General features: G+C 26.9%; 56 protein-coding genes and 1 pseudogene (1 of these 57 running past the window's edge). 1 reads left to right on the top strand and 56 read right to left on the bottom strand.

Features of this window, described 5'->3' with window-relative positions:
• The 55 genes from BUE91_RS03310 to nifJ form a co-directional block, all read right to left on the bottom strand.
• Positions 1 to 641, bottom strand: partial view of an NAD(+)/NADH kinase gene (locus BUE91_RS03310; protein WP_073507942.1) — the 5' portion only. Its footprint begins 133 nt before the window's first position; 641 of the gene's 774 nt are visible here — the first part of the coding sequence; its start codon is at positions 639 to 641; its stop codon lies off the left edge, out of view.
• On the bottom strand, positions 622 to 1902 hold the full coding sequence (locus BUE91_RS03305; protein WP_073507941.1) for a 3'-5' exonuclease: 1281 nt from the start codon (positions 1900 to 1902) through the stop codon (positions 622 to 624). Before BUE91_RS03305 ends, BUE91_RS03310 begins: the two co-directional genes overlap by 20 nt.
• A 70-nt stretch (positions 1903 to 1972) precedes the next feature.
• Entirely contained in the window at positions 1973 to 2857 is an 885-nt protein-coding gene (locus tag BUE91_RS03300; protein ID WP_073507940.1) for a DMT family transporter, read from the bottom strand.
• A 54-nt stretch (positions 2858 to 2911) separates the two neighbouring features.
• Positions 2912 to 5509: a leucine--tRNA ligase gene (leuS, locus tag BUE91_RS03295; RefSeq protein WP_073507939.1), complete on the bottom strand. Its 2598-nt coding sequence runs from the start codon at positions 5507 to 5509 to the stop codon at positions 2912 to 2914.
• A gap of 9 nt (positions 5510 to 5518) precedes the next feature.
• Positions 5519 to 6217 carry a 23S rRNA (guanosine(2251)-2'-O)-methyltransferase RlmB gene (gene rlmB / locus BUE91_RS03290; RefSeq protein WP_066900344.1) on the bottom strand — a complete coding sequence of 233 codons (699 nt, stop codon included), beginning with the start codon at positions 6215 to 6217 and terminating at the stop codon, positions 5519 to 5521.
• A gap of 44 nt (positions 6218 to 6261) precedes the next feature.
• Positions 6262 to 7485, bottom strand: coding sequence for an AraC family transcriptional regulator (locus BUE91_RS03285; RefSeq protein ID WP_073507938.1), 1224 nt, complete (start codon positions 7483 to 7485; stop codon positions 6262 to 6264).
• A gap of 126 nt (positions 7486 to 7611) precedes the next feature.
• Positions 7612 to 8322 carry a hypothetical protein gene (locus BUE91_RS03280; protein ID WP_073507937.1) on the bottom strand — a complete coding sequence of 237 codons (711 nt, stop codon included), beginning with the start codon at positions 8320 to 8322 and terminating at the stop codon, positions 7612 to 7614.
• A 27-nt stretch (positions 8323 to 8349) separates the two neighbouring features.
• The gene (locus BUE91_RS03275; protein ID WP_083573757.1) at positions 8350 to 8907 is read right to left on the bottom strand and encodes a hypothetical protein; all 558 of its coding nucleotides are present in this window, start codon (positions 8905 to 8907) and stop codon (positions 8350 to 8352) included.
• A gap of 55 nt (positions 8908 to 8962) precedes the next feature.
• Entirely contained in the window at positions 8963 to 9529 is a 567-nt protein-coding gene (locus BUE91_RS03270; protein WP_083573755.1) for a hypothetical protein, read from the bottom strand.
• 16 nt (positions 9530 to 9545) lie between these two features.
• Positions 9546 to 10109, bottom strand: a complete 564-nt coding sequence (locus BUE91_RS03265; RefSeq protein WP_073507936.1) for a hypothetical protein — start codon at positions 10107 to 10109, stop codon at positions 9546 to 9548.
• Between the two features lie 27 nt (positions 10110 to 10136).
• Entirely contained in the window at positions 10137 to 10844 is a 708-nt protein-coding gene (locus BUE91_RS03260; RefSeq protein WP_083573753.1) for a hypothetical protein, read from the bottom strand.
• Positions 10845 to 10871: 27 nt separating this feature from the next.
• A complete protein-coding gene (locus BUE91_RS03255; RefSeq protein WP_180371203.1) occupies positions 10872 to 11444 on the bottom strand; it encodes a hypothetical protein in 573 nt (190 codons plus the stop codon).
• A 54-nt stretch (positions 11445 to 11498) separates the two neighbouring features.
• Positions 11499 to 12491 (bottom strand): hypothetical protein, encoded by a 993-nt coding sequence (locus BUE91_RS07440; protein WP_244889883.1) that lies wholly within the window; start codon positions 12489 to 12491, stop codon positions 11499 to 11501.
• A gap of 16 nt (positions 12492 to 12507) precedes the next feature.
• Positions 12508 to 13080, bottom strand: a complete 573-nt coding sequence (locus BUE91_RS03245) for a hypothetical protein (RefSeq protein WP_073507935.1) — start codon at positions 13078 to 13080, stop codon at positions 12508 to 12510.
• A 149-nt stretch (positions 13081 to 13229) separates the two neighbouring features.
• Positions 13230 to 13607 carry a 50S ribosomal protein L17 gene (gene rplQ / locus BUE91_RS03240; protein ID WP_066900365.1) on the bottom strand — a complete coding sequence of 126 codons (378 nt, stop codon included), beginning with the start codon at positions 13605 to 13607 and terminating at the stop codon, positions 13230 to 13232.
• 39 nt (positions 13608 to 13646) lie between these two features.
• A complete protein-coding gene (locus BUE91_RS03235) occupies positions 13647 to 14615 on the bottom strand; it encodes a DNA-directed RNA polymerase subunit alpha (protein WP_066900367.1) in 969 nt (322 codons plus the stop codon).
• Between the two features lie 54 nt (positions 14616 to 14669).
• Positions 14670 to 15257, bottom strand: a complete 588-nt coding sequence (gene rpsD, locus BUE91_RS03230; RefSeq protein ID WP_066900369.1) for a 30S ribosomal protein S4 — start codon at positions 15255 to 15257, stop codon at positions 14670 to 14672.
• A gap of 28 nt (positions 15258 to 15285) precedes the next feature.
• Positions 15286 to 15669, bottom strand: coding sequence for a 30S ribosomal protein S11 (gene rpsK / locus BUE91_RS03225; RefSeq protein ID WP_066900371.1), 384 nt, complete (start codon positions 15667 to 15669; stop codon positions 15286 to 15288).
• A 26-nt stretch (positions 15670 to 15695) separates the two neighbouring features.
• Complete coding sequence (gene rpsM / locus BUE91_RS03220) at positions 15696 to 16061, bottom strand: 30S ribosomal protein S13 (protein WP_012858379.1); 366 nt, start codon at positions 16059 to 16061, stop codon at positions 15696 to 15698.
• A gap of 136 nt (positions 16062 to 16197) precedes the next feature.
• Positions 16198 to 16311 carry a 50S ribosomal protein L36 gene (gene rpmJ / locus BUE91_RS03215; protein WP_012858378.1) on the bottom strand — a complete coding sequence of 38 codons (114 nt, stop codon included), beginning with the start codon at positions 16309 to 16311 and terminating at the stop codon, positions 16198 to 16200.
• Positions 16312 to 16329: 18 nt separating this feature from the next.
• Positions 16330 to 16548, bottom strand: a complete 219-nt coding sequence (infA, locus tag BUE91_RS03210) for a translation initiation factor IF-1 (RefSeq protein ID WP_012858377.1) — start codon at positions 16546 to 16548, stop codon at positions 16330 to 16332.
• 137 nt (positions 16549 to 16685) lie between these two features.
• Positions 16686 to 16919, bottom strand: a complete 234-nt coding sequence (locus tag BUE91_RS03205; protein WP_073507934.1) for a hypothetical protein — start codon at positions 16917 to 16919, stop codon at positions 16686 to 16688.
• A 17-nt stretch (positions 16920 to 16936) separates the two neighbouring features.
• The gene (locus BUE91_RS03200; protein ID WP_073507933.1) at positions 16937 to 17527 is read right to left on the bottom strand and encodes a ribonuclease HII; all 591 of its coding nucleotides are present in this window, start codon (positions 17525 to 17527) and stop codon (positions 16937 to 16939) included.
• Between the two features lie 77 nt (positions 17528 to 17604).
• Positions 17605 to 19323 carry an arginine--tRNA ligase gene (gene argS / locus BUE91_RS03195; protein ID WP_073507932.1) on the bottom strand — a complete coding sequence of 573 codons (1719 nt, stop codon included), beginning with the start codon at positions 19321 to 19323 and terminating at the stop codon, positions 17605 to 17607.
• 64 nt (positions 19324 to 19387) lie between these two features.
• Complete coding sequence (locus BUE91_RS03190) at positions 19388 to 23782, bottom strand: PolC-type DNA polymerase III (RefSeq protein WP_073507931.1); 4395 nt, start codon at positions 23780 to 23782, stop codon at positions 19388 to 19390.
• Positions 23782 to 25212 (bottom strand): adenylosuccinate lyase, encoded by a 1431-nt coding sequence (purB, locus tag BUE91_RS03185; RefSeq protein ID WP_073507930.1) that lies wholly within the window; start codon positions 25210 to 25212, stop codon positions 23782 to 23784. Before purB ends, BUE91_RS03190 begins: the two co-directional genes overlap by 1 nt.
• The gene (locus tag BUE91_RS03180) at positions 25212 to 26498 is read right to left on the bottom strand and encodes an adenylosuccinate synthase (RefSeq protein ID WP_073507929.1); all 1287 of its coding nucleotides are present in this window, start codon (positions 26496 to 26498) and stop codon (positions 25212 to 25214) included. The genes purB and BUE91_RS03180 overlap by 1 nt, the downstream gene beginning before the upstream one ends.
• A gap of 16 nt (positions 26499 to 26514) precedes the next feature.
• Positions 26515 to 27051 carry a hypoxanthine phosphoribosyltransferase gene (gene hpt, locus BUE91_RS03175; RefSeq protein ID WP_073507928.1) on the bottom strand — a complete coding sequence of 179 codons (537 nt, stop codon included), beginning with the start codon at positions 27049 to 27051 and terminating at the stop codon, positions 26515 to 26517.
• Between the two features lie 9 nt (positions 27052 to 27060).
• Positions 27061 to 28098, bottom strand: coding sequence for a peptide chain release factor 2 (prfB, locus tag BUE91_RS03170; protein WP_180370669.1), 1038 nt, complete (start codon positions 28096 to 28098; stop codon positions 27061 to 27063).
• A 60-nt stretch (positions 28099 to 28158) separates the two neighbouring features.
• Positions 28159 to 28479 carry an AzlD domain-containing protein gene (locus BUE91_RS03165; protein ID WP_066900387.1) on the bottom strand — a complete coding sequence of 107 codons (321 nt, stop codon included), beginning with the start codon at positions 28477 to 28479 and terminating at the stop codon, positions 28159 to 28161.
• Complete coding sequence (locus tag BUE91_RS03160) at positions 28476 to 29192, bottom strand: AzlC family ABC transporter permease (RefSeq protein ID WP_073507927.1); 717 nt, start codon at positions 29190 to 29192, stop codon at positions 28476 to 28478. Before BUE91_RS03160 ends, BUE91_RS03165 begins: the two co-directional genes overlap by 4 nt.
• Positions 29193 to 29281: 89 nt before the next feature.
• Positions 29282 to 31003 carry a proline--tRNA ligase gene (locus BUE91_RS03155; protein WP_073507926.1) on the bottom strand — a complete coding sequence of 574 codons (1722 nt, stop codon included), beginning with the start codon at positions 31001 to 31003 and terminating at the stop codon, positions 29282 to 29284.
• Positions 31004 to 31107: 104 nt separating this feature from the next.
• A complete protein-coding gene (locus BUE91_RS03150) occupies positions 31108 to 32475 on the bottom strand; it encodes an L-cystine transporter (protein WP_073507925.1) in 1368 nt (455 codons plus the stop codon).
• 23 nt (positions 32476 to 32498) lie between these two features.
• Positions 32499 to 34052: a UDP-glucose--hexose-1-phosphate uridylyltransferase gene (locus BUE91_RS03145; protein ID WP_073507924.1), complete on the bottom strand. Its 1554-nt coding sequence runs from the start codon at positions 34050 to 34052 to the stop codon at positions 32499 to 32501.
• 8 nt (positions 34053 to 34060) lie between these two features.
• Positions 34061 to 35041, bottom strand: a complete 981-nt coding sequence (gene galE / locus BUE91_RS03140) for a UDP-glucose 4-epimerase GalE (RefSeq protein WP_073507923.1) — start codon at positions 35039 to 35041, stop codon at positions 34061 to 34063.
• Between the two features lie 70 nt (positions 35042 to 35111).
• Positions 35112 to 36164, bottom strand: a complete 1053-nt coding sequence (locus BUE91_RS03135) for an aldose epimerase family protein (protein ID WP_066900399.1) — start codon at positions 36162 to 36164, stop codon at positions 35112 to 35114.
• Complete coding sequence (locus BUE91_RS03130) at positions 36161 to 37321, bottom strand: galactokinase (RefSeq protein WP_073507922.1); 1161 nt, start codon at positions 37319 to 37321, stop codon at positions 36161 to 36163. Before BUE91_RS03130 ends, BUE91_RS03135 begins: the two co-directional genes overlap by 4 nt.
• Positions 37322 to 37339: 18 nt before the next feature.
• Entirely contained in the window at positions 37340 to 38359 is a 1020-nt protein-coding gene (locus BUE91_RS03125; protein WP_083573760.1) for an ABC transporter permease subunit, read from the bottom strand.
• A gap of 82 nt (positions 38360 to 38441) precedes the next feature.
• A complete protein-coding gene (gene mglA, locus BUE91_RS03120) occupies positions 38442 to 39938 on the bottom strand; it encodes a galactose/methyl galactoside ABC transporter ATP-binding protein MglA (protein ID WP_073507920.1) in 1497 nt (498 codons plus the stop codon).
• A 56-nt stretch (positions 39939 to 39994) separates the two neighbouring features.
• On the bottom strand, positions 39995 to 41008 hold the full coding sequence (gene mglB / locus BUE91_RS03115; RefSeq protein WP_073507919.1) for a galactose/glucose ABC transporter substrate-binding protein MglB: 1014 nt from the start codon (positions 41006 to 41008) through the stop codon (positions 39995 to 39997).
• 46 nt (positions 41009 to 41054) lie between these two features.
• Positions 41055 to 42221, bottom strand: a complete 1167-nt coding sequence (locus BUE91_RS03110) for an ROK family transcriptional regulator (protein WP_066900407.1) — start codon at positions 42219 to 42221, stop codon at positions 41055 to 41057.
• Between the two features lie 151 nt (positions 42222 to 42372).
• Positions 42373 to 43017 carry a uridine kinase gene (gene udk, locus BUE91_RS03105; protein ID WP_066900408.1) on the bottom strand — a complete coding sequence of 215 codons (645 nt, stop codon included), beginning with the start codon at positions 43015 to 43017 and terminating at the stop codon, positions 42373 to 42375.
• Between the two features lie 56 nt (positions 43018 to 43073).
• Positions 43074 to 43532, bottom strand: a complete 459-nt coding sequence (locus BUE91_RS03100; protein WP_066900410.1) for a PTS sugar transporter subunit IIA — start codon at positions 43530 to 43532, stop codon at positions 43074 to 43076.
• A complete protein-coding gene (gene miaA, locus BUE91_RS03095) occupies positions 43533 to 44435 on the bottom strand; it encodes a tRNA (adenosine(37)-N6)-dimethylallyltransferase MiaA (RefSeq protein ID WP_244889881.1) in 903 nt (300 codons plus the stop codon). It lies immediately after the preceding gene.
• Complete coding sequence (obgE, locus tag BUE91_RS03090; protein WP_066900412.1) at positions 44413 to 45711, bottom strand: GTPase ObgE; 1299 nt, start codon at positions 45709 to 45711, stop codon at positions 44413 to 44415. Before obgE ends, miaA begins: the two co-directional genes overlap by 23 nt.
• Positions 45712 to 46113 carry a cell division protein SepF gene (locus BUE91_RS03085; RefSeq protein ID WP_066900414.1) on the bottom strand — a complete coding sequence of 134 codons (402 nt, stop codon included), beginning with the start codon at positions 46111 to 46113 and terminating at the stop codon, positions 45712 to 45714.
• A 127-nt stretch (positions 46114 to 46240) separates the two neighbouring features.
• On the bottom strand, positions 46241 to 46921 hold the full coding sequence (locus BUE91_RS03080) for a hypothetical protein (protein WP_073507918.1): 681 nt from the start codon (positions 46919 to 46921) through the stop codon (positions 46241 to 46243).
• Positions 46922 to 47034: 113 nt separating this feature from the next.
• Positions 47035 to 47490 (bottom strand): hypothetical protein, encoded by a 456-nt coding sequence (locus tag BUE91_RS03075; protein ID WP_066900418.1) that lies wholly within the window; start codon positions 47488 to 47490, stop codon positions 47035 to 47037.
• 8 nt (positions 47491 to 47498) lie between these two features.
• A complete protein-coding gene (locus tag BUE91_RS03070; protein ID WP_073507917.1) occupies positions 47499 to 48392 on the bottom strand; it encodes a metal ABC transporter solute-binding protein, Zn/Mn family in 894 nt (297 codons plus the stop codon).
• A complete protein-coding gene (locus BUE91_RS03065; protein ID WP_073507916.1) occupies positions 48392 to 49285 on the bottom strand; it encodes a metal ABC transporter permease in 894 nt (297 codons plus the stop codon). The genes BUE91_RS03070 and BUE91_RS03065 overlap by 1 nt, the downstream gene beginning before the upstream one ends.
• Before the next feature lie 10 nt (positions 49286 to 49295).
• A complete protein-coding gene (locus BUE91_RS03060) occupies positions 49296 to 49988 on the bottom strand; it encodes a metal ABC transporter ATP-binding protein (protein WP_073507915.1) in 693 nt (230 codons plus the stop codon).
• 10 nt (positions 49989 to 49998) lie between these two features.
• Positions 49999 to 50538 (bottom strand): DUF6162 family protein, encoded by a 540-nt coding sequence (locus BUE91_RS03055; protein WP_073507914.1) that lies wholly within the window; start codon positions 50536 to 50538, stop codon positions 49999 to 50001.
• 123 nt (positions 50539 to 50661) lie between these two features.
• Complete coding sequence (locus BUE91_RS03050; protein ID WP_073507913.1) at positions 50662 to 51738, bottom strand: ComEC/Rec2 family competence protein; 1077 nt, start codon at positions 51736 to 51738, stop codon at positions 50662 to 50664.
• A complete protein-coding gene (locus BUE91_RS03045; protein WP_073507912.1) occupies positions 51735 to 52184 on the bottom strand; it encodes a pilus assembly FimT family protein in 450 nt (149 codons plus the stop codon). The genes BUE91_RS03050 and BUE91_RS03045 overlap by 4 nt, the downstream gene beginning before the upstream one ends.
• Positions 52185 to 52259: 75 nt before the next feature.
• Positions 52260 to 55829, bottom strand: a complete 3570-nt coding sequence (gene nifJ, locus BUE91_RS03040; RefSeq protein WP_073507911.1) for a pyruvate:ferredoxin (flavodoxin) oxidoreductase — start codon at positions 55827 to 55829, stop codon at positions 52260 to 52262.
• 137 nt (positions 55830 to 55966) lie between these two features.
• On the opposite strand from nifJ, the gene BUE91_RS03035 reads away from it, so the two are divergent.
• Positions 55967 to 56347, top strand: a complete 381-nt coding sequence (locus tag BUE91_RS03035; RefSeq protein WP_066900435.1) for a hypothetical protein — start codon at positions 55967 to 55969, stop codon at positions 56345 to 56347.
• Between the two features lie 30 nt (positions 56348 to 56377).
• Here the strand turns inward: BUE91_RS03035 and BUE91_RS07110 are convergent.
• A pseudogene (locus tag BUE91_RS07110) lies at positions 56378 to 57671 on the bottom strand (hypothetical protein); the annotation flags it as partial.

Below are 57671 nucleotides of genomic sequence, written 5' to 3'. Positions count from 1 at the left end.
TCTATATTTAAACCAACATATTCACTTCTTCCAAATGCTGAAAATTTAAGTTCACTCTTACCATTAATTATAATAGTCCTTGTTGTAAGACTTTGAGGTGCAAGTGGAGTTATACAAATTGCATCTAAATTTGGTTCAATTATAGGTCCACCAGCTGAAAGTGAATAAGCAGTGGAACCTGTAGGGGTTGCAACTATTATTCCATCTGCCTTATATACATTTATTAACTTTTTATCTTGTTCTACTTTTACATTAATTAGCCTTGAATTTATAGCAAACTTTAATATACTTAATTCATTTAAACCATAATAAACCTTATTTTTAAAACTAACTTCTAAAAATTTTCTATGATCTATCATATATTCTCCATTAATATATTTTTCAAATGAAGTTATGGCATCTTTACTACTTATCTTAGTCATATATCCTATACTCCCATAATTAATAGAAAATACTGGTATATTTTTTACTCTCAAATGCTCTACTGTAGAAAGTAATGTTCCATCACCACCAAAAGTAACTAATACATCTGCTAATAATATATCCTCAACTACTTCTATTTTTTTCTCATTTAAATAATCTAAAAAATATTTAATTTCATCACTACTTAATGTAATTTTTTTAATTATCTTTACCTTCATTCCTATCACTCAATTCTTCTAACATATCCTTATATATCCCTTTATATGAAACAAGTGTTGCAAAACAATCTACTCGGCTATTATGAAAACCTTTATCTTTAAATCCATAATAACTTGAACATTCTATTAGTTTTGGTCTTTTTAATTTTGGATTATTAAATATTTTCCTATATATATATTTAAAATAATCTGATATGTCTATTCTTTTAATATGTTCTACATTAAATCCTTGCCTTTTAAGTAACTTATAATCAAAATCTATACCATACCCTACCATATAGCCTGTAACATCAAGTATAGATTGTATCTCTTCTCTATATTCTTCAATAGTTAATTTATCTTCAAGCATCTTATTACTTATCTTATGTATCTTATATGCACTTTCCCATTCTTTTACATTTAAAGGTTTAAAGTATTCATCAAATAATTTTTCACCTTTAATGTCTATAATACTAAGCTGTATTATTTCATCATCTTCTCTAATACCAGTTGTTTCTAAATCCAGTATTATTTTATTACCTGTACTTTCATACAATTTAACATATTTTCTTGCAAGTTTAGTTAATTTATCTTCTTTTTCTAAAACTTTATTCTCTTCTTCTAAAATTTTCATTACTTGAGGGTCATACTTAAATTCAAACTTTTCTTTTTTCTCAACTAATATACTCTTAAAACAATGTAAAGTAGCTATACAATCACTTAATGCATCATGAGCATTAAAATCAAAATTATAGAATTTTGAAGCCTCTAATAAACTAGGTCTAATCTTTCTATCTATTATATTTTCATTTTCAAATAATAATGAAAAAATATAGGCTATGTCTAATACTATATTAGATTTAAGCTCTATTCCTGCTCTTTTTAAAAATGCTATATCAGAATTTACTTCATACCCTATTATTAATTTATGTTTTTTTAATATTTTTTCTATATCTCTTTTATAGTAAGAAATATGTTTTTTGTTTTTTACCATTTCATGAGAAATATTATGTATTTTAAAAGCCTCTTCCCAATCATTAACATGTTTAGGTTTCATGTACTTATCAAAGACTATATTACTTCTAAGATCTATTATACTTAATTGCAATATTTCATCATTTTTTCTAATTCCAGTAGTTTCTACATCTAATATTATTGGATTTAATATAAGTATATTTTTTCTAATATATTCAAATAATTCCATAAAAATTTCATGTCTTTCTAATTGAACTTTTAATTTTTTAGCTCTTCTTTTAAGACTTTGTAATTCTCTTTCTTCCATTACTCTTCCTTACTATTTTTTATACCTATATTATACAATATATACAAAAAAAAAGGAACATCAAAAGTTCCTACTTTCCCTTATTATTTTTAAACATAAAATCTAATTTAGTTTCTGAAATTATTATACCTAAAAATATTAATAATGAACCAAATAATATTAAAATATTAAATTTATCATATCCTAAAAATATTGATAAAATAGTCGCAAAAACTACTTCTAAAGATAATATTACTGCTGCTGTTGAAGAATTAACTCTTTTTTGTCCAACTATCTGTAAGGTATAAGCTATAAAAGTACAAAATACTCCCATATATAGAGATGCTAATATACCTGACATTGATATTACTCTTAAATGACCATAATATATTGCTAATATTAATGATAATATTGTTGCAACTAAAAATTGTACATATGCAAGTACAACCGTATTTATATTATTAACATAATATCCTGTAAATACTATATGAAGTGCAAATAAGATTGCACATACTACTGTATAGAAATCTCCTTTATTAAACCCTTCTACAGTTTCTAAAAAATTTCCTGATAACATATATATACCTATAAATGCAAGTATAGAGGCAATAAAAGTGTACTTATCTACCCTTGTTTTATATAATAAGTAGGACATATATGGAACAAATATTACACAAAGTCCAGTTAAAATAGAATTTTTTGCAGGAGTAGTATAATATAGTCCAAAAGTCTGCATCATATATGCTAAAACAAGTATACTACCAAGTATAAGTCCTGCCCTATATTCTATCATTTCTACTTTAATTTTCTTTATTTTAAGCATAAAGTAAAGTAAAATAGTTGAAATTAAAAATCTTACAAATAGTATATTATATATCTCCATACCACTATCAACAGCAATTTTTGTAGCTATAAATCCAGTTCCCCAGATTATAGCAACAATAAATAGTATTAATTCAGATTTTAAATTTTTCATTGTATTTCAACTCCTCAAAAATATTAATAAGTAGAGTCTAAGACTCTACTTACATCATTTTACAACTATATTTACTAATTTGTTAGGTACTATTATAGTTTTTAAAACTTCTTTTCCTTCAATATTTCTTTGTACATTCTCATTTGAAAGAGCTTTTTCAATAATTTCTTCTTTACTTACATTAATGTTAGTTTCAAATTCTCCTCTAACTTTTCCATTTACTTGAATTACTATAGTTATTTCTGAAACATGAGTAAGTTCTTCAACATATGTAGGCCAAGCAGCGTTAGATACATATCCTTCCATTTTACATATTTCCCAAACTTCTTCAGATAAATGAGGTGCAAAAGGTGCCAACATTAATATTAATGATATCATTGACTCTTTAAAAATTTTATTTGATTCACTAGATTTATTATCCATATCTAACACATTTTGCTTATATGTAGTTAACTCATTAATAAGTTCCATGCTCCCTGCTATGGCAGTATTAAAGTGGAAATTATCTTCCATACTATCTGTAACTCTTTTTATAGTTTGATGAGTTTTTCTTTGAAGCTTTTCATCTTCCTTATTTCTTTTACTTAAATCTATTTCTAAATAATTAGCTGTTAATATATCTAAACATTCTTGTACCATTAAGTATACTCTATTAATAAATCTATATGCTCCTACAACACCATTTGCATTCCATTCTAATTCTTTTTCAGGTGGTGCAGCAAATAAAGAAAAGACTCTAGCAGCATCTGCTCCAAATTCTTGAATAATTTTTTCTGGATCTACCCCATTATTCTTTGACTTAGACATTTTCTCAAGTTTAGAAATTAATTCCTCTCCTGTTTTTATACTAAATGCCTTCTTATTTTTTATCTCAACCTCTTCTTTATATAAATATCTTCTTTCATTATTAGAATAATATGAATAATCAAGTACCATACCTTGAGTAAGTAATCCCTTAAATGGTTCATCAGTAGATAAATATCCTAAATCCCTAAACACCTTGTGGAAAAATCTTGAATAAAGTAAATGCATTACAGCATGCTCTATTCCACCTATATATTGGTCAACAGGAGTGTAATTATCAGCATCCTCCTTTGAAAATGCTAAATTCTCATTGCTAGGATCTAAGTATCTTAAATAATACCATGAAGAATCAACAAAGGTATCCATAGTATCTGTTTCCCTATATCCTTTTTTACCATTAGGTAATATAACTTCTTTGAAACTTTTAGATGTTTCTAGAGGATTTCCTTTAACACTAAAATCTACATCTGTAGGTAAAACTACTGGTAAATTTTCATCTAAATGTATATTCCCGTCTTCATCATATATAACTGGAATAGGTGTTCCCCAGTATCTTTGTCTACTTATTAACCAATCATGTAACCTATAATTTACTGCTACATGTCCTTTTCCAATCTTTTCTAATTTTTCAATTATTTTATCTTTTACTTCTATATTATATATTCCATTAAATTCCTCAGAATTAATTAACTCACCTTTTCCTAAAAAAGGTTTATTCCCATCAAAATCATCTTCTGGATTTTTAGCTTTAATTACAGCCTTTGCACCTAAATCATATTTTTTAGAAAAGGCAAAATCTCTTTCATCATGAGCTGGAACACCCATAACAGCACCTGTTCCATAATCCATTAATACATAATTTGCTATATAAACTGGTATCATTTCATTAGTTAATGGATGTTTTACATAAAGACCTGTAAATACTCCAGTTTTTTCTTTATCTTGAGCTTCTCTTAAAATCTTATCTTCATTAATCATATCATCTATTAATGGTTTTAATTCAGGTTTTTCTTTTAATACTATCTCAGATACTAAAGGTAATTCAGGAGCTATAGAAATATATGTAACACCATAAATAGTATCTATTCTTGTAGTAAATACAGGTATTTCTATTTCTTTTTCCCCATGCTCTAAAGTAAATATTACCTCACTTCCACTAGATTTACCTATCCAGTTTTTTTGCATAGAAAGTACCTGATCTGGCCAATGACCTTTTAACTGCTCATGACTTTTAAGTAATTCATCTGCATAATCTGTTATTTTAAAATACCATTGAGATAATTCTTTTTGTATTACTAAAGTCTTACCATGTCTCCAACATTTACCATTTTCAACCTGTTCATTAGCAAGTACAGTATTACAATCTGGACACCAATTTACATATGATTTTCTTTTGTAAACTAATCCTTTTTTATACATTTCTATAAAGAATTTTTGATTGAACTTATAGTATTCTTTTTTATAAGTTTCAATTTCTCTATCCCAATCATATGAAAGTCCCATTAACTTTAATTGTCTTTTCATATTCTTTATATTCTCTTCTGTCCATATTGCTGGATTAACACCATTATCTATAGCTGCATTTTCAGCTGGTAATCCAAATGAATCCCACCCAAATGGATGTAATACATTAAATCCTTTCATTTTCTTATACCTTGCTATAGCATCTCCTATAGTATAATTTCTTAAATGCCCAGCATGTAATTTACCTGATGGATAAGCAAACATTTCTAAAGTATAATAATTTTTCTTACCTTCAACCTTGTTTTCAGTTTTAAAAACTTTATTTTTATCCCATATTTCCTGCCATTTTTTTTCTATTTCTTTAGCACTATACTCTTTAGCCATTTTTACCTCCTATTTACTCATCTCAGATAATAGTATTCCTGCTGCAACAGATACATTTAATGAATTTATTTCTCCTTTTAAATGGATTTTTAATATACTATCACAACTTTCTCTAACTCTTTTTCTCATACCCTTACCTTCACTTCCTAAAACTAATGCTTTTTTCTTAGGGTATTTTTCTTCATAATAGAACTTTTCTCCATCAGCTTCTGCACCATAAACAAAGTATCCGTATTTTTGAAGTTTTTCTATAGTGTCAGCTATATTAGTGACCTGAACTATATCTACATGTTCTATAGCCCCTGTTGATGATTTAACAACAGTTTCTGTAACCTTTACATTATTTCTATCCTGCATTATTATTCCACTTACTCCAAAACATTCACAAGATCTGATTATAGCTCCAAAATTTCTTGGATCTTGTATCTGATCTAGTATTACTATAGTTGATTCTTCTTTCATTAATTCTTTTTCTAAAAAGGCTACAAAATCAACATAATAATCATATTCTGATATATATGCTACAACACCTTGAGAATTATCATCTCTTTTATCAGTATAAAATATTTTTAAATTTTTCTTACTTGCAAGTTCAAGTAATTTCTTAATATGTAATTTATTTATTCCCTTATATATCTCTAATTTTTCAATAGTAGTTTGACTTTTTAAAATCTCTATTACTGGGTTAATTCCTTTAATCTTTTCCATTATTTTCTCCTAAAATTACAAAACTTCTTTTTATTATACTTTAGTTACATATCGTTGTCAATTTTTTTATACTCCCTAAAACATGTAGGTGTCATATTTTTATTTTTCTTAAAATTATTATTAAATGACTTAATATTGTTATACCCCACTTCAAAGCATATATCTATTATAGGTATATCTGTATCAATCAATAGTTCACATGCCTTATTTATTCTAATATGATTTAAATATGTACTAAAGTTTCTATCAACATATGATAAAAGTAATTTATTTATCTTTATTTCTGAAATATCATACATTTTAGATATTTGTTCTATTTTAATATCCTGCATATATTCTGTGTTGATATAGTTAATTATTTCAAAAATTATTTTCTTATCATTTTCATTAAATCCAGTAAATGAATCTCTATACATATTCCTATATGATGTAGGAGTCATATTCTTTTTCATATTCCAAATTTTTGTAATATGTGAACCATCTACAAATCCTGATACATTGGCTATTTCATCTAAACTCATATTTGTATAAAGTAATAATTCTTCTGTTTTAGCTAGTCTTATCTTGTATAATAGTTCATTAAAAGTTAAACCAGTATGTTCTTCTATATGTCTTCTAACAGTTGATTCGCTTATAAAAAAGATTACAGCAAGCTTATTAATAGTAAGCTTTTCATTAGAATGTGCATGTATATATTTAATTAACATCTGTGCCTCAGAATAATTATTTTTCTCATTTTTAAGTTTTTTACTATTACGGGATAATACTACAAATAGTTCTAAAAATTTAGAAATAATAAATATTTCAGAATAAGCTCCTGCAATAAATTTATCTATGGATTCTAAAATATTATCATCACCTATTTCATTTCTTATCTCAAGTAATATCTTTTTAATTTTAGTTCCAGCTCTACCATTTAAATCTATTTTACTTAATTTTTCAATACTATTAAATATATCAATATATTCAGGTCTAATTTGATTTAATATCCTAGTTATGTATGAATTATTATACGAAAAAACCAATATATTCATAGATACATTTACTTCTGTTATTTCTGTAGTACTCCATGGATTAATGCAAATTAAACTATTTTCCTTTACTTTATACTCAATTTCATTTAGTTTAATTTTTCCTAATCCAGAAACTATAAAAGCAAACTTATGAGTTGTATGTATAGATTTTTCACCTATTTCATCTACTAGTTTAGTAACTATACTAACATGTCTATTTGATTGAATGAATGTATTATCATTAAAATATTTCATTTTATACCTACAACTTTCCATTTTAACTAAACATTTTTCTATATTATACCTTTACTTTTTTACATTTTCAATCATAAATTTAAAAAAGGTAGTTGCTAACTACCTTTTATACTATTAATATTAAACTTATTTAAAAGTATACCCAAACTCTACCCCAAAACGACCTTTTCCTTCTAAACTACTATAAATTCCAACATTATACTTATCATTAATTTTGAAACCAAAGGTTCCTTTAATTAATCTAAGTTTTTCAGAAAATTTATTGCTTCCATCATGATATTTTATCCACCATTCTAACCCTACCCCATATTCTAAAGCTAAATAAGCTTTAAGAGCATCATTTACTTTAAAATTAATATCTGCTTCAGCACCTACAAATCCAGCTATAAACTGATATTCTTTAATTTCAGTTAACACAAATGAAACTTTAGGTCCAAATGTAATATCAACTCTTCTATTAATCTGATATTTCCATTCAGGTAAAAATGAAATAACTTGATAAAATGTAGCCCACTTATTTGTAGGAACTGCACTAATAGCCCCCTCTAATCTATATCTTGGTCCCGTTAAATTACTTTTACTCGGAAGCATTACTTGTTTTACATTATTATTCTTTTCTCTTTCAACAACAACATTAGATTTAGTTGTTCTTTGTTGTACATTATTCGAACTATTTTTATTAGTAGAATTATTAGCATCTACCACTCTTCTATTTTGATTTCTATTTCTTAAAGTATTAGTATTTCTTCTTCTAGTTCTTTGAGTACTTTCTGGAGCTGAAAAAGAAATTTCACCAACAGTTAATAATAAAATCATTGATAATAATATTTTCTTCATTCATTACTTCTTTTCTTTAAAAATCAATTATTTAAATGTATATCCAAATTCTATTCCCACAAGTCCTTTATCAAGAATAGCAGAATAAATAGCAATATTATATTTATCATTTATCTTACTACCTAAGGCTGCTTTGATAATTAAACTAGCATCTTTTTCTACAGCATCATTAACATTTTTCTTAATTCCACCACCTACACCCGCTTCTAATCCTATATATACTTTAATATTCTCTTTTACTCTAAAGTTAAAATTAGATTCTATTCCCAAAACTGCATTACCTCTTACAATTAATTTTTCTGTTGATTTAGTTTCTGATAAAAATAATGTTAATTTAGGTCCAAATGTAATATCAAATTTTTGAGAAATTTGTGATTTCCATTCAGGCAAGATTGCTATAGCCTGAAAAAAATTTGGACTCTTAATAGTATTTATACCTAAAGCACCCTCTAATCTATATCTTGGTCCTGTTATTTTAGGTGAATTTAAAGTACCCGTTTCTTCTTTCTTATTTTTAGAATCAGAACGTGAAATAGTCATTTTATTTTTATGATATTTCTTATTAGATGAAAAAGAATTTTCCACCCCCAGGTAAATAATATCAATAATAATATTTTTTTCATTTATAATTTCCTTTCTCCTAAAAAGTATAACCTACATCTAATCCAATTATACCTTTAATATTTCCTGTATATATCGCCAAATTATATCTATCTTTAATTTTAACTCCCACTGAAATTTTAGCTGTAGATCTTAATATTATTTGAACATTATTAGAATTATTATTTTTTATATCAAATACTACTCCTTTTCCAAGTTCAATACCTGTGTATACTTTAAGATTCTCTTTTACTTTATAATTAAAATTAACTTCTCCACCTAAAAATACACTAGGTCTATATTTTATTGGGTTAATAATAGTTCCAAAATTTGTTATAATCTTTGGACCAAAAGTAACATCTATTTTTTTATTAGCTTCAAATTTCCATTCTGGTAAAAATGAAATAGTTCCTGATACAAATTTATATCCATCAGTATCTCTAACATCAACAACTCCTACAGAAACTTCTACTCTATATCTAGGTCCTTTTAATTTATTTGAAGTTGTAATAGAAATCTTTTTACTATTTTGTTTTAAATTCTTTACTTTTGCTGGAAATGAAACTAATCCAACAAACAAAAATATTGATAATATTAATTTTTTCATGTATTATTTCCTTCCATTAAAAAGTATAACCTACTTCTATTCCTAACAACGCTTTTGCATCTCCAGTATAAATAGCTATATTATATCTATCATTTAATTTAATACCTAATGCAATTTTACTTATAGCTGTAAACTCACGACTATAATGTATATCGTTTGAATTTTCACTTGATTTCATATTTTCACTATTATTAATGGAAGAATATCTTTGAAATCCTACTCCTGTTCCAGCTTCTAGCCCTAAATATATTCTAATATTATTCTTTACTTTATAATTAAAATTTGCCTCACCACTTAAAATTAAACTAGATATTATTAATAATCCATTAGTATATTTTATAGTAGTTGTATTTACTGTGATTTTTGGACCTATAGTAATATCAAATCTATCATTAACCTGTAATTTCCACTCTGGTAAAAATGAAATAGCACCTGAATAATAGTTATAGTTTTCAGTAATTTTATCATTAATAAAACCAAAAGCTCCCTCAAGTCTATATCTCGGTCCACTAATATCAGTCGAAAAGGAGATTATCCCACCCCAGATCAATAATATAATTAACAATAATGTTTTTTTCATTTATTGTCCCTTTCTTTTAAAAATAATTTATTTAAATGTATATCCGAATTCTACTCCAATACGTCCTTTACCTTCTAAACTACTATAAACTGCTATATTATACTTATCATTAAGCTTAATACCAAATGCCCCCTTAAATAATCTAGGTCTACTAAAAGTTACTTTCTTATTTGAATAAGCTATAGACCACTCTAAACCTAATCCCGCTTCTAAAGATGTATACACTTTAAGATTTTCTTTTACTCTAAAATTAAAATCTGTTTCAATACTTAAAAACAAAGCAGGATAAGCATAATTTTTAGTTTCTGATAAAATAAATGAAAATTTAGGTCCAAATGTTATATCAAATTCTTTACTAATTTGAGATTTCCATTCTGGTAAAAATGAAATTGCTTCATGAAATGTAGCCCATTTTGTAGGTACTGCACTAAAAGCTCCTTCAATTCTATATCTTGGACCCGTTATATTATATTTTCTATTTACTTGTTTTACATTATTATTATTTTCTTTTTCAATAATAATATCAGATTTAGATGTTTTTTGTTGTATATTGTTTGAATTATTTTGATTAGTCGAACTAGATTTATTATCTATTATTCTTCTATTTTGATTTCTATTTTTTAAGATATTAGAAATTGAATTAGAACTTCTTCTATTCCTAATTCTTTGATTATTAGATGGAGCCGAAAGAGAAAGTTCAAACATTAATAACATCAATAATAATATTTTTTTCATCTATTATTCCCTCTCTTTTAAAATTAATTATTTAAAGGTATATCCAAATTCTATTCCAGAAAGCCCTTTACTAGTAATACCTGAATAAATTCCAACATTATATCTATTATTTATTTTAATACCTAAAGCTCCTTTAATAAGAAATCCTGGTAAAAATTCTATATTATATGTTTTAATCCCGCCACCCAAACCTGCTTCTATTCCTATATATGCTTTAACATTTTCTTTTATCTTAAAATTAAAATCAGATTCCATTCCTAAAATTGCAATAATTTCTACATTATTTGTATTACTTGATTTATTTTCAGATAAATCTATAGTAAATTTAGGTCCGAAAGTAATGTCAAATTTTTTACTTATTTCAGCTTTCCATTCAGGTAAAAATGCAATTGATTGAAAAAAATATGAATTATTTTTTTCATAATATAAACCTAAAGCTCCTTCTAATCTATATCTTGGTCCTGTTATTTTTGATGATTTAGAAATGTTTTTTTCTTTTTTATCATCTTTATTTTTGTCACTTGAATATAAAACATTCATTTTATTTATGCTATGTTTTTTATTTATTTTAGATGAAAAAGAAACTACCCCCCCCCCCATGTAAATAATATCATTATGTATAAAAAAATTTTTTTCACTTAATATTCCTTTCTGCTAAAAAGTATAACCAGCTTCTATTCCAAGTATTCCTTTAACATTTCCTGTATATATTCCTATATTGTATTTATCTTTTATTTTAATCCCCACTGACATCTTACCTATAAATACAAATGAATATCCTACTTCAGTTGAACCATTACTTGGTTTTATTTCAGGACCTATACCTAATCCAACTTCTAATCCAGTATAAACTTTTATATCTTCTTCTATTCTATAATTAAAATTACCCTCACCACCTAAAATTAAATTAGGTATTATTGTATAATCCTTATTGCTACTACTTTTAACTGAACTACTAGAAGCGCTTACTTGGCTAGAACCATTTGTTTTTAATATTTTGGTTGCAACATTCAATGTAAGCTTTGGACCAAAACTAATATCCATTTTGTCATTAATCTTAGCATTCCATTCAGGTAAAAAAGCAATTGATGTAGAGAAATATTCATCTTTTTTTACATTTTCATCAATACTAACAGCACCTAAGGCTAATTCTAATCTATATCTAGGTCCTGTTAATTTAACTTTATTTAAAATTTCATCTGTTTTTTTAATATCTTCTTCCACTTTTTCATTATTAGTTGATACATATATTGTATCTTGTTCTTTAATTTCTATTTTTTCTATATCTACACTACTTGTAATTTCTTTTATTTTTTCATTATTACTTAATACAGAAGTTCTATCTTGTTCTTTAATTTCTATTTTTTCTATATCTACACTACTTGTAATTTCTTTTATTTTTTCATTATTACTTAATACAGAAGTTCTATCTTGTTCTTTAATTTCTATTTTTTCTATATCTACCTTATTTGTATTATCTTCATTATTATTTTCTCCAGAAAAAATATTATTAGATTTATTTTTAACATTTTTTGTATTAGTACTTGTAGTTGTATATTTTCTAGTTCCATATTTAGACCTGTTTAATTTAGCTGGAAATGAAATTAATCCAGCCAATAATATTATTGACAATAGTAATTTTTTCATATATCATTTCCTCCCATTAAAAAGTATACCCAGCTTCTAAACCTAATAATCCTTTAATATCTGCTGTATATATTGCTATATTATATTTTTCATTTATTTTAAAACCTAAAGAAATTTTACTTGAAGTTCTAAATTCAGGATTTTGAACACTAGGACCAGTAGTAGATATTTGGAATCCTATTCCAGTTCCAACTTCTAAGCCTGTATATATTTTAAGATTTTCTTTTACCATATAATTAAAATCTAATTCTCCTCCTAAAATTAAACTAGGAGTAATTGTTGCTGGACTACTGCCAACACTACTAGAAGCTTTAGCAGCACCATTAGAAAGTGTTATAAAATTTGAAAAATTTAGAAATACTTTAGGTCCAAATGTAACATCAAATTTTTTATTTATTTGAACTTTCCATTCAGGTATATATGAAATAGAATTAGAAATAAATATATTACTTCCCATTGCAGCATTTTGTCTATCATTAATGAACCCAGCAGAAACCTCAACTCTGTGTCTTGGTCCAGTAATATTATTTGAAAAAGAAATTAATCCCCCCCAGATTAATAATATTATCAATGATAATAATCTTTTCATAATGTTATTTACTTTAATTAAAAAGTATGAACCTCCTTTATTTATAATTATACCCAGTAAAATAAAGAAAAAACTTTTTAATTTCACAACTCCCATAATAATTTTATTATAATTTAAAAAAAATCGCAAAAGCGATTTTTTTAAATTTATTAAACTAATTCTATAATCGCAAGTTCAGCTGAATCTCCTCTTCTTACATCTGTTTTAATGATTCTTGTGTATCCACCATTTCTTTCTATGTATCTTGGAGCTATCTCTTTGCAAACCTTAGATGTTGCTTCTTCATTTCTTAAAAAAGCAAATACTTGTCTATATATATGTACTGCCTTCGCTTTATCGTCATTAGCTAAATTGTATTTTTTACCTAAAGTAATCATTTTTTCAACAAACTTTCTTAACTCTTTAGCACGAGTTACTGTTGTTTCTATTTGTTCAGCGTTAATTAAAGATATTGTCATATTCTTCATCATTGCTAATCTATGATCACTTCTTCTTCCTAATTTTCTATATGATTTTCTGTGATTCATAAAAAATTTGTCCTCCTATCTTACTTAAAATTCGGTATTCTATTCTTCTGATGAAGACATTTCATAACCATATTCTTTCATTTTTTCAATTATTTCTTTTGCAGATTTATTACCTAAATTCTTTATCTTTTTAAGATCTTCTTTAGTAAGTTTTATCAATTCACCTACAGTATTAATATCTACTTTTTTAAGGCAATTATATGAACGTATTGTTAACCCTAATTCTTCTATTCTAGTTTCTTCAACAAGAGAAAGTTGATTGTCATCTAAATCTTCAACTTCTAACTCTTCTTCTGTTCTAAATTTAGCCATAGCAGTTCCTATATTAGCAAATGGCTTAGTATGTATATTTATTAATTCAACTGCATATGATAATGCATCATGAATATCTATACTTCCATCTGTAGTAACTGTTAAAGTTAATTTATCATAATTTGTAACACGTCCTACCATAGTATCTTCTACTTGGTAACTTACCTTTCTAATAGGTGTATATATAGCATCAACAGCAAGAAAATCTGTTTCCCAACCTGAAGTGTTTATTTCATCAGATATTACAAATCCTTCTCCAGAATCTACTATAAATTCCATATCTATAGTTTTCTTAGTTGTAAGTGTTGCAATTACTTGATCAGGATTTATTATAGTTATCCCTGCTTCTGGAATTATATCAGCAGCTGTTATTACCTTTGGTCCTTCAACTGATAATTTCATTCTTTTTTCAACAGGTTCATCTAGTTCTACTACTATTTCTTTTATATTTAATACTATATCAGTTACAGCTTCTTTAACTCCTTCTATCATAGAAAATTCATTTAAAACACCATCTATTCTAACACCTTTTATTGCAGAACCTGGTATTGATGATAAAAGTACTCTTCTTAAAGCATTACCTATAGTATTTCCATAACCTCTATATAGTGGCTCTAATGTGTATTTAGCACTGTATTGGTCAATTTTCTCTTCTGTAAGCTTAATATTTTTTGCTATCTTCTCAATGTTTAACAAGATAAACCAACTCCCTTATATAGAATTTTATCAATAACCTAATAATATCAATTATTATCTTGAATAGAACTCGATTATCATTGCTTCGTTAATTTCAAAATCAACTGCATCTCTTGTAGGATTTTCTAAAACTTTTGCAGTTAAAGTTCCTTCTTCTAATGATAACCATCCAGGAATTGATTTTTGTCCTACTGATTCTTTAATTATTGAAAGTTCTGTTGATCCTTCTTTAAGAGTAATAACATCTCCTTGTTTTACTCTGTAAGAAGCTATATCTACTCTCTTACCATTAATTAAGATATGTCCATGACTTACTATTTGTCTAGCTTGTCTTCTAGTTGCTCCAAATCCTAATCTGTATATTACGTTATCTAATCTTCTTTCTAAGTATTGAAGTAATAACTCACCTGTTACTCCTTCTTTTCTTGTTGCTTCTTCATATAATTTATAGAATTGTTTTTCCATTACACCGTATACAAATCTCGCTTTTTGTTTTTCTCTTAATTGAGTTCCATACTCAGTTAATTTTTTATTTGCATTTGGTCTTATATTTCTCTTTGATCTTTTATTTACACCTAAAATGCTTGGATCTAATCCAAGAGTTCTACATTTCTTTAAAATAGGCTGTCTATCTCTTGCCATTTTTCAATTTCCTCCTTTGCCTTGTTAATTATAATTTTTTCTTAGGCGGTCTAGCCCCGTTATGAGGTACTGGAGTAATATCTACTATTCTAGTTACCTCTAACTCTGTTGCTTGGATTGATCTTATTGAAGCTTCTCTTCCTGATCCAGGCCCTTTTATTTTAATTTCTATTTTTTTCATTCCATTTTCAATAGCTACTTGCGCTGCTTGTTCTGCAGCTATTTGTGCAGCAAATGGAGTTCCTTTTTTAGTACCTTTGAAACCAGATGTTCCACCTGATTTCCATATAACTACTTTACCTTCACTATCAGTGATAGTAACAACTGTGTTGTTAAAAGTAGAATGTATATAAGCTATACCATTAGGTATGTTTTTTAATTTTTTCTTTTTAACTACTTGTTTTTTAGCCACTTATATGGTCCTCCTATCTAAAATTTTTACTTCTTCTTAGCCACAGCCATTTTTGCTGGACCTTTTCTAGTTCTTGCATTAGTCTTAGTTTTTTGACCTCTTACTGGTAATCCCATTCTATGTCTTAAACCTCTGTAACATTTAATATCAGTTAATCTCTTGATATTAAGTCTGATTTCTTTTCTTAATTCCCCTTCTATCTTATATTCTTCTACGATAGTTCTGATTTTTCCTACTTCTTCTTCAGTTAAATCTTTAACCTTAGTATCTCTGTTTATTCCAGCTTTTACTAAGATTTCATTTGAAATGCTTCTTCCTATTCCGTAGATATAAGTTAATGAAACTTCAACTCTTTTGTTTCTTGGAATGTCAACTCCTGCGATTCTAGCCAAATCCTTTCCTCCTTAAATAATTTTTTTACCTTCATCAATATGCCTTTACCCAAACATAAAGTACAAGCTCTACAGCTAAACATATTTTTACAATTTTTACATAATTTAAGTAAATATATATAAAAATTTTAGATGTCTATCCTTGTACTTGTTTGTGTTTAGGGTTTTCGCATATTACTCTAACTTTTCCGTGTCTTTTGATAATTTTACATTTATCACAGATACGTTTAACAGATGCTTTTACTTTCATTATAAAAACCCTCCTATATTATTTTTTTCTATAAACGATTCTACCTCTAGAAAGGTCATATGGTGATACTTCAACTGTAACCTTGTCTCCAGGTAAAATTTTAATGTAATTCATTCTCATTTTTCCAGAGATGTGACCTAATAACACATGTCCATTTTCTAAACGAACTTGAAACATTGCATTTGGTAATGCTTCTAATATTTCTCCTTCTAGTTCAAGAACATCTTGTTTTGCCATACTTTCACCTCAAATCTTTCTAAAAATTAAACAATAAAACGTGATGAGTAGTTTAATCCTCATCAAACCAAAATCGTTTATACTGGACCAGTATATCATAAGTTAATGTTTTTTTCAATACTTTTTTATTAATATTTTTATTTACAACATTTATAATTATTTTTCTTAAAATTTTCTTCAACTATAGCAGCACTATACATTTCAACCTTACCACAATTTCTACATATTTTTAAATAAAAAAGTTCATTTTTTGAAATTAAATCAAAAATTTTATACGTTAAATCACCATTATCTTTCATGTCTTTTACAGTCAGATAAATATTTTTTATACAAAATTCTTCACTCCCACAAACTATACACTTCTTTTGCATGATTTTCTCCTAGTTATTTATATATTCTTCAAAAAACTTAATCTATGTATATCACATATTCCCTTTTCTCTTATACGCTCATAATGAAGTTTAGTGCCATATCCCTTATGTCTATCAAAACCATAACCTGGATATTCAAGATCATATTCTTTCATAATATCATCTCTTGTAACCTTAGCTATAATAGAAGCAGCTGCTATAGAAAGAGACTTACCATCTCCTTTTACTACAGTTTGCTGATTTCCTAAATATCCTTTAATTTCCCTATTTCCATCAACTAACACTAACTCATCCTCACCTTTACTTATATTATTTAAAGCATAATTCATAGCCAAAAAAGTTGCATTCAATATATTGATTTCATCTATAACTTCTTCATCTACTATACCCACACCTATTTCTACATTCTTATTTGTAGTTAAGTATTCAAACAACTCTCTTCTTTTCTTATCTGTTAATTTTTTAGAATCATTTAATTCCTTTAATTTTTCACTATATCTATTAATACGTACACAAGCTGCAACAACAGGCCCTGCAAGAGGACCTCTACCAGCCTCATCTACCCCTATAATTTTCTTTTTAAAACTCTTATCAAATTCCCAAAGCATTTAATCATCTCCTATACATATTATATCCCAACATAGTATAAAAGTAAATAAAAAAAGGCACCTAAGTGCCAATTTTACTACATTTTATCTACTGTTCTAATTCCTAATAAACTTAATGCTTTTTTAATAACTAAAGCGCTTTTCTCACATAATGCAAGTCTTGCTTTAGTTAATTCTAAATTATCTTTATCTATAACTTGATGTGAATTATAGAAAGAATTAAACTCTTTAGTTACTGAGTAAATATATTCAGCAATTAAATTTGGTCTATTTGATTCATAAGCTTTAATTACTGCTGTAGGTAGTTTATGAAGCGATACTATTAAATTTCTATCTGAAATTTCACTTCCTTCTACTAAGAACTTAGAACCTTCAAATTCTATACCTAATTCTTTTGCTTTTCTTAGTATAGACATAATTCTTACATATGAATATTGTAAATATGGTCCTGTATTACCTTCAAAGCTTAGTACCTTATCCCATGTAAATGTAATTCCTGAAGCTCTATTTTGACTTAAATCAAAGTATTTTATAGCTCCTACTCCTACTGTTTCAGCAATTAACTCTCTTTCTTCCTGAGATAATTCTGGATTTTTTTCATCTACTATTTCTTGTACTTTCTCTTTAGCTTTATTTAATATATCTTCAAGTCTAATTACATCTCCACCACGAGTTGAAAATATTGTTCCATCTCCAAATCTCATAATACCAAATTTAGTATGATGTTTATCATAGTCATATGGAGAACCTAGCATTTCTGCTATTTTAAATACCTGTTTAAAGTGATCAGATTGTCTTTCATCAACTACATATATAGCTATATCAACGTTTAATTCATCTTTTCTATAAACTATAGTTGCTAAATCTGATGTTGAATAAAGGAAGGAATTATCTTTCTTTTGAACTATACAAGGAGGTAATTCATCATTAGGGAAAAATACTACAAGGGCTCCCTGATCTTGTTTAGCTATATTTCTTTCTTTAAGTTTTTCTAAAACTTCTGGCATCATATCATTATAGAAAGATTCACCATTAAATAGCTCAAATTCAATATCAAGTCTTTTATATACTTTATCATATTCTCTTAATGATGAAGTAATAAACTCTTTCCATAGTGCATAATTTACTGGATCTCCTGCTTGAACTTTTCTTAACTCTTCTCTTGCTTGTTCTTCTAAAGTTGGATCTTCTTTAGCTTTTTGAGAGAATAGAACATATATTCTTTCTAACTCTTCAATAGCATTATTTTCATAAGCTTTTTTATCTAACCAGTTATTATATGCAACTATTAATTTACCAAATTGAGTTCCCCAATCCCCTATATGATTATCCCCATATACAGTAAATCCTAATTCTCTATATATTCTTTTTAAAGCATCTCCTATTATTGTACTTCTTAAATGTCCAGCATGCATTCTTTTTGCAATATTTGGTGAAGAATAATCTATAGCAACTATTTTTTCATTTGGTACTCCATATTCGTAGTTTTCTTTACCTATTTTTGCTGTTTCTTTATTTAATAAATCAGTATTAATAAAGAAATTAATAAACCCTGGTCCTGCTACTTCTACTTTTGAAATTACACCTTTACCATCAAAATTTTCTACTATAGAATTTGCAATTTCCCTTGGATTTTTACCTAACATTTTAGCTTTCTGCATAGCAAAATTAGTTTGATAATCTCCAAATTCTTTTTTAGTCGAATTTTGGATATCTAATTCTGTCAATTCAAAATCATAATATTTTCTTATATTCTCATTTAAAATATCTAAAACTTGATTAATAAGTATTTTCATTTGCTCCTCCTTTATTTCCTTGTTTTTTGTATTATTATACTCTCATTTACTTATGTTGTCAATGTTAAAAAAGAGTTAGTTGATTTGACTCTGGTATAGAACTGTCTATACATCCAAAAGTTTTTAAAGTATCAAGTACAGTTTTTGAAATCTTACATCTTTTAGTTAAATCTTCTATAGAAGTAAATTCTTTTATTTTTCTTTCTTCTTCTATAGTTTTAGCTACAACTTCTCCTAGTTGATCCATAGCTATTAATGGTATTCTAATTTTTCCATCTTCTATGGTAAATTTCATTGCATCTGATTTATATATATCTATAGGTAAAGTTTCTATTCCTCTATAATACATCTCTATTAATATTTCAAAAAGTATAATTTGCTTCTTATCTAAGACTTTTAAATCCCTTGCTTCTAATTCTTTTCTTTTTTGTAAATTTATTTTAATTTCATCTATATTTCCATACATTTCCTTAAATGAGAAATCAGCATATTTTCTATTTAAAAATGCAGTATAAAACTCAAGTGGATAAAACACTTTAAAGTAAGCTATTCTAACAGCCATCATAACATAGGCAACAGCATGTCCCTTAGGGAACATATATTTTATCTTCTCACATGATTCTATATACCATTCATCTATATTACTTGCCTTCATCATTTCCTTATACTGTTCCCATTTTTCTTTATTCTTAGATGGTTGCCCTTTACGAACAAACTCCATAATATTAAATGCTTCAGATTTATCCATACCCTTATCTATAAGTCTGTTCATAATATCATCCCTAACAGTAATAACTTCACTTAAAGTCGCAACACCATCTCTTACATATTCTTGGGCATTATTTAACCAAACATCTGTACCATGTGAAAGACCAGATATTCTTACAAGCTCTGCAAAAGTTGTTGGAAGTGTATCTTCTAACATTTTTTTAACAAAGTCTGTTCCAAATTCTGGTATACCACTAGTTCCCATCTTAGAACCTATCTGTTCTTCACTAACTCCTAATGCATCTGTAGAATTAAATATACTAATTACCTTAGGATCTGTTAATGGTATGTTATATATATCCACATTAGTTAAATCCTGCAACATTCTTAATGTAGTTGGATCATCATGACCTAGTATATCAAGTTTAACTAATTGTTGGTCCATAACATGGTAATCAAAGTGTGTAGTTATAGAACCAGAACTTTCATCATTAGCTGGATATTGAACAGGAGTGAAATCATATATAGACTTATAATCTGGGACTACTATCATACCTCCAGGATGCTGCCCTGTAGTTTTTCTAGCCCCTGTACATTTAGTTGCAACTCTATATATCTCAGCCTTATTCTTGTTACAGTAATCATTAATTCTTTCTTCTAATCTTTTTTCTTCACTAGATCTAGTAATGGCATCTAATTTTTTAAGACTTGTACCATATTTATTATATATCTCTTTTTCAAATTCCTTTTTTATATTCTCCTCAAAATACTTTTTAGCAGTAGTATATGCATTTTTCTCAGCAAGACCAGATATTGTTCCTGCTCTAAAGACATAATCATCTCCAAATAGTTCTCTAGTATACTTATGTATTTCACCTTGATATTCTCCAGAAAAATTAAGATCTATATCTGGAGTTTTATCTCCCTTAAATCCCATGAAAACTTCAAATGGTATAGAATGTCCATCTCTTATTAATTTAGAGTTACATTTAGGACAGTTTTTTTCTTCTAAATCGACTCCCGAACCCTCAAAATCTTTCATTTCAAAATATTTACATTTCTCACATCTATAATGAGGATAAAGGGCATTAACCTCTGTTATTCCCATAAAATATGCTACAAGCGATGAACCTACTGAACCCCTTGATCCAACTAAATACCCATTATCAACTGATTTTTTAACTAATTTTTGTGCTATTAAATACAGCACAGCAAATCCATTCCCTATTATTGAATCAAGTTCTCTTTTTACCCTTAATTCTACTTCCTCAGGAAGAGGATTACCGTAAAGTTCATATGCCTTATTATACGTCATATTTCTAACTTCATCTTCAGCTCCTTCCATTACAGGCTTATAGTCACCATCAGGTATAGGCTTAATTTTTTCAATTTGATCATTAATTTTATGTGTATTATATATTACAACATTTCTTATATCCGATTCATTTAAATAACTAAATTCTTCAAGCATTTCTTCTGTTGTTCTATAATAATTACCTGTGTCTATCTGATAAGTTCTAAAAGCCCTATCAGAACCTAAAAGTAAGGCTGCTTTAGATTTTTTATCCTTATCATCTAAATAATATACATTTCCTGTTGCTACAACTAATTTACCCTTATCTTTAGCCATATCAACAAAATCTTTATTCATTTGTTCTATAAATTCATAACCAGAAATTTCTTCAGTTTCTATCGCATCGTTATATATACATCTTGGATATACTTGTACATAATCATAAAAATCTAATTCCTGCATAATTTCTTCTCTTGAAATACCTCTGATATAAAGGCTTACAAGTTTACCTTTATTAAATCTTCCAGAATATATTGGACTTGAAGAAATTAAGAAGTTTTCTCTATCTTTTTCAAGATCTGTTTTAAGTATTCTTGGTTTTTTATCCCCATAATATTTTAAATGTGATATAGATACTAGTTCATATAATCTTTTTAATCCTGCAAGATTTTTCACTAGTATAGTAATATTTTCTGTATCAGCAATTTTAGGTTTTTTCTCTAATTTTTCACTAACATCAATTAATCTTTCTACACCCTTTGCAGATACAAGGGATAATAATTTTTTAAATAATTCTGCTGTTGCATTAGCATCATCTACTGCCCTATGGTGATTATCTAATTTAATATTAAATTTTTTAGTAAGTGCATCTAAACTAAATCTTTTTACATCATCTACTAATATTTTAGACCATTCCAATGTATCTATATATGAAAAGTTAGTTTCTAGACCCAATTCTTCACATTTTTTAGAAATAAATCCAACGTCAAATTTTGCATTATGAGCTACCAATGTACTACCTTTAGTAAATTCTAAAAATCTTGGCATTACTTTATCAATAATATCGCTATCTTTAACCATATTATCATTAATACCAGTAAGCTCTATAATTTTTTTAGGTATTATCATTTCAGGATTTACAAATTCAGAAAATCTATCTAATACCTTACCATTTTTTAACTTAACTGCACCTATTTCTATTATTTTATCATTTACAGGAGAAAATCCTGTAGTTTCTATATCAAATACTACGAATTCTTCCTCTTCTATAAATACATCTTTAGCCTTAACTATTAATGGAGCACTATCATCTACCATATATGCTTCTATACCATATATCACTTTAAATTCTTCATCTTCTTTAACTCCCATAGCAACAAATGGGAAAGAATGTACTACTCCATAATCTGTAACAGCTACAGCCTTATGTCCAAATTCTCTTGCCCTATTAACTAAAGAACCTTCTTTACCTGATTTAGGTTCTATAGTAGATAACATATCACTCATATTAGTATGGGCTGCAAGTTCTATCCTTTTTTCCTCAGATCTATCTTCCCTTTTCTTATTATCATTTTCTATTACTTTTATATCCCTTATTATTATAGAATAATCATCAAAATATTTTTCATATTTACCTGATAATTCAACTATGTCTCCATTTTTAAATTTAATCTCTTCTTTATCATTAACAAATTTTGTACAAGCTACTGAATTTTCATGATCTGTAATATATATTACTATTTTTAATTTACCACTTTTAGTTGATGCTAAATCAAAATAGAATATCTCTCCTCTTAGAGCTATTTCTTGACCTACCATTAAATCTTCAAGATCACTAAAATTACTCAATTTAATTTTAGTACTTGCATACTTCTTATTATTAACTATACCTGGTTTTTTTACTTCTTTAGGCTTATATGAAATAGGAATTTCATATTCTAATACTTCTTCTTTTGGTTTAGTGTCAATTAAATTTATTTCTGTGTTTACATTAAAAAATATCTCAAAGTTTAAATTTTGAGAGAAAGTTTCATTTATTATTTTTTCTATTCTTTTTGACAAAGTTTTTTCAGTATTTTTACCTATATTCATTATAGTTTCTAAATTTAATTTAATATTATTTTGTGTTTGAACGTATGTATAATTTGATAAAATTGATGATAAATATGGGTTAGTATCTTTAATAAGTTTCATTGTAAAATTAATGACTTCATCTATATTAAATTCATCTTTATTACATTTATTTATATTAAATTTAATATTAAGAGTATCGGAAACTTTTTCCAATACTCTCTTTATTTTTAATAAGTCATCAAATACATTTTCTATATTTAAAATATCATAATTTATTATTACTTCATTTGACTTTGATCTAAGCAATGCTATTTCTGTTATTTTAATATTACTAATACCCAAGTTATCTTCATTAACTGTAAGTATAGTATATCCTTTTTTCATTATTTATCTATCTCCGTAAATGTTTTTATAATTTCTTCTCTATATTTTTCTAATATAGGACTAATATCATTACTTAAAAATTCTTCAACCTGTTCCTTTGAATATCCAATGAATTTTTCTGCTTCTAATATATTATCTATTTCATCTTTAATAATATCTAATCTTCCATCTTTTTTAATTAATTCTATTAAGTTATTATCAAGACCTTCTAATTTAACATTTTTAGCAGCTTCCATAGATAATTCCCTTATAATCTCATGGACATCTTGTCTATCCATTCCATTTTCAACAGCCCTCATTATTATATTCTCTGTTGCCATAAATGGTAATTCTTTATCTACATTTCTTTTTATTATTTTTTCATAAACAACTGTATTTTCAAAAATATTTAAAAGTAATATTAATATACCATCTATAGCTAAAAAGCTTTGTGGAACAGATAATCTTTTATCTGCTGAATCATCTAATGTTCTTTCAAACCATTGTGTAGAAGCAACAAGTTCTCCATTATGAGCATTAGCCATAACAAATTTTGCAAGAGATGATACTCTTTCACTTCTCATAGGATTTCTCTTATACGCCATAGCAGATGATCCTATTTGTTTTTTACCAAATGGTTCTTCTATTTCTTTTAAATGTTGTAACATTCTAAAATCATTAGTGATCTTATGAGCACTTTGTGCAATATTTGATAGCAATTGCAAGATTTGTGAATCTTGTTTTCTATCATAAGTTTGAGAAGATAAAGTTTGTTTACCCTTAAATCCTGCCTTTTTTGTAACTAATTCATCTAATTTTTTTACTTTATCATAGTCATTAAATAGTTCTTTAAAACTTGCCTGTGTACCAGTAGTACCCTTAGCTCCCCTAAATTTTAAATTATCTAATCTAAATTCTAAATCCTCTAAATCATAAAGTAGAGATTGTATCCAAAGAGATGCTCTTTTACCTACTGTTGTAAGCTGAGCAGCTTGAAAATGTGTAAATCCTAAAGTTGGCAGAGCCTTATACATATCAGCAAATTTAGACATTCTTTCTATAACAGAGACAAGTTTTTTTCTAACAAGAAGTAATCCTTCTTTTATTTGTATAATATCTGTATTATCTCCAACATAAGCACTAGTTGCACCTAAATGTATGATTTTTCTTGCATTAGGAACTAAATCTCCAAAAGTATGAACATGAGCCATTACATCATGTCTTAAATCTTTTTCATACTTTGCAGCTAGATTATAGTCTATGTTATATATATTATCTTCCATTTCCTTTATCATGTCATCTGTTATGAAATCTAGCCCTAATTCTTGTTCAGATTTTGCAAGATTTACCCATAATTTTCTCCAAGTTGAAAACTTAAAATCAGGAGAAAATATATATTGCATTTCTTCACTAGCATATCTTTCACACAAAGGATTAACATATTTATTCATTAAAATTCTCCTCTATAAATATTTTGCTCTCTGCTTGGTCCAACAGATATTAAAGTTATAGGAGTTTCTAAATAACTTTCAATAAACTCAACATATCTCTTACAGTTTTCTGGTAATTCTTCATAGTTTTTAATTTTTGTAATATCTTCTGTCCAACCTGGGAATTCTTTATACACTATTTCTATTTCTTGAGATTTTCTTAAATTTCCAGGATATGTTTGATGTATTTTACCATTAATATCATAAGCTATAGCAACTTTAATAACCTCAAGTCCAGATAATACATCTAATTTAGTTAAAACTATATCTGTTAATCCATTTATTAATGTAGCATATTTCCCTACTACAAGATCTAACCAACCACATCTTCTTGGTCTACCTGTAGTTGCTCCAAATTCATGTCCTACTACCCTTAAATTTTCTCCTATTTCATTATTTAATTCAGTAGGGAAAGGCCCTTCTCCAACACGAGTTGTATACGCTTTCATAACACCTAATACTCTATTTATTTTATTTGGAGAAACTCCACTACCCGTGCATGCTCCACCTGCTGTTGGAGATGATGTAGTTACATATGGATATGTTCCATAATCTATATCTAACATCAATGCTTGAGCTCCTTCAAACAATATTTTTTTACCTTCTATTACTGCCTGGTTAATTTCAAAAACTGAATCTATTATTCTATTTTTCATCTTTTCTGCAAGCACTTTGTATTTTTCTAATAATTCTTCAAAAGAAAAAGTTTGATAACCATATTTTTCTAAAATATCATTTTTTTCTTTAATATTCCATTCAAGCTTATCCTTAAATCTATCAAAATCAACTAAATCTCCCATTCTAATACCATTTCTTGAGATTTTATCATTATAGCATGGTCCTATACCTCTTTGAGTAGTTCCTATTTTATTTTCTCCTAAAGCTTCTTCTTTTGCTTTATCTATAGAAACATGATAAGGCATTATAATATGTGTTCTTTCATCAACATATAGATTGCTTAAATCTTTACCTCTAGATTCAAGTTTTGATATTTCATCAAGTAATACATCTATATCAACAACTACTCCTGAACCTATAATACATTTACCCTTATTATTAATTACACCCGATGGAAGTAAATGTAATACAAATTTTTCTTCTCCAACTATAACTGTATGTCCTGCATTATTTCCACCTTGATATCTAACTACATAATCCGCATCTGGTGATAACACATCTATAATTTTACCTTTACCCTCATCTCCCCACTGTGTTCCTACTACAACATATGTATTATATTTTTTCATATTCATTTCCTCTTTTCTATTTAATCTCTACAACTTGTCCAATAAATGGAAGTGTTCTATGTTTTTGTGCATAATCTATACCATAACCTACAACAAAGAAATCAGGTATTTTAAATCCTATATAATCTACATCTATTTCTAATTCTCTTCTTTCAGGTTTATCAAGTAAAGTACATATTTTCAATGATTTAGGATTTCTCATTAATAGCATTTTTTTCACTTCACTTAACGTTCTTCCAGTATCAACTATATCTTCAATTATTAAAATATGTCTATTATTAACATCTTCCTCAAGGTCTTTTAATATCTTAACTTCTCTTGAACTTTCCATAGAATTTCCATAACTCGATACATTCATAAAATCTAAAGTTAAATCCACTTTATTATAATCTATTTTTCTTGCTATATCAGCTAGAAATACTGCTGAGCCTCTTAAAAGTCCAACTAAAAGTAAACTTTGTCCTTCAAAATCACTACTAATTTTATTTGCAATCTCATCAACCTTATTTGCAATTTCTTTCTCAGTTATTGCAACTTCAATTTTGTACTTCATCGTATCAACCTACCTTATTTTTAAATATTCATCTATAAATATATTTATATCTCCATCCATAACCTTATCCACATTACCTTCTTCATAATTAGTTCTATGATCTTTTACCAACTTATATGGTTGAAATACATAAGATCTAATTTGTGAACCCCATTCTATTTTTGATTCAACTCCTTTAAGGTCATTTATTTCATTTTCTCTATTTTTTAATTCTATTTCAAATAATTTAGCTCTTAATACCTTCATAGCAGAATTTAAATTCTTACTCTGTGATCTTTCATTTTGACAAACTACTACTATCCCAGTAGGCATATGAGTAATTCTTACAGCTGAATCTGTTGTATTAACATGCTGACCACCAGCACCACTTGCCCTATATGTATCTATCTTTAAATCTTCCTTTTTTAAATTAACTTCAACATCATCTTCTATTTCTGGAATTACATTTACTGCTGCAAATGATGTATGTCTCCTTGCATTAGAATCAAATGGAGATATTCTAACCAATCTATGAACACCTTTTTCACAGCTTAGATATCCATAAGCATAATCTCCCTTAATAGATAAAGTTATGCTCTTTATTCCAGCTTCATCTCCTGCTAAAATATCAAGCACTTCTACCTTAAACCTATTTTGCATAGCCCATCTATCATACATTCTATATAGCATAGATACCCAATCACAGCTTTCTGTTCCACCTGCTCCTGCATTTATAGTTAATATTGCAGAACTTTTATCATATTTACCATTTAACAATAGTTTTATTTTAAATTTATCTAAAGCATCTATAAACTCTAATGTTTCAGTTTCTAATTCATCTAAAGTTATTTCTTCTTGTTTATAGAACTCTAATAATATTTGAATATTTTCATTTAATGTTAAAAGTTTTGATATATCTTTTATTCTCTCTTTTAAAAAAGAGATTTCTTTTAATATATTCTGCGATTTATTCTGATCTTTATAAAATCCAGCTTCTAAGGTTAACTTTTCTTTTTCTTCTAATTCTTTTTTCAGTTTATCTAAGTCAAAGATGCTCCTTAATATCATTAAAATCACTATTTTTATCCTCTATAACTTTTCTTAATTCATACTCTTCCATATATTCTCCTAAATTAACATTTTAGATAATATCAAATTAAGTATAACTACAGTTAAAACTGTAACTATCATTATTTTACCTAAATTAATATTTTTTATAGTCATTATTACTATTAATATAGATGCAAAAACTGATATTATAATTTCATGTGTTCTATCTCCTATAGAAACAAAAATATCTGGAAAAAATAATATAACTAATACCGAAATAGGGATAGCTTCTAGAAATCTATCCATAAACTTAGTTCTTGGTATAGGTATAAATTCCCCAGAAATTCTGAAAAGTTGAGTAATTATAGCAACTAGTATTACAATTAACCATATTTTCATTTAATATCCCTCCTTACCGATATTATTGCATATATTAAACTAGTTAATGATAGTATTAATACTATCTGTAAGCTTTGTGGAATCATGTTAAATGGATATATATACATGAATAATAATTTTAAAAATAAAGCTATTAATACTATTTTCAAATTTTTATTATCCATAATTAAGCTTGATATTAAAAGTGATAAGAATGTTCCATAAAGAACAAATTTCATGGAATTAATAATTATTATTGGTATATAATTTCCAAGTATCACCCCAAACAGAGAGCTTAAAGTAAAACTAAAATATCCTAATAAGTTAACACCTAAAGCAAATGATAAACTTTTATTCTTTTTAAGTGCTAAAAATGCTACTGTCTCATCTGTAAACCAAACACCTACCAATGATTTTGATTTTCTATCATAACCGCTTAAAGCCTTATACATAGGAATATTTATTAAAATATATCTAAAATTTAACATCGCAGCAGCAAAAATTGCTGAAAATACGTCAAAATTCCCAGTTGCAAATATTTTATATAAAAGTACTTGTGAGGCACCTGAATAAATAATGAAAGTCATTACAGATGACACTATAGAATTAACATTATATGTATTAGCAATAAGTCCAAGGGCAAAACCAAATGGTATAAAAGCTATAGCTATTCCATTTGCAGCCTTAATCCCATTAATAAATTCTTGTTTATTAAATTTAGTAATTAAATCCATTTTTATTCTCCAAAAATATCCATTTTCACATTTATTATATCAAAAATTATATAAAATTAAAAGGTGTCATTTAAAAATGACACCCTATATTATTTTTTCTCAAATTCTTTAATATATGATATTAAATCTTCTACTTTAATTTCTCCTGCAAAAGATCCATCTCTATGTTTAACTTCTACTAAACCATTTACAGCATTCTTACCTACTATAACTTTTAAAGGTATACCTATTAAATCAGCATCTTTAAATTTAAATCCTGCTTTTTCATCCCTATCATCATAAATTACATCAATATTATTTTTTAACATCTCAGAATATATTTTTTCTGAAATTTCTTTTGCAGCATCATCTTTAATATTAACTAAAATTAAATCTACTAAATATGGTGCTATAGATTTAGGCCATATTATACCAAATTCATCAAAGTTTTGTTCAATAGCTGCTGCTGCAACCCTTGAAATACCAATACCATAACAACCCATAATTACAGTTTGAGCCACACCTTTATCATTTAATACCTTTGCATTCATGGCACTGCTATATTTTTTACCTAACTTAAATATATGCCCTACTTCTATTCCTCTAGCTATATCTAATAGTCCACCATCTAAAGCCTTATCACCTTTTCTAGCCTTTCTAATATCCCCAACTAAATCATAATGTAAATCTGATAAATTCATGTTAATATAATGATGACCTTCAATATTTGCTCCACCTACAAAGTTTTTCATATATTTTACTGACTCATCTATAACTACCTTAACTTTTGATAATGTTGCTATTTCCTTTAATGGAGAAAAATATCCTCCTACAAACCCTAAATCTTTTAAGTCTTTTTCATCCATCATCTCAAGATCTATTTTTGCACCAAATATGTTCTTTACTTTCACATCATTTATTTCTAAATCTCCTCTAATTAAAGCTACATAATATACAAAAGTTCCGTCTTCTTGTTCTTCTTTAAATAATACAGACTTAACAGTTTTATTAGTATCAACATTAAGGAAATTTGAAACTTCTTCTATAGTTTTCATCTCTGGTGTAGCAACTAACTTTTTAGAAAGTTCTTCTGAGTTATCAACTTCAAAATCTAAAACTGAAACTGCCTTTTCAACATTAGCTGCATAATCTGATTTATCTGAATAAAGTATATCATCTTCTCCACTTGAAGCAAGTACCATAAATTCATGACTTTCAGAACCACCTATACTTCCAGTATCAGCATCTACTGCTCTAAAATCAAGTCCACAACGTTTAAATATTTCACAATATGCTTTTTTAACATTTTCATATTCCTTATCTAAACATTCCTGTGTTAAATGAAAGCTGTATGCATCTTTCATTATGAATTCTCTTCCACGCATTAGACCAAATCTAGGTCTTCTTTCATCCCTAAATTTATTTTGTATTTGATATATATTTAATGGTAAGTCCTTATATGATGTTATAGTATTTCTGAATATATCAACTATAACCTCCTCATGTGTTGGACCTAAGACAAAATCTCTATTATTTCTATCATGCAATCTCATAAGTTCTGCACCATATGAAAACCATCTTCCAGATTCTTGCCATAAATCTGCTGGTTGAAGTACAGGCATTAATATTTCTTGAGCCCCTATTTTATTTAATTCTTCTCTAGTTATGTTTTCTATCTTTTTTAGAACTTTTAAACCTAATGGTAAATATGTATATACTCCTCTAGTTAATTGTCTAATCATAGATGCTCTAAGCATTAACTGGTGTGATATTGTTTCTGCCTCTTTTGGCACTTCTTTATATGTTTTTATAAAAGATTTTGAAAATCTCATAACCTAGCCTCTCTTTCAATTTTTATATGTATTATACTATTTTTACTTATTTTATTCAACTGAAATAAAAAGAGAATTTCTAGATTTTAGAAATTCTCTTATTCCTATTCAACTTCTAATTTATTATATTTTTCTTTATCTAATTTATTTAAAATCTTACCAGTTAGAAGTCCTGCAACTATAGATCCATTAACATTTAATGCCGTTCTTCCCATATCTATTAAAGGTTCTACAGTTATTAATAATCCAACTATTTCTAAAGGGAAGCCTAAAGTTGAAAGAACTATAATAGCAGCAAATGTAGCTCCTCCTCCAACTCCAACAACACCTAAAGAACTTATAGTCACTATTATTATTACCCTAATTAAGAAAAATGGATCTAATGTATTAATTCCTAAAGTTGGTGCTAACATTAAAGCAAGCATAGTCGGATAAATTGCAGCACAACCATTTTGACCTATAGATGTTCCAAATGTAGCTGCCATATTTGATATTCCTCTATCTATTCCCATATCTTCTTGAGCTTTAGTTGTTAAAGGTATTGCTCCTGCACTTGTTCTTGATGTAAATGAGAATATTAAAACTGTAATTGCTTTTTTAATGTAAATTATAGGAGAGAATCCAAATAATGTTACTATGATTAAATGAATGATAAACATAGATATTAAAGCAATATATGATGCTATTACAAATTTAATAAGAACTGATATTTCAGTATAGTTACTAGTTGAAGCAAATATACTCATTAATGCAAATACACCATATGGAGTTAATCTTAATACCATTTTAACCATTCTTATAACTACCTCATGGCTTGCATTAATAAAGTCAATTAATATATTAGCTTGTTCAGGTTTTCTTCTTTTCATCCCTAAAATAGCTATACCTATAAACATTGAAAATACTACAACTGCTATTGTTGAAGTTGGTCTTGACCCTGTCAAATCAGCAAATGGATTTGAAGGAATAAATGAAAGTACTTTATCTGATATAGATTGTGCCACAGCACCTACTCTCTCATTTACTCTTTCTATAGCTCTTAATTCTTTCTCACCTGCACCTGAACTTAAAATTCCTGATGCATCTAATCTAAATCCTAAAGTTACAACCTCTGCAACAAAAGAAGATATAGCTGCAGTAGTTAATAAAATTCCTATGACTAAACTTCCCATTTTTGAAGCTTCTTGTGTATTATTAAGATTTATAATAGCAGATATTATAGATACTAAAATTAATGGCATAGTAATCATTCTTAATAAAGCTATATAACCTCTACTAAATATCTCAAAAAATTCTTTAGATTTCATTATTGTTCCCATATCTTGAATATTATGTAAAACAATACCGAATATAAGTCCTAATCCTAAAGCTAAAAATACTCTTATTGAAAAAGAATACCTCTTAGCTGCAAGTCTGTTTAAAATAAGTAATACTACTAAAAATATTATTACATTTATTATTACATTCATCATTTATATATACACCTTATTCATATCTACTTAATTTTGCTTAAGAAGTATATGAATCCCTTTCTTCCAACTTCATTATTTTTAAATACTCCACAGTCTTCTAATACTTTTTCAAATGTCTTTCCTATAGTTTTTTCTATTAAACCATCTAAGAAATATTCATCTTTTAACATCTCATCTGTAAAGTTTTCTTTTACCCAATTAATATGTTTTTTTAAATTCGTATTTTCTTTCATAATATCTAATATTTCATTTACATTTCTTAAACTCATAAATAATTGATCTAATTCTTCCATCTCATGTTTCAATCTTCCAGGTAATACTGCAAGACCCATAACTTCTATCAACCCTATATTTTCTTTTTTTATTGAATGGTGTTCTTCATGCGGGTGAAATATACCTAAAGGATATTCATCTGTAGTTTTATTATTTCTTAAAACTAAATCTAATTCTATCCTATCATTTCTTATTCTAGCAATAGGTGTTATGCTATTATGTCTTACACCATCACTATGAGATGTGATATCATTTTCATAATCATTATGATTAATCCATTCTTGTAAAACTTTATCTGCTAAATCAAGTAATTTTTTCTTGTTCTCTTTTTTAGAACTTAATCTAAGTACAGAAAGAGGCCAATTTAATATACCTGCTTCTATTTCTTTATAGTTTTCAAAACTTATTTTACTTGAAATTTCAGCCATTTCCATTGCAAATTTATGCTTCCCTGCTTGGAAATGATCATGAGAAAGTATAGAACCTCCCACTATAGGTAAATCTGCGTTAGAACCTATGAAATAATGTGGAAATATTTCAACAAATTCTATAAGCCTTTCAAATGTAGATCTATCTATTTTCATAGGTCTTATCTCACCTGAAAATACTATAGAATGTTCATTGTAATATATATACGGTGAGTATTGAAAAAAATAATCTTCATTAGTTAGATTTAATTTTAATATTCTATGATTATGTCTTCCTGGGTAATTAATTCTTCCCATATATCCCTCATTTTCTTTACATAATAAAGATTTAGGATATGAAGACAGAGGCATATCTCTTGCTAGTGCTATTTCTTTTGGATCCTTTTCAGGCTTAGATAAATTAATTGTAATTTCTAAAGGTCCATATTTACTATCAAATGTATAGCTTACATTCTTTGAAATTCTATCTGTTCTAATATAGTTACTCTTTTTAGATAGATTGTAAAAATATTCTGTAGCAGAATTTTTATATTCCTTATATCTATTCCAAAATTCCTTTGTAATAACAGATGATCTTGGCATTATTTGTCCCATAATTTTAGAATTTAATAAATCATGAAAAATTAAAATGTCCTCCTTTAATCTTCCGTTTTCTCCAGCCCATTTAGTAATATTATCCAGTATTTCTGTTGGATATTTTACTTTTTCTATTTCCTTTAGAAACTTTTTTCTTTCTTCTAAACTAAATTCAGGATAATCCTCAATATCTAATACTTCTAGCACTTTATTTCTTACTAAAATCTCATCTATTGGCTCTATCATTTCATTTGTAAGACCAAAAAGAATAATTTTTTCAATTTCTTTATATATATTCATATCTACTCCTAATACTTTCTATTTTGTTCCCAAAGCCATGCAGAACTGATAATATCATCTAAGCTATACTCAGAAACCCATTTTAATTCTGTCATCAATTTAGTTGGATCTGCAATTAATAAAGCTGGATCTCCTGGACGTCTATTTGCTTCAACTATTTCAAATTCTTTTTTTGTGACTTTTTTTACCGTATCTATTATAGATCTTACTGAAAAACCTTTTCCATTTCCTAAATTATACTCTAAAGAAACATTTTCAGCAAACATTTTTTTCATTCCCATTATATGTGCCTTAGCTAAATCGTATACATGAATATAATCCCTTATACAAGTTCCATCTTCTGTTTCATAATCTACACCAAATATTTTAATACACTCCCTCTTACCTATAGCTGCTTCTAAAACTACAGGTATTAAATGAGTTTCTGGTGAATGTGATTCTCCAATTAAACCATCCATATCTGCTCCAGCAGCATTAAAGTATCTTAAAATCACTGATTTTAATCCATATGCTTTATCAAAATCTTTAAGAATAATTTCTACCATTCTTTTAGAACTTCCATAAGGATTTATAGGATTTTGTGGATGTGTTTCACTTATTTTCTCAGCTTGTGGCTCTCCAAATGTAGCTGCTGTTGAACTAAATACAAAATTTTTAACATTAGATTCTACCATTTGATTTAAAAGATTTATTACTTTACCTACATTATTTTCATAATATTTCCCCGGATCAGTAACTGATTCTCCTACTTCAATAAATGCAGCAAAATGCATAACTACATCAATTTTTTCAGTTTCAAAAACTTCTTTTAATTTAACTCTATCCCCTAAATCTCCAATAATTAATTTAACATCTAAAATATCTGTAACTTCTTTATGTCCTTTAGATAAATTATCATAAATTATCACATTATATCCATCTTGTTTAAGTAATTTCACTGTATGCGAACCAATATATCCTGCTCCACCTATAACTAATATATTTTTCATTAAAATGTCCTCCTTAGTATAAAAAACAAGAGAAAAATAAATTTTCTCTGTTTTTAAATGAATATTTTATCTATTTTACAGTTTCAAATATATATCTAATTTTTTCAAAATATGGAATAGTTGGTTTTGTTAATTTAGAATCAAAATTTTCAATATTAATTCCATTTTGATAATTTTGAGCCTCTAATGCAACTCCTAAATATCTTGTATTCTCTTTTAAATTTCCAAAAGCCTTAGCTTCATCTAAGAAATTACCTGTATATATTACCATACAATTCTGACTAGTTTCAATATTTAATTTTATACCTGAATATTCAGAATAAAGAGAAAGAGCTAATTCTTTACTTTTATCCAGTACAAAAGCATGATCATATGCACGAGTTATTTCAAATTGTGAATGTGACATATTAATTCCATCTTTGATTTTTACATATTCTCTTAAATCAAAACAAGTATTATCAACTTTTAATTTTTCTCCAGTCGGTATCATATTTTCTTTAACTGGGCAAAATTCATTTGCATTTATTTTTAATAATTGTTCATCTCCATTAATTCTTAAATCTCCTGAAAGATTAAAGTATGAGTGATTAGTTAGATTAATATATGAATTTCTATCACTTTCAGCATGTAATTCAACTAATAGTTCTGATTTTTCATTTATCATATATCTAATATAGAATATCATATTCCCGTGATGATTGCCATCAAGATGTTTCCAAGAATATTTAAGTTCTATACCCTTATATTCATTAAAAGTTAAAGGTTTTACCTCAAATATTTTTGATGTTAAAGAACTAGTACCTCCATGATTTGAATGTTCTCCACTATTTATTCCTAATACATATTCTACACCGTCAATACTATATTTACCATTTTCTATTCTACCTGATGTTGGTCCAATTATAGCTCCAGCATAACTAGAATCATTTAAATACTTCTCAAAAAAATCATATCCCAAAACTACATTTCTAAATACTCCATCCTTATCTTCTACTAGTATCTTAGTAATTATTCCTCCAAGGTTTAATATATGTACTTCAAATCCTTTAGAATTTTTAAGTATATGTTCAGTTACTTCCTCATCTCCAAGTTTACCTAATATATTCTTAGAATAAATTATCATAACACCTGAGCCCCTTCACTTACATTTGCTATATAAAACTCTGCTTTAAGTCCTGTTTTTTCTAAATATTTTCTACCCACATTTTCTATAAATTTATCAACATTAACTTTTTTTACTACACTTACTGTACAACCACCAAAACCAGCACCTGTCATCCTTGAACCTACAACCCCTTCTTCTTCCCAAGCTGCCTCAACTAATGAATCAAGTTCAAATCCTGTAACTTCATAGTCATCTCTTAAAGAAATATGTGATTCATTCATTAATTTACCAAAAGTTAATAGATCTCCTTTTGTAAGTGCATCTTTTGCCATTAATGTTCTTTGATTTTCATATACTGCATGTTTTGCTCTTTTTTGTCTTATTTCACATTTAATTAAACCCTTATTTTCTTCAAATTCATCTATAGATAATTCTCCTAAGGCTTTAATATTTAATTTAGTTTGCAATTCTTCTAAAGCTTTTTCACACTCTGCACGTCTTTCATTATATTTTGAATCAGCAAGTCCACGTCTTTTATTAGTATTTGATATTATTATATATTCATCTTCAAGAATTACAGGAACATATTCATAAATTAAAGTATTACAATCAAGTAAAATAGCTTTATCTTTTTTCCCCATTGCTACTGCAAATTGATCCATAATACCTGAATTTACACCTATAAATTCATTTTCTGTTAATTTACCTAATTTAACTACTTCTATCATATCAATATCAAATTTAAATTCATTTTTTAACATTATTCCTATAACCATCTCAACTGAAGCCGAAGAAGAAAGACCAGCTCCATTAGGTATATCTCCATAAATTAATACATCAAATCCATGATTAATATCAAATCCTTTATCTATAAAGGCTTTAAACATACCTTTAGGATAATTTACCCAACTATGTTCTACATCATTAACTAATTTATCTATATTAAATTCTATTATACCCTTTTCTTTGAAATTCTCAGAATAAAATCTACATTTTCTATCTTCTCTTTTAGCTACTAAAGCTATAGTTCCCCTATCTATAGCACAAGGAAATACATTTCCTCCGTTATAGTCTGTATGTTCTCCAATTAAATTTACTCTACCTGGAGCAAAATATCTATTTTCATATTTTCTACCAAATAGTTCATTAAATCTGTATTCTATAACTTTTAACATAAGTATCCTCCACAAATATTAATTCTTCTTTTTATATTTCAACATATCTATTCCTACTGCAATTATTATTATTAATCCTTTAATAATGTATTGCCAATAAGGATTTACTCCTATATATGTTAATCCATAATTAATCATTGTAAAGATTATAACCCCTGCTACTACACCAGAAATTTTTCCAACTCCACCTGAGAAAGATACTCCCCCTACAACACAGGCAGCAATTGCATCTAATTCATAAAGGTTACCTAAGTTATTTGATGCAGATCCTATACGAGCTGCTTCTAAAAATCCACCTATTGCATACATTATTCCAGATATTATATAAACAAATATTAATGTTTTAGTAACATTTACTCCTGATACTTTAGCAGCTTCTGGATTTCCACCTACTGCAAAAAGATTTTTCCCAAATACTGTTTTATTCCATACTATCCACATCACAATTACTGAAATTGAAGCATAAATTATTAATTTAGGTAAATAGAAAGTTCCAATTTCAATATTTCCTACTATACTTGAATAAGTATTACTAAATCCAGCAACTGGTGTTGATCCAGTATAATCAAAGTATAGTGAATTTGCTCCATAAGCTATAATCATCATACCCATAGTTGCAACAAATGGTACTATATTAAATTTAGAAACCAAAATACCGTTTATAAGACCTATAAATGAACCAATAAGAATAACTAAAATTAAAGTTACAAATATAGTAGTAAATGCTGGTTCATCTGCAAATCCTAATAATCTTGCTATATATGAAATTACACTCTTAATTCCTGAATGATTTTCCATAAACTTATATACCTTATTTGGATTAGTTACTGATTGTAAAAGTGATGCAGTTACAAGTCCTGCTATCCCTATTTGTCTACCAGCTGAAAGGTCAGTTCCTTGTGTAACTATTATTCCTGCAACCCCTAAAGCAATTATTGTTTTAACTGAACTTTGAGTCAAAATATTTACAATATTCCTAAATCTTAAAAAAGTTGGATCTTTAATAACTATTAGAATAAATAGTAATAATAATACCATGTATATTCCACTATTTATTAAATTACCTATTACCTTATCTTTTAATTGTTTAATTTTTTCATTATTCACTTTTTTACTCCTCCTATAAATACATAGCTGTAAGTTTTAAAATTTCTTCTTGTGTTGTTTCTTTAGTATTTACTATTCCAGCAACACGTCCATTACTCATAACAACTATTCTATCTGTTATCCCTAATAATTCTGGCATTTCTGATGATATCATTATTATACCCTTATCTTTTTTAGCAAGTTCTATCATTAATTGATATATTTCAAATTTAGCTCCAACATCAATTCCTCTTGTAGGTTCATCCATCATAAGTATTTCAGGATTAGTTAATAACCATCTTCCTATGATTACCTTTTGTTGGTTACCACCAGATAAATTACCTATACTTTGAAATTGAGAAGGTGTTTTAACCTTCATAGAATCAATTACCCAACTAGTATCTTTTTCAACTTTATTATTATTTATCAATCCAAACTTAGTATAATTTTTAACATTAGATATTATAGAATTAAATCTAATATCTAACATTGAAAATATTCCAGTTGCACGTCTTTCCTCAGTTATTAAAGCAAGTCCATTTTCTCTTGCTTCCTTTGATGAAGTAATTTTAATTACCTTATCATGTATTTTTATATCCCCTAAATAATTTCCACGTAATCCAAATATTGTTTCAACAACTTCTGTTCTCTTAGATCCAACAAGACCTGCTATTCCTAATATTTCTCCTTTATGTAAATCAAAACTTACATCTCTTAAATCCTTATTAGTTAAACCTTCAACAGACATAATTACATCCTTAGGTTTACTTGTTTTAACTGGAAATCTATGACTTAAATCTCTTCCTACCATTAAATTAATAATTTGATCTGTAGTTAATTCCTTAACACTTTCAGTTGTAATCCATTGTCCATCTCTTAGTATAGTTATTTCATCACATATTTCCTTAATTTCTTCCATTTTATGTGAAATATATACTACTCCTATTCCATTACCTTGCAATTTCTTTATTATACGGAAAAGATGATGTACTTCATTTTCAGTTAATGAAGAAGTTGGTTCATCCAAAATTAAAACTTTAGAATTATATGAAACTGCCTTTGCTATTTCTAACATCTGCATTTGTGAAACACTTAAAGTGCTAACTTTAGCCCTAGGATCTATATTAATATCTAAGTTTTTAAATATTTCTAATGTATCTTCATACATTTTTTTCTCATCAACCATACCGTATTTAACTGGGTATCTACCAAGCCATATATTATCCATAACATTTCTTTGTAAAACTTGATTTAATTCTTGATGAACCATTGAAACTCCGTGTTCCAAAGCATTTTTTGAATTTAAAAAATTAACAACCTTTCCCTCTAATTTTATAGTCCCCGTATCCTTTTTATATATCCCAAATAGGCATTTCATTAGAGTTGATTTTCCTGCACCATTTTCTCCCATTAAAGCATGTACAGTATTTGGCCTTATTCTTAAATTTACACCATCTAATGCTTTGACCCCTGAAAATTCTTTTGAGATATTATTCATTTCCAAAACATATTCAAATGTGTTATCTGTCATTTATTTTCTCCCTCTTTAAAAAAAGCCACTTTTTAAGTGGCTTTTTATCTAACTATTTATTTTTGATATTCTTTATAGTTATCTTTATCAACACCAACATAAGGTACTCTAACTGCTTTATCCACTAATTTCCATTCAGTTCCTTCAGTTGGTTCTTTACCATTTGCAATATTATTTGCAAGTTCTAATATAGCTCTTGCTTGCCCTGTTGCATCTTGAAGTACTGTTCCAACCATTTCTCCTTTTTCTATTAATGTTAATGCTTCTTGAATCGCGTCAACCCCAAATACTGGTAATTTTTTCTTAAATGCTTTTACTGATTCAACTGCTCCTAAAGCCATTCCATCATTATTTGCTATAACAACTTCAATTTTATTTGCATTTGGTCCTGATAACCAAGCATCCATTTTATCTTTAGCCTGAGCTGCATCCCAGTTAGCTATATCTTTATGTAATTCTTCGGTTTTTATTCCTTTTCCATTTAAATATTCTATAGAATATTTAGTTCTTGCTTCTGCATCAGGTTGTCCTGGTTCTCCAAATAACATAACATATTGAATTACTACATCACCATTTAAATCATATGCTGGATTAGCAAGCCAAGCTTTTTCAATAACTTGTCCTTGTAAAATTCCAGAATCTTTAGGTGTAGTTCCTACATACCAAGCTTTATCATAAGAATTTAATGCTTCTACTCCAGGATCTTTATTAAATAATACTATTGGTATATTTGCAGCTTTAGCTTTGTTTATTACTTGTTGTCCAGCAGTTGGATCAACTAAGTTTATTACTAAAACATCAACACCTTTATTTATCAATACATCTATTTGGTCATTTAAAATAGATTGTGAATTTTGTGAATCATTGTTTAATAATTCAATATTAGGGTATTTTTCTTTAGCTATTGCTATCATATCATTTCTCATACCTGCTAAGAAGTTATCATCAAATTTGTAATAAGTAACTCCTAAAGTAACTTTTTTAGCTCCGTCAGTTGACTCAGCCTTTTTACCACCACAAGAAAGTACAAAAGTTAATAGTACTAGTATCATTGTAAGTAATCTTTTCATTTTTCTCACCTCTAAATAAATTTTTATTAATAACTATTTTTATAGCTTAAAGTTTAAATATTTTTTGCCCTGAAAATAAGTTCATAACTACTAGGAAAATAGAACCGTATTTTTCAACATCATCATTAAATTCTGTTGTATAAATATTAACCATGCTTTCAAAACTATGTGTTTTCATTAAATCTATTCCTTTTTCAAAATTCTTTAAAAATACATTTTTAGCATGTAAAATATCTCCTGCCACAATTATATTCCCTATATCTAAAACATTTAAAAGATTTCCTACTGTATTACCAATTTTAATACTAGCTTCTTTTACTATATCCTTATATGGTTCTTCTCCATTTGAAGCTTTTTCAAATATTTCTTTGTATGTAATATACTCATTTTCAAGTTCTATACCTTGTCTTTCAAATTCCCAAATAACTTTATTTCTTATCATTTTTGAAGAGTATTCTGTTTCAAGACAGCCAAATTTTCCACATTGACATCTAATATTAGATGTTGGATTTACAACAAAATGTCCTATTTCTCCTGTGCAGAAATTAACACCTTCAAATATTTTATCATTTATCATTATTGATGAACCTATCCCATCTTTAATATATATGTACATAACATTTGAAAGATTTCTAGCTCTATATATTTCTGCCTTTAACATAGATCTAACATCATTGTCAACTATTACAGGTAAATTAAACTTGTTTTCTAAATATTCTTTCAATTTTAAATTATTCCATTTAAGATGTGGAGAAAAAATTGAAGAACCGTCTTTCGTATTTACTATACCATTTACAGCAAGTCCTATACCTGAAATATCATTTTTGCTATATTTTTCAAGTAAAAAATCAAGTTCATCTGTTAATAGTGTTATAAGTTTCGTAGATGCCTTAAATTGAAATTTTTTTCTTCTAGTTTCAATTATACTTCCATCTATTTTACTTACAGAAATATCCATAAATCCTGAACCAAAATTTATACCAATAATCTTTTTATATTCTGGATTAATTTTTAAAATTTTTCTAGGTCTTCCACCTTTAGATGATAAAGTATCATCTTCTAAAACTATATTTTCTTCAATTAATTTTTTCATTGTTTTAGAAATAGCTGCAGGTGATACACTTAATTCAAGGGATAAATCCATTCTTGTTACACAATGATTTTTAGATATTAGTTCCAAAATTTCATATTCTGTATCATTTAATCTTTTCATTATTCCCCCTTTCCAATATTATAATGTGTTTTTTTTAGTTTGCTTTTATTTTTTTAAAAATTAGTATAAGCTTTTTTAACCATTTCAGATATTTTAAATTAAAAATAGTATAAATACTGTTTTTTATTATGAAAAACTTTTTTTACTACTTTTAATATTCTTTATTACCACTACGTCTTATTAAATATTTTAATCTACTCGATACCATCTTAATACCAACCTCATTATCCTTACCACGAGGAATAATTACATCTGCATATCTTTTTGAAGGTTCTACAAATTCAAGATGCATAGGTTTAACTGTATTAATATATTGTTCTTTTATATTATCAAAACTTCTACCTCTTTCTTGTATATCCCTTTCCATTCTTCTTAATAATCTAATATCATCATCAGTATCAACAAAAATTTTCATATCTAAAATATTTCTAATTTTTTCTATGGCTAAAATTAATATACCCTCTACTATGATTATAGATTTAGGTTCTATTCTTTCTGTTTCTTTAGTTCTATTATGTTCTGAAAAATTATATATAGGTTTATCTATACTTTCATGTTTACTAAGCATTAATATATGTTTTTCTAATAAATCAAAATCTATAGAATTAGGATGATCATAATTTAATTTAACTCTTTCCGAGAAAGATAAATGATCATTTTTCTTATAATATGAGTCTTGTTCTAATAAAACAACATCATTACCATTTTTCATAAGATCTTCTAAAACTGCATTTGCAACTGATGTTTTCCCACTTCCTGTTCCACCTGATATTCCTATGATTATAGGTTTTTGCATATTTCCTCCTTATAATAAAAAAACTTGATGCCATCAAGTTTTTTAAACTTTATTCTCTATATAATACCCAATAATTTAATTACTTCTATACTATCTTTTGCTAATATTAAACTTTCTAAAATTTCTTCTTCATATGAAAGTTTTGAAATTTTTTGCAATAAATCTAAATGTTCCTTTTTTGTATCCTCAGGTGCAGCTATCATGAAAAATACTTTAGATGTTTCCTCATCAAAAGAATCAAAATATTTACCCTCAGGAACAATAGCAACTGCTAGTGATAATTTATTTATAGCTGGAGATTTTGCATGTGGGATTGCAATACCATCCTGCATACCAGTAGAAGTTAAATTTTCTCTTTCAATTAAATCCTCAATAAAAATATCAAACATTCCTTCTTTAACAACATCATCAGATTTTAAAAATAACTGTGCCATTTCTTTTATTATATCTTCTTTTTTTTCAGAATTTAATCCAAAAACTATTCTATCTTTAGTTAAAAAATCAACTATTCTCATTTAATCATACCTCTTTATTTTTTTTAATATATCTAATAATATTTCTTCTATACTAATCTCACTTAAATTATATGTTATAAAACTTTTATCTTTTTTAAACCAAGTTAATTGTCTTTTTGCATAATTTCTACTCTTTTGTTTTAATAAAGATATACTATCTTCTAAAGTCATTTCCCCAGAAAAGTATAAAAAAAGTTCCTTATACCCTATAGCTTTACTATTTGGATATTTTTCATATATTTTTTTAGCTTCATCAAGCAAACCTTTTTGTAACATAATATCAATTCTTTTATCAATAATATCATATAGTTCTTGTCTATTTCTAGTTAAAAAAACTTTCAAAAAATTATAATCATTACCTTTTACGTTATTACTTGTAATCTCACTAAATTTCTCTCCTGTAAGCATACAAACTTCAACTGCCCTAACAAGCCTTGTCTTATTATCCTTATCTATTTTACTATACATTTTTATGTCAAGTTCTTTTAAGATTAATAATAGATCTTGCAAGCTTTTTTCTTCTAATTCTTTTCTTAAATTTTCTTCTTTTTCAGGTAACTTAGAAAACCCTTCAGTTACTGATTTTAAATATAGTCCTGTTCCACCTACTAAAATATAGTTTTTCTTACCTTCATTTAATATCTTATTTACTGCCTTTTCATATTCACCTACAGAATATTCTTCATCAGGATTTATAATATCTAACATATGATGTATAATTCCCTCTTTTTCATCTTCTGTAATTTTAGCCGTACCTATATCCATTTCTTTATAAATTTGCATGGAATCAGCTGATATAATTTCTGCACCTATTTTTTTTGCAAGCATAATAGAAAGACGTGTTTTACCTACACCAGTAGGCCCTGCAATTACAATAGCATTATTGCACATAAGTAAATTCATACCCCGCTATAATAATAGTATCTCCTTCTAGAACACCATGCTTTTCAAGAACTTTTTCCATACCTAATTTTCTCATAATTTGTAAAAATTGTATTATACCCTCTTCTCCCAATAATACATATTTTCTTAATACATTATCAACAATTTGACCTTTAAGTTCATAAACTTCTTCATCTAGTTTTTCAACTACCCAATCTTCTTGTTTCTTAATTAAATCTGGTAATATTGAAGATAAATCTGGTTCCTCTTCTATTATTTCACGTTCAGTTGTTTTAACTAAATTCCAAACACGAGCAAGTAATTCTTTTAAATTTTCCCCTGTAATAATTGAACCAAAAACTATATTTTCTTCTTTAATACCACGTTTAATTAATTCATTCTTAAATTCTTTTATTTTATCTTCTCTATCATCAAAAACCATATCTATCTTATTTGCAAAAACTATTTGTTCTTTTTTAGAAAGTCTTTCTGAAAACTTAAATAATTCATTATTAATCTTTTCAAAATCTTCTATAGGTTCTCTACCTTCCATACCAGAAAAATCAACAATATGAATTATAGTCTTACATCTTTGTATATGTTTTAAAAATCTATCCCCTAATCCAACACCTTCATGGGCCCCTTCAATTAATCCTGGTATATCAGCTATAACAAAGCTTTCTTCATCACTCATTCTTACAACACCAAGTTTTGGCTTTAAGGTAGTAAAATGATATTCTGCAACCTTTGAATTTGCAGCTGATACTTTGTTTATAAAGCTTGATTTACCTACACTTGGATATCCAACAAGAGCAACATCAGCTAAAAGTTTTAATTCCAGCTTAACTTTAAGTTCCATTCCTTCTCTACCAGATTCAGCTATTTTAGGAGCTTTTCTTATTGATGATTTAAAATGGATGTTTCCACGTCCTCCATCCCCACCTTTTAATAGTACAACCTCTTCATTTGGAATGTCTAAATCTACCAATAATTTATCTGTTTCATAATCTCTTATCATAGTTCCAACAGGAACTTTAATAATACAATTTTTACCAGAGGCACCCTTACATCTAGCTCCTGAACCTTTTATTCCATCTTCAGCTTCAAACATTTTAACTGTTTTAAAATCTACTAAGGTATTAATATTTGGATCAGCAATAAATATTACATCTCCACCTTTTCCACCATCTCCACCGTCAGGTCCACCAAATTGAACAAATTTTTCACGACGAAAAGTAGCGGCACCATCTCCACCCTTACCAGATTTTATCGTTATTATACTTTCATCTATAAACATTTATTCTATTTCTTCTCCATTCTCAATTAAATTATCTACTTCTAATCCTTCTGGAATTGAAATAAATACTTTTTCAGAAACAAAAACTGTTTTTCCAGACATAGCATGTGTAGCTCCACTTAATATATCTAGCATTCTTTGACCTTCTTCTCTACTTAAAGTTTCTATATTAAAAGCAACAATAAATTTATTTTTTACTATATTAACAAACTTTGAAACTTCATTCATATTTCTAGGTTTAATCGCTATAAATTTCATATTTGTTTCCTCTTTTTTTATTTTTTTATTTTCTTTTTTAAACAACGTGATTCCACTAGTTTCATTTTCTGTATCTAATACTTCCTGATCATTTGCATATTCTTCTAAGTCATCGCTACCGAATAGACTTTTCCAGATACTCATGTTTACCTCCATAATATTATTTATACTTATGCTTAATTATACTACTATTTATGGCATTTGTAAAGAACTAAAAAACCAGAGACATTTACATATTATTTGTCTCTGATATAAAGTTAAATTTTTTATACTAAAATGTATATCCTGCTTCTATTCCAATAGCTCCTTTACCCCATGATGTATAAAGTGCAACATTATATTTATCCTTTATTTTAACCCCATATGCAATTTTAATTCCTAGATTTTCTTGTATTTTAAAATACTTACTATAGTTAGTATTAGACTTAAAATCAATAACATTTAATTTTTTTAATCCAATAAAAGCTTCTATACTATTATATATCGTTAAATTTTCTTTTAATCTGTAATCAAAACCTATTTCAGCACCTAAATTAAGAGAATTTAACATATATAGTATTATCTGAGAATTTCTATAATATATCGGTTCAAAATCATTTTGAAATATAATTTTAGGTCCAAAAGTTATATCAAAAAATTCTCCTATCTTAGCCTTATATTCAACTAAAAATGAAATACCAAAATATCCATCATGTTTTTTATTTTCTTGTCTATAAACTCCTCTAAGAGAGTTACTACCTAGTCTATAATATCCTAAATTAGCCTCTATTCTATACCTCGGTCCTGTTATTTTAAATTTATCAAAATCATTAACACTATGCATTGGTTCTGCTATTTTTAATTCAATTGAAACATTAGATTTTTTAATATTTTTAGACTTCAACTTATTTATTTTAGCTGGAAATGAAATTAATCCAATAAATAATATTATTGACAGCAATAATTTTCTCATCAATTACTCTCCTATCTATATTTTTATTAATTATACCCCCCCCCCTGCATTTTTGTCAACAATAAAAAAATACACTCTTTACCTTGTATTAAAAGGATAGAGTGCAATATATATTAAAATTTTCTAGTCTTGTAAATCTTTAAATATTCACCTAATATTTTATCATGTTTTTTCAAAACTTTTTCCCAATTTTGTTCATCTTCAGAATTTAGAGCTAATCCTTTTCCAACAAAGTCGTGATCTCCACCACCAGCTATTAATATTATATATCTTTTAACACCAGGTTTTGGTAAAACTAATTCCCCCATATTATCTAATTTACCTTTAAAAAGAATTAATTTTCCATAAAAATCTTCAGACCCTGCTTTTTCAAATACTTCTAAATCTCCATCATATGCTAAATCACTTAATACATATATTTCTTCATTAGCTTCCCTATTTCCACTATCATCTATAGCCCTAATTAAAATCTCTCCTTTTTCTGCTCCTTCTAAAACATTTACCGTTACAACGTGTGAAAATGTTACAAAAGAAAACATAACAAATAATCCTAATAATATTTTTTTCATTTTTCCTCCTATTTAATTAATAGATCTTTTAATTTATCTAAATTCATTTTCAAAATTTCTAAGTATCCATTAACATCCATGATTTCATCTTCATTCTCATCTAAAGGTATATTTCCTAAATCTAATTTAGTAAATTTTATTCCTTCTTTTTTTAATCTATCTCTCGTAGCCTTACTTAAAGTCTTACTAGATACTATCTTATTAATACCTGTTTCTTTAATTGTTCTTCTAATTAAATCTATGCTTGAATTATATGGTATATTTTGATGATAAAGTTCTAAGCTATCAAATAAGAAATCCATTTCTGAATCTCCCATATATATTACTCCCGCATCTAAATTACTACTATATATCTTTTCAGTAAAATCATTAAATATTTCTAAAAAGTCTAATTTTAATTTTTCTGAATTTGTAACTATCACTTCTTTATATTCTGGATAAATATCTACTAGATCACTTGATAATATATCTATCATCTTGTATATATTACTAAAATCTAACCAAGAATTATTATTTCTTTTACCATCTTCATTAAATTTCTTACTTAAAACCAATGAATTATTATCCCTATAACTATATCCTAAATCTATTTCTATTACCCCTATGTTATATCTTCTAGCCTGTTCATATAGAAAATCATCATCTAAAATTTTAGAAAAAGTTACTACTACTCCTGCATCTGAAAACATTTCAAATTTATTTGATAAATTCTTAAAAGTATTTTTTTGCTTAAACATATCTGTATATGAATCTACTGCAGAAATTACTTTAATATCTGTTCCCTTAACTACATTACTTGCTAAAGTATATGAAACTTGATTAGATGTTATTATCTTTTTATTCACAGATCCATTACTAAAAACACTTAAGGTTATAAGTAGTATAAATAATATTTTTTTCATTACATTACTCCTTCTTTATATTTTTTCATCACATTTTTTATAATCATAGTCACAAAAAATATTGTTGAAGCAACTAATATTATTGCTGGTCCTGAAGGTAATGATAGCGATAATAGTAATGGCACTATGATTCCTAAAAGACAACTAATAGTTGAAAAAACTATACTTTGTAATATGAATTGTTTAATAGATTTAGATAGATTCTTTGCTGCAGCTGCTGGGATTATAAGGAGGGCTTCAACTAAAGCTGCTCCAATTATTTTAACAGACGCTACCGTAATAATAGTTATTATTAGTATAAACACATATTCTAAAAATACTACATTTACATTTTTTACTATAGATATATTCTTATTAAAGCTTGAAAGTAACATTTTGTTATACCATAACATTATTAAAATAATTAATGTAATATTTGTGAATAAAAGCACTGTCAAATCAAAATCTGATACTGTAAGTATAGAACCAAAAAGTACAGTTTCTAACATATGTGAATTAACTTTACCTGATATGTATATAAGTAAAATTGCTCCTAATGCTATAGATATTGATAAAAATATTCCTATAAGTGTATCTGTCCCCATCTTAGTTCTATTCCTTGTGTAGTTAATTATAAGCCCAAATATTATACAATAACTAAATAGCATGATATATGGTGAATTATACGGTTCTCCTAATAGTATACCTATAGAAATACCTGCAATAGCAGCATGACCTATAGATTCTGAAAAAAAAGCCATTTTCTTAATTACCACCATAGTTCCTGTACCTCCAAGCATAGGCCCTATTAATATAGCTGCAATTAAAGAATTAACAACAAAGCCATATGCAAAGAACTCAGGTAATATACCACTATTAGCAAGTTCTGCTAAAAAGTTTCTCAAAACTTCCATTCTATCTCCCCTATGAAAAAATATCAAATATTCTTTCTTCTACTATTTCTTCCTTAGGAACTCCACTAAATATTACTGTTCCCTTAATACAAGTTACTTTATCAGCAATTTCCATTACCTGTTTTAAATTATGATGTATCCAGATTATAGTTGTGCCTTTTTCTTTAAGTTTTTGTATCATTTCTATAAAATAACTCTCACAAACTGCATCTATTCCTGAAAATGGTTCATCTAAGATCAATAAATTAGGTTGTGGATGCAAAGCCTGTGCAAGAAGCACTCTTTGAAGTTCTCCACCTGATAGAGAACCTAACATTCTATCTTTTTTATGATACATATCTATTTTCTTTAATAATTCTTCTACTATTAATCTAGTTTTTTCACTAACACCTAAAAATACAGGTTTATCTTGAAAAATCATAGTTAAAAAATCTTCTACAGTGATAGGAAGCGTTTTATCAAAGTCTAAATTTTGTGGAACATAACCTATAATCTTTTCATCATCATACATCATCTTTATTTCTCCCTCAAAAGGAACTAAAGATAACATACACTTTATTAGACTTGATTTTCCACCACCATTTGGACCTATAAGGCAATGAATTTCTCCACTTTTAATATCTACATTAATATTTTTAAGTATCTGATTTCCTCCCAAATTAAGTGAGACATCTTTTAAAACTAATTCTACACCTTTTTGCATTTTATCCCCTTTATATATCTTCACCAGTTAAAGGCTTTACTTCATAAAACATATTAGAAATTTTTAAAATATCTTTTTCTCTTATTTCACCCTTATAATATTTAATAATATTTTTAACATCATTTCCTTCAACAAATGAATCTACTAGGAAATTTCCTATACTTTCATCCTTACTTATACCTAAATAATAATAATGCTTTTCTTTAATAATTAAACTCCATTTAAGCTTTCCTCTTTTTTCCCATAAATCATCTTTAACAAAAGGATAAATATATTCATTTTCAAGATTTTCTATACTTGGATATCCACTATCTTTAGCAAAAAATTCTAAATTTGTGCTAAAGTTATATAAATCTGAATATATACCATTTTCTTCTGAACTAAAACTCTCAAAGCTACTTATTTTCTTTTCTGATAAAACTTTATATTCATAACTACTTTTTGTAAATGTTATTAATAACACTGATATTATTAATAAAAACATTATTGTTATTAATATATATATACTTTCTTTTTTATTATTCTGAGGTTTAATATACTCTATTTTCATATTTTACCACCTCCAAAGCTTTAGAATAATTATATCACTTTTACCTACCTTCTTCAAGCTTACAAATTCAGTATTAATATAGGTTTTCCCTTTATTTATCTAACAAATACCAAATGTTTTTTTTTAGTCTTCTTTGTATATATTTAACAATATATATATACTGAAAATAAGTAAAAGAATGAAAATATATAAATTAAAATATTCTAATTCTATACTTATATATTTAAAGTTTGATAAAACATATATTAATTCCATAACTAGATTATAATACTTATCTACTAATATTGAAAAAATTGAAATACCAAAAACATTTAAAATAAAGTTCATAAATATCATTTCTATAAGCAAAGTAAATACTGGTATCATTAATATATTTACTAAAAAGGAAAATAATGGAATAATATTAGAAAAATAATAAGAAAAAGGCATAATAGCTATTTGAATACATAGATTTAGATAAATAAGACTAAGATTATTATTCTTAATTAAAGGCAGTATGTATATGAGTACAAATACTGATGAAAAAGTATAAACAAAACCTGAATCAAAAATATTATATATGTTATTTAATAACAGTATAACTATACTTACTATATATGCATCACTTTTGCTTAAGCCAAAAAAACCTAGTAATTTCATTAAATAAACTCTTTTTATAGATGCTGAAAATCCAATTAATACAGAATAAATACTAACAAAAATAAAGGATATGTACTTATTTTTAAAAATAGATGATATAAGATGAATATGTAAGCCAGAAATAGCAATTAAATGTATGATACCTAAGTAATTAAATATTTTTAATACGTCTCTATCAATATCACCTTTATCACCAAGTATTATTGCCCTACTTATAGCACGAGTTTCAAAATCTTCATAAGATTTATCTATAACATCTAAGATATATTGCCTATAAGTATTAAAATAACTAGGTTTTACATCTAACATCCTCCCACTTTTCTTATTATCCCAAACATATGAGATAGTGTATCTACCATATTTTAATCCTTCATTATTTCTTAAAATCATACTTTTATTAGTATACTTATTATTAATCTTAATAACATTCATACTTTTACCCACTACTTTAACATCTAAACTATAAATTAGTCCATAAGATATATTATCTACATTAAACTTATATAAATTAAAGAATATAAAAAGGATAAAAATAGCAAAAATATATAAATACTTTTTCATAAATTTATTCCTTTTACTGTTATTACAGGGTATGAAATACTATTACTACTATCAAATGATAGCTCAGCAATTATATTCCCCGATTTATTTAATATTATTAAATTAAATCCCTTATTAAGATTACCATATTCAGTAAAATATCTTTCAAAATTATTATTTTTATACTTATTTTTACTTAAATATGTAAATTCATCAGATAATTTTAAACTAGTTTTACCAAAATATATTTCTTTATTTTCTAAATCAAAATACATAGATATATGTTTTCCATATATTTCTGATATCTTTTGATTTTTTCTAAATAAACTTGTAATTTCAATTATTTCCTTTTTAAGCTTTTGTTTTTCTAAAATAGCACGATAAGATTTTGATGATATAAAAAATGTAAATAAAATAAGTGATATATAAATTATTACCTCTATTAATGTTATGCCCCTATTTTTCATTACTATCCCCCTTTTTTTAATTATATCTTAATTTTTACTGAAAGTAAATAAAAAATCCTTGGTTTTACCAAGGATTTATTCCTCTTTATAATCCATTTTAGATAATCTTTGATAATAATTCCATACTTCCTTAGAATTATTCATATTGTTTTCAAATAACTCTGTTGCCATTTCTGGATTAGTTTTCATAAGTGAAGTAAATCTTGTTTCACTCATTAAAAAATCCATGTATTTATCCCAATTTGGTTTTCTACTATCAAGCTGTAATGGATTCTTACCTGTTTTAGTTCTCCTTGGATCAAATCTAAGAAGAGGCCAATAACCTACTTCTGTTGCTAATTTTTCATGTTCATTAGCTATTCCAAGTCCTCCTTTAATACCATGAGCAATACAAGGTGAATACGCTATAACTATAGCTGGTCCGTCATATTCTTGAGCTTCTTTTAAAGCCTTTAATGTCTGATTTTGATTAGCACCCATAGAAATTTTTGCTACATATATATCTCCATAACTCATCATGACTGAGGCTAAATCTTTTTTCTTTCTTCTCTTACCATTATTAGTAAATTTAGCAACAGATGCTATAGGTGATGAAGATGATGATTGACCACCTGTATTTGAGTAAACTTCTGTATCAAGAACTAATACTTTAATATTATCTCCAGTTCCTAAAACATGATCAAGTCCACCAAACCCTATATCATAAGCCCAACCATCTCCACCTATAACCCAAATAGATCTCTGATTTAAATAATATTTAAGTTCTAAAATTTTTTCTATTTCTTCATACCTGTCCTTATTCTCCTCTAAAATGCTTAATAACTCTTCTTTAATCTTTTGTATCTCAGAAGCATTATTTACTACACCTAAATATTTTTCTAATATTTCTTTTAAAATCTTATCTATATCTTCTTTTTTACTTAAATTATCTATTAATTCTACTACTCTCATCCTCAATTTTTCACTAGCTTGCAACATACCATAACCATATTCAGCTGTATCCTCAAACAAAGAAGAAGCCCATGATGGCCCTTGACCCTTATCATTAGTTGTATATGGTGTAGATGGTGCATAACCACCATAAATAGATGAACATCCCGTAGAATTTGCTATCATCATTCTATCTCCATATAACTGAGTCAGAAGTTTAATATATGGTGTTTCTCCACACCCTGCACAAGCACCTGAGAATTCAAATAATGGTTTAGCAAATTGTGAACCTATAACTGTTTCTCTATTAAAGTATTCATCTTTGTATGTAACATGATTATATAAATAATCTGCATTTTCTTTTTCACCTTTTTCAAGTTGTTCTTCTATAGGCCTCATTACCAAGGCTTTATTTCTTGCAGGACATACTTCTGCACAAGCCGTGCAACCTGTACAATCAAGAGGTGAAACCTGTATTCTATACCTTAATCTTTCAAGTCCTTTTCCTAATGGATTTAATAAATCCATACTATTTGGTATATTTTCTAATTCTTTCTCATCAATTAAAAAAGGTCTTATGGCTGCATGAGGACAAACATAAGAACATTGATTACATTGTATACAGTGTTCAGGTCTCCATTCAGGTATATATTTAGCTATAGCTCTTTTTTCAAAATTTGCTTCTCCATTTTCAAAAGTACCATCTTCATATCCATCAAATATAGAAACTGGTAATTCATCTCCTTTTAATGATGTCATAGGTTCAGCAATTCTAGCCATAAAAGAATTTTTATCTAAACTATTTCCATAATCTAAGGTTAGATATTCATTTTCATCTACTAAACTTGCCCATTCTTCTTTTACTTCTATCTCAACAATATGTTCTTCTGCTAGTTCTACCATTTTAAAATTCTTAGAAACTATATCTTCTCCCTTTAATCCATAGTTTTTAAGAATATGTTTTTTTAACTCTTCCTTTGCAACATCAAAATCTATTATATCAATAAGTTTAAAAAAAGCTGATTGTAATATAGTATTAGTTTTACTTATCATACCTAAATCATAAGCTATTTTATTTGCGTTAATTACAAAAAATCTTGCTTCTGCCAAAGCAAGCTCTCTTTTTATCTTTTTAGGTAAACTTTCAATTAACTTTTCTCCCTCATATATACTATTTAATAAAAAAATACCTTTTTTTCTTAATCCTGAAAGTACATCATACTTTTTTAAAAAAGTCTGATTAGAACATGATACAAAACTAGGATTACTAATTAAATAGGTTGAAGTTATAGGGCTATTGCTAAATCTTAAATGTGATCTAGTAATACCTCCAGCTTTTTTAGAATCATAAGAAAAATATGCTTGCACATATTTATCTGTTAAATCTCCAATTATTTTTACACTACTTTTATTAGCTCCTACAGTTCCATCTGATCCTAATCCAAAAAAAAGACATGAAATATCACTATCTTTTGATAAATCTGGATTTTCATATATAGGAAGAGATGTAAATGTAACATCATCTTTTATTCCTACTGTAAAATGATCTTTGGGTTCTTTTAATACTAAATTTTTAAATACAGAAATAATATGAGATGGATTTACATTTTTAGAAGCCAGTCCATATCTTCCACCCACTACTTTTGGTGCATTCTCTCTTCCATAAAGAACTGATTTAACATCTAAATAAAGAGGTTCACCATAAGAACCAGGTTCTTTAGTTCTATCTAATACTGCAATTTTTTTAACGCTTTTAGGTATTTCTTGTAAAAAATCAATAGCAGAAAATGGTCTATATAAGCTTACCTTAATCATACCAACCTTTTCTCCACGTGAATTTAAAAAATCTGTTGTTTCCTTAATAGTTTCACATACAGATCCCATCGCAACAATTACAGACCTTGCTTCTGGATGACCATAATATGTATAAGGCTTATATTCTCTACTAGTAATTTTAGAGATCTCTTTCATATATTCTTTTACTATATCTATTGAATTGTTATAGAAAATATTTTGTGCTTCTCTTGCCTGAAAAAATATATCATCATTTTGTGCTGTACCTCTTGTTACTGGTGCATCTGGTGTTAAAGCTTTCATTCTAAATTTCTTTAAAGCTTCCATATCTATTAATTTTTCTAACTCGTTATATTCAATTATTTCAATTTTTTGTATTTCATGTGAAGTTCTAAAACCATCAAAAAAATGCAAAAATGGCACTCTTGATTTAATAGCGGATAAATGAGCTACTCCAGCTAAATCCATAACTTCTTGTACAGATGATGAGGCTAGCATTGCCCAACCTGTAGTTCTTGCTGCGTATATATCCTGATGATCTCCAAAAATTGAAAGTGCATGTGTTGAAATTGACCTTGCTGCAACATGTATTACTCCTGGTAAAAGTTCTCCTGAAATTTTATACATATTTGGAAGTTTTAATAATAGTCCTTGAGATGCTGTGAAGGTTGTTGTTAAAGCACCTGTTTGCAATGATCCATGAACTACACCTGCTGCTCCAGCTTCCGATTGCATTTCAATTACCTTTGGTATAGTCCCAAAAATATTCTTTTTCCCCTTTGAAGCCCATTCATCTGTGTATTCTGCCATATTTGTAGATGGAGTTATTGGATAAATTGCTGCAACTTCTGTAAAGGCGTAAGAAATATAAGCGGCGGCTTCATTTCCATCCATTACTTTCATTATAGGTTTCCTTTCCATGTTTCCCTCCGTTTAACTAGGCAATTTCTTCCATTGCAGTAGTTTATTTAACAATCATAGTATACAATAACTATCTATTATTGTAAAGCCTTTTAATTTATGCTATACTTTTGTTATATCAAAATAAGGGGAACAAAATGTTTAATTTTTTAATATTACTTGTTATAATAATTGCATATATTAAAATATATATAAGTATAAGCAAATTTTTCAGATTAAAATATCCATTTAATGTATTAGATGTATTAATAGTTCCTATACTATTATTTGAGATAATAACTATACTTATATTTATGGTTAATCCTAATTTAGCAAATATTGCTCCAGCAATAATACATTTTGTTGGTAATAGTTTTCCTATCTTACATTTTAATTTTTATGCAATAATTTATCTTATAATTAACATATTGCTTATAATTACAAATTTAGGATTAAGTGATAACTTTATTCCTATACATAATTTTATACTATTACTTCATTTTATTTTTAGTTCAATATTTACTATAAGATTTATATAAAAAAGATATCTAAAATTTAGATATCTTTTTTTACCATCTATATTCAAGTCCTGTCTTAACATTGAACTTAACATCTTTATATTCCTTATTTTCAAAACTTACAGGTAATTCTGCACTTAATCTTGCATTTAAATTATTAATTAAATTATATGTCATTTTAACTTCTGGACTTATTTTATTCTTAAATAATAATTTTCTGCTTCCAAATAACTCTGTATCATCTATTATAATCTTATCAATAGAAATATATTCAGCAGTCAAATTATGTTTAATTCCAAAAGATAATATCACATTATTTAAAGGATTAAAGCTATAACCTAAATATGTATCTAAATTTGCATTTATCCTCTTAGTACGTAAGAAAATATTATCTTTACTCTTTTTTAATTCTATTACGGTCTTAGGATAATCAAGTATTCTACTTATTTTCTCCTCTGTCATTTCCTCATATGAAAAGCTTAAAAATCCTCTTTGTGCTGAATATATTTTCTCATCATAAGGATTTTTGCCTTTAACATATTTTTTAAGCGATTCTACTAAACTTCCTTCAGTTAATTCTACTTGATTTTCAGGCTTATTTATAATATCATCAGTAATACTAGGTGATGAACTCTTAGTTTGAGTATGCACAACTTTTGATATTCTTTCAGTAATTGTAGTCTTTTCAATTAAACCTATTAATTTAGTTTCATTATAACTCACATCTAAATTAACATCAAAATTAATACCTTTATTCTGTCTATATTCAGCGTCAAATTCAAAATTATATATCTTATTATCCAAATTTCTAATTTTCTTATTTTTCTCTGTTGTTTTTAATGTCTTAACGTCAAAAAAGTAATTATATTCCTTATCCCAAAATTTCAAATACGAATATTTTTGATAATTCCAAGCAAAATATGTCTTAGGTTTTATCAATTCAACTTTTTCTATAGGTTCATCATTTATTTCTTCATATCCTACAGTTTTTATACTATCAGCCTTAACGTTTAATCTAAATTTACTATCTTCTTTTCTAACCTCTACAAAATGTGTTAGTGTATGTTTTAATTCTCCATTAAAGAATAAATTAAAAAATTTTTCATTAACTTTATTATACTCATTTGTATTTCTAGCTTTTAATATACTTAAAATATTAGGTTTCAATTCCTGTTCAAGTGTATTTCTACTAGACTTAACAATTTTCTTAAATCCCACTATACTTGTAAACTCTGTACCTTTTGCATACTCAATTCCAAACTTTGTAACTAAATCTTTACCATCTTTTTCTATCATAAGTCTAGGTTTAACTGAAAAATTAACCACAAATGGATTTAAAGATAAA

The sequence above is a fragment of the Streptobacillus notomytis genome (assembly GCF_001902585.1).
Taxonomy (GTDB): Bacteria; Fusobacteriota; Fusobacteriia; order Fusobacteriales; family Leptotrichiaceae; genus Streptobacillus; species Streptobacillus notomytis.
This window is presented reverse-complemented; position numbering and strand designations above follow the sequence as displayed.

Excerpts from the sequence above, each read along its gene's own strand:
- BUE91_RS03305 (WP_073507941.1), bottom strand. The coding sequence starts at position 1,902 with ATGGAAGAAAGAGAATTACAAAGTCTTAAAAGAAGAGCTAAAAAATTA.
- infA (WP_012858377.1), bottom strand. The coding sequence starts at position 16,548 with ATGGCAAAACAAGATGTTCTTGAACTAGAAGGAGAAATATTAGAAGCA.
- BUE91_RS03205 (WP_073507934.1), bottom strand. The coding sequence starts at position 16,919 with ATGCAAAAGAAGTGTATAGTTTGTGGGAGTGAAGAATTTTGTATAAAA.
- BUE91_RS03160 (WP_073507927.1), bottom strand. The coding sequence starts at position 29,192 with ATGGATTTAATTACTAAATTTAATAAACAAGAATTTATTAATGGGATT.
- BUE91_RS03070 (WP_073507917.1), bottom strand. The coding sequence starts at position 48,392 with ATGAAAAAAATATTATTTATACTACTTATAACCTTAAGTGTTTTTAGT.
- leuS (WP_073507939.1), bottom strand. The coding sequence starts at position 5,509 with ATGGCTAAAGAGTATAGTGCTAAAGAAATAGAAAAAAAATGGCAGGAA.
- BUE91_RS03045 (WP_073507912.1), bottom strand. The coding sequence starts at position 52,184 with ATGAAAAATAGGGGCATAACATTAATAGAGGTAATAATTTATATATCA.
- BUE91_RS03050 (WP_073507913.1), bottom strand. The coding sequence starts at position 51,738 with ATGAAAAAGTATTTATATATTTTTGCTATTTTTATCCTTTTTATATTC.
- mglA (WP_073507920.1), bottom strand. The coding sequence starts at position 39,938 with ATGACAGATAACACATTTGAATATGTTTTGGAAATGAATAATATCTCA.
- BUE91_RS03155 (WP_073507926.1), bottom strand. The coding sequence starts at position 31,003 with ATGAGATTTTCAAAATCTTTTATAAAAACATATAAAGAAGTGCCAAAA.
- rlmB (WP_066900344.1), bottom strand. The coding sequence starts at position 6,217 with ATGGAAAAGATTAAAGGAATTAACCCAGTAATAGAGATTTTAAAAAGT.
- BUE91_RS03165 (WP_066900387.1), bottom strand. The coding sequence starts at position 28,479 with ATGAAAATATGGTTAATTGTAATACTAGTTGCTATAATTACTCAACTT.
- prfB (WP_180370669.1), bottom strand. The coding sequence starts at position 28,098 with ATGATATTAAGGAGCATCTTTGACTTAGATAAACTGAAAAAAGAATTA.
- udk (WP_066900408.1), bottom strand. The coding sequence starts at position 43,017 with ATGCAAAAACCTATAATCATAGGAATATCAGGTGGAACAGGAAGTGGG.
- BUE91_RS03270 (WP_083573755.1), bottom strand. The coding sequence starts at position 9,529 with ATGAAAAAATTAATATTATCAATATTTTTGTTTGTTGGATTAGTTTCA.
- miaA (WP_244889881.1), bottom strand. The coding sequence starts at position 44,435 with ATGAATTTACTTATGTGCAATAATGCTATTGTAATTGCAGGGCCTACT.
- BUE91_RS03135 (WP_066900399.1), bottom strand. The coding sequence starts at position 36,164 with ATGATAATTTATTCTAAGAATATATTAGGTAAACTTGGAGATGAGGAA.
- BUE91_RS03190 (WP_073507931.1), bottom strand. The coding sequence starts at position 23,782 with ATGAAAAAAGGATATACTATACTTACAGTTAATGAAGATAACTTGGGT.
- BUE91_RS03255 (WP_180371203.1), bottom strand. The coding sequence starts at position 11,444 with ATGGGGGGGGGGGTAGTTTCTTTTTCATCTAAAATAAATAAAAAACAT.
- galE (WP_073507923.1), bottom strand. The coding sequence starts at position 35,041 with ATGAAAAATATATTAGTTATAGGTGGAGCAGGATATATTGGTTCGCAT.
- BUE91_RS03245 (WP_073507935.1), bottom strand. The coding sequence starts at position 13,080 with ATGAAAAGATTATTATCATTGATAATATTATTAATCTGGGGGGGATTA.
- BUE91_RS03150 (WP_073507925.1), bottom strand. The coding sequence starts at position 32,475 with ATGATGAATGTAATAATAAATGTAATAATATTTTTAGTAGTATTACTT.
- rplQ (WP_066900365.1), bottom strand. The coding sequence starts at position 13,607 with ATGAATCACAGAAAATCATATAGAAAATTAGGAAGAAGAAGTGATCAT.
- BUE91_RS03145 (WP_073507924.1), bottom strand. The coding sequence starts at position 34,052 with ATGAATATATATAAAGAAATTGAAAAAATTATTCTTTTTGGTCTTACA.
- BUE91_RS03130 (WP_073507922.1), bottom strand. The coding sequence starts at position 37,321 with ATGTTAAAAGTTATAGAATACAGATTTAATGAACTATTTGGTAGAAAA.
- BUE91_RS03200 (WP_073507933.1), bottom strand. The coding sequence starts at position 17,527 with ATGCTTTGGGAATTTGATAAGAGTTTTAAAAAGAAAATTATAGGGGTA.
- argS (WP_073507932.1), bottom strand. The coding sequence starts at position 19,323 with ATGAAAATACTTATTAATCAAGTTTTAGATATTTTAAATGAGAATATA.
- BUE91_RS03035 (WP_066900435.1), top strand. The coding sequence starts at position 55,967 with ATGTTTAATTTTTTAATATTACTTGTTATAATAATTGCATATATTAAA.
- BUE91_RS03065 (WP_073507916.1), bottom strand. The coding sequence starts at position 49,285 with ATGGAAGTTTTGAGAAACTTTTTAGCAGAACTTGCTAATAGTGGTATA.
- BUE91_RS03125 (WP_083573760.1), bottom strand. The coding sequence starts at position 38,359 with ATGGTATTATTATTACTATTTATTCTAATAGTTATTAAAGATCCAACT.
- BUE91_RS03110 (WP_066900407.1), bottom strand. The coding sequence starts at position 42,221 with ATGAAAAGATTAAATGATACAGAATATGAAATTTTGGAACTAATATCT.
- BUE91_RS03080 (WP_073507918.1), bottom strand. The coding sequence starts at position 46,921 with ATGAGAAAATTATTGCTGTCAATAATATTATTTATTGGATTAATTTCA.
- BUE91_RS07440 (WP_244889883.1), bottom strand. The coding sequence starts at position 12,491 with ATGAAAAAATTACTATTGTCAATAATATTATTGGCTGGATTAATTTCA.
- obgE (WP_066900412.1), bottom strand. The coding sequence starts at position 45,711 with ATGTTTATAGATGAAAGTATAATAACGATAAAATCTGGTAAGGGTGGA.
- BUE91_RS03260 (WP_083573753.1), bottom strand. The coding sequence starts at position 10,844 with ATGAAAAAAATATTATTATTGATGTTATTAATGTTTGAACTTTCTCTT.
- BUE91_RS03280 (WP_073507937.1), bottom strand. The coding sequence starts at position 8,322 with ATGAAGAAAATATTATTATCAATGATTTTATTATTAACTGTTGGTGAA.
- BUE91_RS03085 (WP_066900414.1), bottom strand. The coding sequence starts at position 46,113 with ATGAGTATCTGGAAAAGTCTATTCGGTAGCGATGACTTAGAAGAATAT.
- rpmJ (WP_012858378.1), bottom strand. The coding sequence starts at position 16,311 with ATGAAAGTAAAAGCATCTGTTAAACGTATCTGTGATAAATGTAAAATT.
- BUE91_RS03300 (WP_073507940.1), bottom strand. The coding sequence starts at position 2,857 with ATGAAAAATTTAAAATCTGAATTAATACTATTTATTGTTGCTATAATC.
- BUE91_RS03285 (WP_073507938.1), bottom strand. The coding sequence starts at position 7,485 with ATGAAATATTTTAATGATAATACATTCATTCAATCAAATAGACATGTT.
- BUE91_RS03265 (WP_073507936.1), bottom strand. The coding sequence starts at position 10,109 with ATGAAAAAAACATTATTGTTAATTATATTATTGATCTGGGGTGGGATA.
- BUE91_RS03100 (WP_066900410.1), bottom strand. The coding sequence starts at position 43,532 with ATGAGAATAGTTGATTTTTTAACTAAAGATAGAATAGTTTTTGGATTA.
- BUE91_RS03060 (WP_073507915.1), bottom strand. The coding sequence starts at position 49,988 with ATGCAAAAAGGTGTAGAATTAGTTTTAAAAGATGTCTCACTTAATTTG.
- BUE91_RS03055 (WP_073507914.1), bottom strand. The coding sequence starts at position 50,538 with ATGAAAATAGAGTATATTAAACCTCAGAATAATAAAAAAGAAAGTATA.
- purB (WP_073507930.1), bottom strand. The coding sequence starts at position 25,212 with ATGAATAAATATGTTAATCCTTTGTGTGAAAGATATGCTAGTGAAGAA.
- mglB (WP_073507919.1), bottom strand. The coding sequence starts at position 41,008 with ATGAAAAGATTACTTACAATGATACTAGTACTATTAACTTTTGTACTT.
- BUE91_RS03180 (WP_073507929.1), bottom strand. The coding sequence starts at position 26,498 with ATGAAAAAATATAATACATATGTTGTAGTAGGAACACAGTGGGGAGAT.
- nifJ (WP_073507911.1), bottom strand. The coding sequence starts at position 55,829 with ATGGAAAGGAAACCTATAATGAAAGTAATGGATGGAAATGAAGCCGCC.
- hpt (WP_073507928.1), bottom strand. The coding sequence starts at position 27,051 with ATGAAGTACAAAATTGAAGTTGCAATAACTGAGAAAGAAATTGCAAAT.
- BUE91_RS03075 (WP_066900418.1), bottom strand. The coding sequence starts at position 47,490 with ATGAAAAAAATATTATTAGGATTATTTGTTATGTTTTCTTTTGTAACA.
- rpsD (WP_066900369.1), bottom strand. The coding sequence starts at position 15,257 with ATGGCAAGAGATAGACAGCCTATTTTAAAGAAATGTAGAACTCTTGGA.